This window comes from Microbacterium sp. KNMS (genome assembly GCF_053851835.1).
In genome coordinates, this window is the sequence record NZ_JBSQBP010000030.1 from 1 (window position 1) to 42845 (window position 42845).

At 72.8% G+C, this 42845-nt stretch carries 31 protein-coding genes; 19 read left to right on the forward strand and 12 right to left on the reverse strand.

Features of this window, described 5'->3' with window-relative positions; translation table 11 throughout:
* Positions 1 to 159: 159 nt before the first annotated feature.
* Positions 160 to 1074 (reverse strand): pseudouridine synthase, encoded by a 915-nt coding sequence (locus ACWXWW_RS15805; RefSeq protein ID WP_282978584.1) that lies wholly within the window; start codon positions 1072 to 1074, stop codon positions 160 to 162.
* Positions 1075 to 1143: 69 nt separating this feature from the next.
* Between ACWXWW_RS15805 and ACWXWW_RS15810 the strand changes: the two genes are divergently transcribed.
* The 12 genes from ACWXWW_RS15810 (at position 1144) to ACWXWW_RS15865 (ending at position 14382) form a co-directional block, all read left to right on the forward strand.
* Positions 1144 to 1878, forward strand: coding sequence for a FadR/GntR family transcriptional regulator (locus tag ACWXWW_RS15810; RefSeq protein ID WP_455970781.1), 735 nt, complete (start codon positions 1144 to 1146; stop codon positions 1876 to 1878).
* On the forward strand, positions 1847 to 3121 hold the full coding sequence (locus ACWXWW_RS15815; protein ID WP_282978589.1) for an alpha-hydroxy acid oxidase: 1275 nt from the start codon (positions 1847 to 1849) through the stop codon (positions 3119 to 3121). The genes ACWXWW_RS15810 and ACWXWW_RS15815 overlap by 32 nt, the downstream gene beginning before the upstream one ends.
* A gap of 62 nt (positions 3122 to 3183) precedes the next feature.
* A complete protein-coding gene (locus tag ACWXWW_RS15820; protein WP_455970783.1) occupies positions 3184 to 4125 on the forward strand; it encodes a quinone oxidoreductase family protein in 942 nt (313 codons plus the stop codon).
* A 79-nt stretch (positions 4126 to 4204) separates the two neighbouring features.
* A complete protein-coding gene (locus tag ACWXWW_RS15825; RefSeq protein ID WP_271172754.1) occupies positions 4205 to 5512 on the forward strand; it encodes an O-acetylhomoserine aminocarboxypropyltransferase/cysteine synthase family protein in 1308 nt (435 codons plus the stop codon).
* Between the two features lie 211 nt (positions 5513 to 5723).
* Complete coding sequence (locus tag ACWXWW_RS15830) at positions 5724 to 6785, forward strand: M24 family metallopeptidase (protein ID WP_455970785.1); 1062 nt, start codon at positions 5724 to 5726, stop codon at positions 6783 to 6785.
* A 40-nt stretch (positions 6786 to 6825) separates the two neighbouring features.
* Positions 6826 to 7575 carry a class I SAM-dependent methyltransferase gene (locus ACWXWW_RS15835; RefSeq protein WP_455970787.1) on the forward strand — a complete coding sequence of 250 codons (750 nt, stop codon included), beginning with the start codon at positions 6826 to 6828 and terminating at the stop codon, positions 7573 to 7575.
* A gap of 36 nt (positions 7576 to 7611) precedes the next feature.
* Positions 7612 to 8604: a LacI family DNA-binding transcriptional regulator gene (locus ACWXWW_RS15840; protein WP_455970789.1), complete on the forward strand. Its 993-nt coding sequence runs from the start codon at positions 7612 to 7614 to the stop codon at positions 8602 to 8604.
* 71 nt (positions 8605 to 8675) lie between these two features.
* A complete protein-coding gene (locus ACWXWW_RS15845) occupies positions 8676 to 10013 on the forward strand; it encodes a Gfo/Idh/MocA family protein (RefSeq protein ID WP_455970791.1) in 1338 nt (445 codons plus the stop codon).
* Entirely contained in the window at positions 10010 to 10951 is a 942-nt protein-coding gene (locus ACWXWW_RS15850; RefSeq protein WP_455970793.1) for an NAD-dependent epimerase/dehydratase family protein, read from the forward strand. The genes ACWXWW_RS15845 and ACWXWW_RS15850 overlap by 4 nt, the downstream gene beginning before the upstream one ends.
* Complete coding sequence (locus ACWXWW_RS15855) at positions 10944 to 11855, forward strand: 5-dehydro-4-deoxyglucarate dehydratase (RefSeq protein ID WP_455970795.1); 912 nt, start codon at positions 10944 to 10946, stop codon at positions 11853 to 11855. Before ACWXWW_RS15850 ends, ACWXWW_RS15855 begins: the two co-directional genes overlap by 8 nt.
* Positions 11852 to 12940 carry a mandelate racemase/muconate lactonizing enzyme family protein gene (locus ACWXWW_RS15860; protein ID WP_455970797.1) on the forward strand — a complete coding sequence of 363 codons (1089 nt, stop codon included), beginning with the start codon at positions 11852 to 11854 and terminating at the stop codon, positions 12938 to 12940. Before ACWXWW_RS15855 ends, ACWXWW_RS15860 begins: the two co-directional genes overlap by 4 nt.
* Entirely contained in the window at positions 12937 to 14382 is a 1446-nt protein-coding gene (locus ACWXWW_RS15865) for an aldehyde dehydrogenase (NADP(+)) (RefSeq protein WP_455970799.1), read from the forward strand. Before ACWXWW_RS15860 ends, ACWXWW_RS15865 begins: the two co-directional genes overlap by 4 nt.
* Before the next feature lie 80 nt (positions 14383 to 14462).
* On the opposite strand, the gene ACWXWW_RS15870 is transcribed toward ACWXWW_RS15865, so the two are convergent.
* The 5 genes from ACWXWW_RS15870 to ACWXWW_RS15890 form a co-directional block, all read right to left on the reverse strand.
* On the reverse strand, positions 14463 to 15626 hold the full coding sequence (locus ACWXWW_RS15870) for an ROK family protein (protein ID WP_455970801.1): 1164 nt from the start codon (positions 15624 to 15626) through the stop codon (positions 14463 to 14465).
* Positions 15627 to 15785: 159 nt separating this feature from the next.
* Positions 15786 to 18191 (reverse strand): beta-xylosidase/alpha-l-arabinosidase, encoded by a 2406-nt coding sequence (locus ACWXWW_RS15875; protein WP_455970803.1) that lies wholly within the window; start codon positions 18189 to 18191, stop codon positions 15786 to 15788.
* Between the two features lie 26 nt (positions 18192 to 18217).
* The gene (locus ACWXWW_RS15880; RefSeq protein WP_374727737.1) at positions 18218 to 19111 is read right to left on the reverse strand and encodes a carbohydrate ABC transporter permease; all 894 of its coding nucleotides are present in this window, start codon (positions 19109 to 19111) and stop codon (positions 18218 to 18220) included.
* On the reverse strand, positions 19108 to 20100 hold the full coding sequence (locus tag ACWXWW_RS15885) for a carbohydrate ABC transporter permease (RefSeq protein ID WP_421074378.1): 993 nt from the start codon (positions 20098 to 20100) through the stop codon (positions 19108 to 19110). Before ACWXWW_RS15885 ends, ACWXWW_RS15880 begins: the two co-directional genes overlap by 4 nt.
* A gap of 8 nt (positions 20101 to 20108) precedes the next feature.
* Positions 20109 to 21386, reverse strand: a complete 1278-nt coding sequence (locus ACWXWW_RS15890) for an ABC transporter substrate-binding protein (RefSeq protein WP_271172765.1) — start codon at positions 21384 to 21386, stop codon at positions 20109 to 20111.
* Positions 21387 to 21574: 188 nt separating this feature from the next.
* Between ACWXWW_RS15890 and ACWXWW_RS15895 the strand changes: the two genes are divergently transcribed.
* The gene (locus ACWXWW_RS15895; RefSeq protein ID WP_455970805.1) at positions 21575 to 22618 is read left to right on the forward strand and encodes a LacI family DNA-binding transcriptional regulator; all 1044 of its coding nucleotides are present in this window, start codon (positions 21575 to 21577) and stop codon (positions 22616 to 22618) included.
* A 378-nt stretch (positions 22619 to 22996) separates the two neighbouring features.
* Here ACWXWW_RS15895 and ACWXWW_RS15900 read toward each other — a convergent pair whose 3' ends face one another.
* The 5 genes from ACWXWW_RS15900 to ACWXWW_RS15920 all read right to left on the reverse strand — a co-directional run bounded on the left by ACWXWW_RS15900 (position 22997) and on the right by ACWXWW_RS15920 (position 34170).
* Positions 22997 to 25876 (reverse strand): endo-1,4-beta-xylanase, encoded by a 2880-nt coding sequence (locus ACWXWW_RS15900; protein WP_455970807.1) that lies wholly within the window; start codon positions 25874 to 25876, stop codon positions 22997 to 22999.
* A gap of 177 nt (positions 25877 to 26053) precedes the next feature.
* On the reverse strand, positions 26054 to 28381 hold the full coding sequence (yicI, locus tag ACWXWW_RS15905) for an alpha-xylosidase (protein ID WP_455970809.1): 2328 nt from the start codon (positions 28379 to 28381) through the stop codon (positions 26054 to 26056).
* 105 nt (positions 28382 to 28486) lie between these two features.
* A complete protein-coding gene (locus ACWXWW_RS15910; protein ID WP_455970811.1) occupies positions 28487 to 29494 on the reverse strand; it encodes a LacI family DNA-binding transcriptional regulator in 1008 nt (335 codons plus the stop codon).
* 72 nt (positions 29495 to 29566) lie between these two features.
* Entirely contained in the window at positions 29567 to 31690 is a 2124-nt protein-coding gene (locus ACWXWW_RS15915; RefSeq protein ID WP_455970813.1) for a beta-galactosidase, read from the reverse strand.
* Between the two features lie 146 nt (positions 31691 to 31836).
* The gene (locus ACWXWW_RS15920) at positions 31837 to 34170 is read right to left on the reverse strand and encodes a glycosyl hydrolase family 95 catalytic domain-containing protein (RefSeq protein ID WP_455970815.1); all 2334 of its coding nucleotides are present in this window, start codon (positions 34168 to 34170) and stop codon (positions 31837 to 31839) included.
* A gap of 56 nt (positions 34171 to 34226) precedes the next feature.
* Between ACWXWW_RS15920 and ACWXWW_RS15925 the strand changes: the two genes are divergently transcribed.
* From ACWXWW_RS15925 to xylB, 3 genes are read left to right on the forward strand one after another with little or no spacing between them, the layout of a single operon-like run.
* The gene (locus ACWXWW_RS15925; protein WP_455970817.1) at positions 34227 to 34955 is read left to right on the forward strand and encodes an alpha/beta hydrolase; all 729 of its coding nucleotides are present in this window, start codon (positions 34227 to 34229) and stop codon (positions 34953 to 34955) included.
* 49 nt (positions 34956 to 35004) lie between these two features.
* Positions 35005 to 36195: a xylose isomerase gene (gene xylA, locus ACWXWW_RS15930; RefSeq protein WP_455970819.1), complete on the forward strand. Its 1191-nt coding sequence runs from the start codon at positions 35005 to 35007 to the stop codon at positions 36193 to 36195.
* Between the two features lie 11 nt (positions 36196 to 36206).
* Positions 36207 to 37598 (forward strand): xylulokinase, encoded by a 1392-nt coding sequence (xylB, locus tag ACWXWW_RS15935; RefSeq protein ID WP_455970821.1) that lies wholly within the window; start codon positions 36207 to 36209, stop codon positions 37596 to 37598.
* Positions 37599 to 37658: 60 nt separating this feature from the next.
* On the opposite strand, the gene ACWXWW_RS15940 is transcribed toward xylB, so the two are convergent.
* Complete coding sequence (locus ACWXWW_RS15940; RefSeq protein ID WP_455970823.1) at positions 37659 to 40133, reverse strand: rhamnogalacturonan lyase; 2475 nt, start codon at positions 40131 to 40133, stop codon at positions 37659 to 37661.
* A 195-nt stretch (positions 40134 to 40328) separates the two neighbouring features.
* On the opposite strand from ACWXWW_RS15940, the gene ACWXWW_RS15945 reads away from it, so the two are divergent.
* The 3 genes from ACWXWW_RS15945 (at position 40329) to ACWXWW_RS15955 (ending at position 42796) form a co-directional block, all read left to right on the forward strand.
* Complete coding sequence (locus ACWXWW_RS15945; RefSeq protein ID WP_455970825.1) at positions 40329 to 41348, forward strand: NYN domain-containing protein; 1020 nt, start codon at positions 40329 to 40331, stop codon at positions 41346 to 41348.
* On the forward strand, positions 41348 to 42097 hold the full coding sequence (locus ACWXWW_RS15950) for a sulfite exporter TauE/SafE family protein (protein ID WP_374727774.1): 750 nt from the start codon (positions 41348 to 41350) through the stop codon (positions 42095 to 42097). Before ACWXWW_RS15945 ends, ACWXWW_RS15950 begins: the two co-directional genes overlap by 1 nt.
* A 96-nt stretch (positions 42098 to 42193) precedes the next feature.
* Complete coding sequence (locus ACWXWW_RS15955) at positions 42194 to 42796, forward strand: DUF624 domain-containing protein (protein WP_421074368.1); 603 nt, start codon at positions 42194 to 42196, stop codon at positions 42794 to 42796.
* Positions 42797 to 42845 lie beyond the last annotated feature (49 nt).

A 42845-nucleotide genomic window follows, 5' to 3' on the forward strand; every position in this document is an offset into this window, starting at 1 on the left:
TGTCCCGCCCACCACGGACATTCGAAGACCTCTACGAGCCAGAACGAAGCACAAAAGGTCACAGAACGATAACGAAGCAGGCGTGGGATCGTCGCTCCCAATCCCGGCGCCAGGCCTCAGACACCGCGCCCGCGGGGCACGGACCAACGCACCGCGCCGTCACTTCTGCGCTGGGAACGCCTCCAGCACCCGTCGGCTCTCGAACTCCCGCTCCGTGCCGTCGACGGGGTCGACGAACCGCAGCGTGCGTGCGAGCAGCTGCAGAGGGGATGAGAAGTCGTCGATGTCGACCTCCTGCACGCGCGGGTAGATGGGGTCGCCGACGATCGGCCGCCCGATCCGGTTCATGTGCAGGCGGATCTGGTGGGTCTTCCCCGTGAAGGGCGTCGCGCGATAGCGCGCGAGGCCGCCGCTCTCCTCGATGAGCTCGATGAGCGTGTGCGCGTTCGGCGGGCGGTCGTCGTGCTCGAACGCCTGCATGACGCCATGCTCCTTGGTGATGCAGCTGCGCACGTGCGCGGGCAGCTCGAGGTCGCCGGGCGCCGCGGCCACCGCCTCGTACTCCTTCTGCGGCACGCGCTCCTCGAACATCGACTGGTAGGCGCGCCGCCACCGCCGCTCGGTCGTGAGGAGGAGGACCCCCGCGGTCACGCGGTCGAGACGGTGCGCCGGCGAGAGCTCGGGGAGGCCGAGCATGCGGCGAGCGCGCACGACGACGCTCTGCTGGACGTGCCGGCCGCGCGGGATGGTCGCGAGGAAGTGCGGCTTGTCGACCACGACGATCCGCTCGTCCTGGTGCAGCACCTCGAGCGGGAACGGCACCTCCGCCTCCTCGCGCAGATCGCGATGGAACCAGACGAACATATGGGGCCGGAACGGCGCGTCCGGGGCGAACGGGCGGCCCTCGTCGTCGACGAAGGCGCCCTCGTCGAGCATCTCGTCGAGACGCTCGGGCCGCAGGCGCGGCATGTGCGCGGCGAGGTGATCGCGCAGCGACGCGTGCGGGCTCGTGCGCGGCGTCCGCACCCACGCCGCATCGAGGCCGTGGCGCTGCGGAAGCGGGGAGCGGGGCATCTCTCGACGGTACCCCGCAGACGTGATAGCGTGTGGTCTGACCACAGTGGTCAGACCACAGGAGACGTCATGGCAGACGATCAGCGCGCCTGGGAGAGCGTCCTCTCCCACCTCGAGCGCGCCCTGCTCGACGGATCGCTCGCCCCCGGCGACCGCCTCCCCGGCGAGCGTGCGCTCGCGGCCGAGCTCGGCGTCGGGCGCTCGAGCGTGCGCGAGGCCATCCGCGTGCTCGAGGTGCTCGGCCTCGTCCGCACGGCGACCGGCTCAGGCCCCTCGTCAGGCGCGATCATCGTCGCGGTCCCGGGCGGCGGGATGTCGGCCCTCATGCGGCTGCAGCTCGCGGCGACCGGGTTCCCCGTGTCCGACATCGTCGACACGCGCCTCGTGCTGGAGACGCACGTCGCGCGCCATCTCGCGCGCATCTCCCCCGACCTCTCGGCCGCGACGTCGCTCCTCGACGCGATGGACGAGCCCTCGCTCTCGGAGGCCGAGTTCCTCGCGCTCGATCAGCAGTTCCACCTCTCGCTCGCCGAGGCCTCGGGCAACCAGGTCATCACGGCGACGATGGCGGGCCTCCGATCGGCGATCGAGTCCTATGTGACCGCGGGAGCGCACGCGGTCGGCGACTGGACCGCGACCTGCGGGCGGCTTCGCGATGAGCATCGCGGCATCCTCGCGGCGATCGCCGACTCCGACGAGGACGCCGCGGCCACGGCCATCCACGACCACATCACGACCTACTACGACCAGATCACCACGGAGAGGGAGCAGAATGCTCAAGCGCCAGCTGCCCAACCCCGCTGAGCTCCTCGAGCTCATGCAGTTCAAGAAGCCCGACCTCAACGGCAAGCGACGCCGTCTCGAGGCGGCGCTCACGACGTACGACCTGCGCGCGATCGCCAAGCGCCGCACACCGGCGGCCGCGTTCGACTACACCGACGGGGCCGCCGAGGGAGAGCTCTCGATCGCGCGCGCCCGCCAGGCCTTCGAGGACATCGAGTTCCACCCCGACATCCTCCGGCCGGCCGAGCACGTCGACACGTCGACGACGATCCTCGGCGGGCCGAGCGCGCTCCCGTTCGGCATCGCGCCCACCGGGTTCACGCGCCTCATGCAGACCGAGGGCGAGTACGCGGGCGCGGGCGCGGCCGCCGCCGCGGGCATCCCGTTCACGCTGTCGACGCTCGGCACGACCTCGATCGAGGACGTCAAGGCGACGAACCCGAACGGCCGCAACTGGTTCCAGCTCTACGTCATGCGCCAGCGCGAGATCTCGTACGGCCTCGTCGAGCGCGCCGCCAAGGCCGGGTTCGACACCCTCATGTTCACGGTCGACACCCCGGTCGCGGGCGCCCGCCTGCGCGACAAGCGCAACGGCTTCTCGATCCCCCCGCAGCTCTCCCTCGGCACGATCGTGAACGCCATCCCGCGCCCGTGGTGGTGGTTCGACTTCCTCACGATGCCCAAGCTCGAGTTCGCGTCGCTCTCGTCGACGGGCGGCACGGTCGGCGACCTGCTCAACGCCGCGATGGACCCGACCATCTCGTACGACGACCTCGACATCATCCGCTCGATGTGGCCCGGCAAGCTCGTCGTGAAGGGCGTGCAGAACGTGCCGGACGCCAAGCGCCTCGTCGACCTCGGCGTCGACGGCATCGTGCTGTCCAACCACGGCGGCCGTCAGCTCGACCGCGCCCCCGTGCCGTTCCACCTCCTGCCGAACGTCGTGCGCGAGGTCGGCTCCGACGCGACCGTGATGATCGACACGGGCATCATGAACGGCGCCGACATCGTCGCCTCGGTCGCGCTCGGGGCGAAGTTCACGCTCGTCGGCCGCGCGTACCTCTACGGGCTCATGGCCGGCGGCCGTGCGGGCGTCGACCGCATGATCGCGATCCTGCGGACCGAGATCGAGCGCACCATGGCACTCCTCGGCGTCTCCACCCTCGAGGAGCTCGAGCCGCGCCACGTGACGCAGCTCAGCCGCCTCGTGCCGGTCGCCCCCGCGCACGTCGCGGCAGCCGAGGCTGCAGCCGCGCGCGCCTGACCTCGAATGGAAGGGGCGTCGGGATCGGTCCCGGCGCCCCTTCCGCGCGCTACCGTGAAGGCATGGCGAAGGCGATCCAGCACACCGAGCTCGGCGGCCCCGAGGTCCTGACGCTCGCAGACGTCCCCGATCCCGTCCCCGGACCCGGCGAGGTCGCCATCCGGGTCGAGGCGGCCGGCGTGAACCCCGTCGAGTGGAAGCTCAGGACCGGGCTGCGCCCCACTCCGCCGATCACCGAGCCCCGCCGCGTCGGCAGCGACGGCGCCGGCCACATCACCGCGGTCGGCGCGGACGTCGACGGCTTCCGCGTCGGCGACCCGGTCGCGTTCACGGGCGCGCAGGGCGCCTACGCGACGGATGTCGTCGCACCGGCCGATCACGTGTTCGCGCGCCCCGCGGGCGTCACGGCCGCACAGGGCGCAGCGCTCGGCATCCCGATCGGGACGGCGTACCAGGCCCTGCGCTCGCTCGGCGTGCGCGCCGACGACACGCTCCTCGTGCACGGCTGCTCCGGCGCCGTCGGACAGGCGGTCATCCAGTTCGCCGTGCTCGCCGGCGCACGCGTCATCGCCACGACGAGCGACGCGCGGGCCGACCGCGTGCGCGGGCTCGGCGGCGAGCCGGTCGCGTACGGGCCGGGCCTCGTCGACCGTGTGCGCGCGCTCGCCCCGCACGGTCCGACCGTGATCCTCGACGCCGTCGGCACCGACGAGGCGCTGCACGCGTCGCTCGAGCTCCTCGACGACCGCACGCGGATCGCCACGCTCGTGCAGGGCGCGAAGGCCGACGCGCTCGGCATCCGCGCCTTCAGCGGAGGCTCGCCTCGGCCGCTCACGCCGCAGCAGGAGGCCTGGCGTCTGGAAGCGGTGCCCGTCGCGCTCGCGCTCCTGGCCGCCGGGCGGTTCAGCGTCGAGATCGGCGAAGCGCTCCCGCTCGCCGAGGCGCCGCAGGCGCATCGGCTCGTCGAGGAGGGCGCGAACGGCAAGGTGCTGCTCATCCCCTGACCCGGCGCGGCATTCCCGCGCCGAAACACGGCGTCATACGGATTCCGGGCGACCCCCTGCCGGTCGACAGAATGGCCGCATGACACAGGCCGAGCCGACGGCGGGATTCGCCACGACCCAGCTCCACGCGGGCTACGTGCCGGGCACGCCCGAGTTCACGGTGCTCCCTCCCGTGTACCAGTCCTCGGCCTACGCCTTCTCGTCGCTCACCGAGGCGCGCGAGAAGTTCGCGCTGCGCGAGAAGGGCTACATCTACAGCCGCAACAACAACCCGACGCAGGCCGTGCTCGAGCAGCGCCTCGCGCGTCTCGAGGGCGGCGTGGCCGCCGCGGCCGTCGCCTCGGGCCAGGCCGCGGTCGCGCTCGCGACGCTCGCCCTGCTGGGGCGCGGCGGCCACATCGTCGCGGCGAGTCAGCTGTACGGGGGCACGGTCGACCTCTTCGACGACACCTTCCGCGACTTCGGCCTCGACGTCACGTTCGTCGACCAGGACGACCTCGACGGATGGCGCCGCGCGGTCCGTCCGAGCACGCGCGCGTTCTTCGCCGAGTCGGTCGCGAACCCGATCGCGCAGGTGCTCGACATCTCGGCGGTCGCCCACATCGCCCACGAGGCTGGCGTGCCCCTCGTCATCGACAACACGGTCGCGACGCCGTTCCTCCTCCGCCCCCGCGACTTCGGCGCCGACATCGTCGTGCACTCCGCGACGAAGTTCATCGGCGGACACGGCTCGTCGCTCGGCGGCGTCGTGGTCGACCTCGGCACGTTCGACTTCTCCGCCGAGCCCGAGAAGTGGCCCGGCCTCTTCGTGCCGCACTGGCGCTACGGCGACGTCTCGCTCTGGGAGGCCTTCGGGCGCGAGCGCGCCTTCACGACCCTCGTGAAGTCGAAGTTCGTCGGCGATCTGGGCCCCGCGCTCTCCCCCTTCAACGCGTTCCAGCTCATCCAGGGGCTCGAGACCCTCGACCTGCGCGTGAGCCGCCACGTCGAGAACGCGAAGGCCGTCGCGGCCTTCCTCGACGCCCATCCGTCGGTCGGCGTCGTCTTCCACCCGTCGATCGAGACGAACCCGTGGCGGGCGCGCGCTGAGACGTACCTCCCGAAGGGCTCGCCGAGCGTGTTCGCGTTCGAGCTCGCGCCGAGCGACGAGGACACGTTCGACCGTGTGGAGCGGGTGATCGACGCCCTGCGGACCATCCGCCTCGTGGCGAACATCGGCGACGCGCGCACGATCGTCGCGCACCCCGCCTCGATGACGCACAACCACATGACGCCCGATCAGCTCGCGGCCGCCGGCATCTCGCAGGGCACCATCCGCATCTCGGTCGGCCTCGAGGAGGCCGCCGACATCATCGCCGACCTCGACCAGGCTCTCGCCCGCGCCTAGCGCCCTCGCCCGCACAGCCGGTCGCAGCGCGTCGCACTGCCCGTCCCGCGCAGCCCGGTCGAGCGCAGGACTTTCCGTCCGGAGCAGGACCATCCGCGCGTTCGCGTCCTGCAGCCGCGCGATTCTCCTGCCGTGGCGATGGCACCGGCCGTGCCGTCGCACCGAGAAACCGGTTCCTCGCGTAGAGTGTGTGCCGAGCAAGGGAGCACCCATGACCACGCTGACCGGCAGGGCCGCCGTCTCGACCGACCGTCCGCACAAGCTCGCGCGCATCGCGGACCTCCTCGACCGGCGCGGCGCGACCGCCGTGCGGCTGACATCCGGCGCGAGCCTGTCCTGGCTGCTCGACGGGGCGCGCACCTCGGTCCCGCTCGGCGGTCCGCCCGTCTTCTCGGCGGTGGTCCGCGTCGACGGTGAGATCGTCGTGACCGCCCCGCGCAACGAGGCCGAGCGTCTCGCGGAGGAGGAGATCGGCGGCGCCGAGATCCGCGCCGTCGACTGGTTCGCGCCCCTCGCACCGCCGATCGACGGCGTCGTCGACGAGACCGAGCTCGAGACCGAGCTGCGCGCGGCACGCGCGAGCCTTCTCCCGGTCGAGCACGGGCGCTACCGGCGTCTCGGCGCCGACGCCGCGCGCGCGATGACCGAGGTGCTCGCCGAGGCGTCTCCCGAGATGTCGGAGTTCGAGCTCGCCGGGCGCCTCGCGCACGCCATCCTCGCCCGCGGCGCCGAGCCGGCGGTCGTGCTCGCCGCGGGAGCCGCCCGGGGCGGGGTGCAGCACCCGCTGCCGACGGCGACCCCGCTCGGCGACCGCGCGATGGCGGTCGCGACCGCGAAGCGCGACGGCCTCCACGTGAGTCTCACGCGCTGGGTGCGCTTCCGCGGGTCCGAGCCGGATGGCGCGCCGCGGGTCCTCGAGGTCGAGGCCGACGCCTGGGCCGCGACGCGCGCGGGCCGCGCGCTCGGCGACGTGCTCGACGACATCGCCGCGAGCTACCGGCGCCATGGCTTCGGCGAGGACGGCTGGCTGCGCCACCACCAGGGCGGGCCGACGGGATACGCAGGACGCGACCCCAAGGCCGCGCCCGTGCTCCGCGACCGCGTGGCGGAGAACCAGGCCTTCGCCTGGAACCCCTGGGCCCCCTGGGTGAAGGTCGAGGACACCGTCGTGCTCGATGGCGCGGGCGGCGTCGAGGTCCTGAGCGCCGACCCGGCCTGGCCCCGCATCGACGTGCGCGGTGTCGCGCGTCCCGCGACACTCGAGGTCGGATGACCGGCTGGACGACGGCAGCCGCGCACGGCACGCTGGACCCATGACGACGAGCGACCTGTGGACAGAGGACATCGCCCGGCGCTATGACACGCCGGGCGAGGGCATGTTCGCGCCCGAGGTGCTCGGCCCCACGGTCGATCGCCTCGTCGAGCTCGCCGAGGATGGCCCCGCGCTCGAGTTCGCGATCGGCACGGGCCGGGTCGCCGTTCCGCTCGCGGAGCGCGGCGTCGCCGTGAGCGGCATCGAGCTCTCCCCCGCGATGATCGCCCAGCTGCGCACGAAGGTCGACGAGCACGCGATACCCGTCGTCCAGGGCGACATGGCGACGGCGACGGCTCCCGGCGCGTTCTCGCTCGTCTATCTCGTCTTCAACACCATCTCGAACCTCCTCACGCAGGAGGAGCAGGTGGCCTGCTTCCGCAACGCGGCTCGGCACCTGACGCCGGGCGGGCGTTTCGTCATCGAGCTGTGGGTGCCCGAGCTGCGCGCGCTCCCGCCCGGCAAAGCCGCGACCGCGGGCGCCGTCGAGCCCGGCTACATCCTGCTCGACACCTACGACCCTCTGCATCAGCGCGTCACGTCGCACCACTTCCGCTTCGACGAGTCGGGGCGGGCGCGCCTCGACCGCAGCAATCACCGGTACATCTGGCCGTCGGAGCTCGACCTCATGGCCCGCCTCGCCGGCTTCGCCCTCGAGTCCCGCCACGCGGACTGGACGGGACGCCCGTTCACGGCCGACTCGCCGTCGCACGTCTCGGTCTACCGCCTGCCGACCCCGGACGACCGCTGACGGGACGATCGCCCGACGGCCGATACGCTCGAATCCATGACGGCCAAGCTGCGCATCTCGGATGTCGCGAAGCACGCGGGGGTGTCGCCGGCCACCGTGTCGCGGGTCATGAACGGCAACCCGAAGGTCGACCCGGCCCTCGTCCAGCGCGTGCAGGACGCGGCGGCCGAGCTCGGGTACAGCGCGAGCCCCCTCGCGCGAAGCCTCGCGCTCGGGAAGACCCAGACCGTCGCGGTGCTCGTGCCCGACCTCGGGAACCCGACCTTCCAGGCCATCCTGCGCACGCTGAGCCGCGCCGCGGCGGGCGACGGCTACCACGTGCTCGTCGCCGACTCCGCCGAGGTCGCGGCCGACGAGGCGGCGCTCGCGCTGCAGGCCCGCCGGCGCACCGACGGCATCGTGCTCGTCGCGCCGCGCATGCCCGACGACGAACTGGCCGCGGCACTGCCGCGTCTCGCTCCCGCCGTGCTCGTGAACCGCGGAGGGGACGGCGCCCCCGTCGTCGCGGCCGACTACGGCCGCGGCCTCCGCGAGATCATCGAGCACCTCCGGATGCTCGGCCACCGTCGCCTGCTCTACCTCGCGGGCGTCCCGGGCAGCGCGTCGAACGCGCGGCGCGTCGCGGCGATCGCCGAGGCGAGGGCCGCCCATCCGGATCTCGACATCGCCGAGGCACCCTGCGGGACGGGCTTCGCCGACGGCTCCGCGGCGGTCGCGACCGTGCGCGCCCACGAGGCCACGGCGGTTCTCGCCTACAACGACCTCGTCGCGATGGGCCTCCTCAGCGCACTCCACGAAGAGGGGGTGGCGGTCCCGCACGAGGTGTCCGTGACGGGCTTCGACGACATCCCGTTCGCGCGCTACACCACACCGCCTCTCACGACCGCGAGCGTTCCGACCGATCGGATGGGCGAGCTCGCGTGGAGCGCGATGCGAGCGCTACTCGAGGACGACGCGGCCGCGCCGCCCGTCGTGCTCGCGCCGACCCTCGCCGTGCGCGGCAGCACCGCCCCTCCGCCCGCTTCCTGAGCCGCACGCTGGCCTCCGCGGGCGACCTCGTGGTATCGTGAGAAACCGCTTTCTCAGGAAGGGACTCACCGATGAGCCAACTCCGGTACGCCGTCGTCGGAACCGGCCACCGCGCCCAGATGTACGTCGACGCGATCACGGACACCTACGCCGACCGGGCGGCGCTCGTCGCGCTGTGCGAGCCCAACCCGGTCCGCGCCGACGTGTACGCGCAGCGGGTCGCAGGCAAGGGACTGCCGACGCCGAGCGTCTGGACGCCCGACCGCCTCGAGGACATGATCCGCGCCGAGCGCATCGAGCGGGTCGTCATCTGCTCTCGCGACGACACGCACGCCGAGATGATCGTGCGCTCGCTCGAGGCGGGCGTCGACGTCGTCGTGGAGAAGCCGCTCACGATCGACGCCCCGAGCGCCGCGCGCATCGAGGAGGCGGTCGCGCGCACAGGCCGTCAGGTCGTCATCACCTTCAACTACCGCTACTCCCCGCGCAACAGCGCGCTGCGCGAGGTCGTGCGGTCGGGTCGGATCGGGCGGGTCACGTCGATCGACTTCTCCTGGATGCTCGACACGAAGCACGGCGCAGACTACTTCCGCCGCTGGCACCGCGAGAAGGCGCATTCGGGCGGGCTCCTCGTGCACAAGTCGAGCCACCACTTCGATCTCGTCAACTGGTGGATCGCGAGCGAGCCGCGGCGCGTGTTCGCCTCGGGCGGTCTGCGCTTCTACGGTGCGGAGAACGCGGCCGCGCGCGGGCTCGGCGAGCGACCCGAGCGCGGCACGCACGAGGGCGCGCACGATCCGTTCGAGCTCGACCTGCGCGAGGACCCGCGTCTGAAGACCCTGTACCTCGAGGCCGAGCAGCACGACGGCTACGTGCGCGACCGCGACGTCTTCAGCGACGGCATCACGATCGAGGACAACCTCGCTCTCGTCGTGGACTACGCGTCGGGAGCCACGCTCGGCTACTCCCTCAACGCCCATGCGCCGTGGGAGGGCTATCGCGTCGCGATCAACGGCACCGAGGGGCGGGCCGAGCTCGAGGTCGTCGAGCGCGGATCCCTCGTGCCCGACGAGGGGCTCCATCCCGTGCTCGACCCGAGCGCGGTCGACGCGGAGACGTCGGTCCTGCGCCCGAGCGGCGAGCGCCTCATCGTGCAGCGGCACTGGGAGGAGCCCGTCGAGATCGAGATCCGCCGGTCGGGCGAGGGGGGCCACGGGGGCGGCGACGCGCTGCTCCTCTCCGACGTCTTCGTCGGCCCCGGCGACGACCCGCTCGGGCGCCCTGCCGACTGGAGCGACGGCATCCGCTCGATCGCCGTCGGGATCGCCGGGAACCGCTCGCTCGAGACGGGACTCCCCGTGCGCGTGTCCGACCTGGGCATCGCGCTGCTCGCCGAGGACCAGCCGTGAGCCGCATCCTCGTGACGGGCGGCGCGGGGCGCCTCGGCCGCACCCTCGTCGCGGGCCTCGCGGCCGCGGGCCACGACCTCGTGTCGGTCGACCGGCAGGTCTCCGACGCCCCCGAGCTCGCGGGCGTCGAGCAGGTCGCCGCCGACCTCGGCGCCCCCGGCGCGGCGGCCGACGCGATCGCGCAGGCGCGCCCCGACGCCCTCATCCACCTCGCGGCGATCGCCGTCCCGTTCAGCGCCCCCGAGGACGTCATCATGCGCGCGAACGCGGGCCTCGCGGTGTCCGTGATGGGAGCCGCGGCGGCGGCCGGCGTCGGCCGGATTGTCGCGGCGTCGAGCCCGACCGTGCTCGGCTACGGCGCTCCGACGGGCTGGACTCCCGAGCGGCTTCCGCTCGACGAGGACACGCCCCCGCTCCCCTGGAACGCGTACGCGCTGTCGAAGCTCATCATCGAGCAGTCCATCGGCATGCTGCGTCGTCAGACCGGCGACGCCATCCGCTATGCGGCCTTCCGCCCCTGCTACGTCATCGCCCCCGAGGAGTGGGCGGGCGCGCCCACCCAGCAGGGCCACACCGTCCGCGAACGGCTCGACAACCCGGCGCTGTCGGCCCCCGCGCTGTTCAACTACGTCGATGCGCGCGATGTGTCCCGCTTCGCCGACACGCTGCTCGCGGCCATGTGCGACATCCCGAACGGCGAGGTGTTCTTCGTCGGCGCCGACGACGCCCTCGCGCGCGAGCCGCTCTGCGAGCTCCTCCCGCGCTTCCACCCGGGCACGGCCCGCGCGGCCGCCGAGCTCACGGGCACCGCTCCGGCGTTCTCGAACGCCAAGGCGCGGCGCCTGCTCGGCTGGCGCCCCCAGCACGCGTGGCGCGACGAGCTCGGCGAGCGCGTCGCGGTGTCCGCAGCCCCTCGACAGGAGAACCGCCTTGACTGACCTCGCCATCCCCGACCGCGTCCTGTTCTTCCCGGTGACCGCCTTCGATGCGCACGACAGGGTCGACGCCGACCTCGTCGAGCAGCACGTCGCGGGCGCTCTCGCCCACGAGCCGGGCGCCGTGTTCGCCGCGTGCGGCACGGGCGAGTTCCACACCCTGTCACTCGAGGACGTGCGCGCGGCCGTCACGGCCGCCGTGCGCGCGACGGCAGGACGCGTGCCCGTCATCGCGGGAGCCGGCGGCCCGCTCGGCCACGCGGTCGCCTGCGCGCGCATCGCGGCGGAGGCCGGCGCCGACGGCCTGCTCGTCATGCCCCCGTACCTCGTCGGCGCACCGCAGGAGGGCCTCATCGCGTACGTCGAGCAGATCGCCGCGGCGAGCGACCTCCCCGTGATCGTCTACCACCGCGCGAACGCGCAGTTCTCCCCCGGGTCGGTCGCGCGCCTCCTGCAGAACCCGCGCGTCGTCGGCATCAAGGACGGCACGGGCGACGTCGCGCTCGCACAGCAGTTCGTGCTCGAGGCGGCCCGCGCCGAGCGCGACGTGCTCTTCTTCAACGGGCTGCTCACGGCCGAGCTGTCGCAGGCGGCGTACACCGCGATCGGCGTGCCGATGTACTCCTCCGCCGTCTTCGCGATGCTGCCGGAGGTGGCCGTCGCGTTCTTCTCCGCGCACCGCTCGGGCGACACCGCGCGACAGCGCGCGCTCCTCGAGGGCTTCTACGCGCCTCTCGTCGCGCTCCGAGACGAGACGCCCGGCTTCGCCGTCTCGCTCATCAAGGCCGGCGTGCGGCTCTCCGGCCTCGACGTCGGGTCCGTGCGCGCGCCGCTCATCGACCCGAACCCGGGTCAGCTCGCGCGCCTCGCGGCCCTCCTCGAACGCGGGCGGGAGCTCGCCGCGTGACGACCATCCGCTCGCTCACGGCGCGCCTCGAGCGCGTGCCGCTCGTGCGCCCGTGGGCGGCCGACGTCACGAGCGTCGGCGTCATCGCCACGACCGTCGTCCGCTCGGACGGCGCCCGCGGATGGGGCTTCTCCTGGACGCCGCAGATCGGCGCCGAGGCGGTGCTCGCGATGCTCGAGCACGACATCGCTCCGGCCGCGATCGGCCGCCCCGCAGACCCGACGAGGACGTGGGATGAGCTGTGGCGGCACCTGCACGAGGCCGGAGGCGGCGGCATCACGACGATCGCGCTCGCAGGGCTCGACCTCGCCCTGTGGGACGCCGAGGGCCGCGCTCACGGTGCCCCGCTCTCGACGCTCATCGGCCGCCGTCGCGACAGCGTGACCGCGTACGGCAGCGGTGTGAACCTGCACTACACGCAGGACGAGCTCGTCGCGCAGGTGCGCCGCTGGGTCGATGCCGGCTTCGACGCCGTGAAGATCAAAGTCGGCCGGCCCGACCTCGCCGAGGACGCCGACCGCGTCGCCGCCGTGCGCGAGGTGCTCGGACCCGACCGCGGCCTCATGATCGACGCGAACCAGCGGTGGGATCTCGACCGCGCGACCGCCGCGATGGAGCTGCTCGCCCCGTTCGCGCCCGCGTGGATCGAGGAGCCGCTGCGCGCCGACGACCTCGCGGGTCATGTCGAGCTGTCGCGGCGCATCCCGACGCCGATCGCGGTGGGTGAGAACCTGCACACCGTGCATCGATTCGAGGAGTTCCTCGCGAGCGGGGCCATCCGCTTCGCGCAGCCGAACGTCGTGCGCGTGGGCGGCATCACGCCCTTCCTCCGGATCGTCGAGCGCGCGCACGCGCACGGCGTGCAGGTGCATCCGCACCTGCTGCCCGAGCTGTCGGGGCAGCTCGCGCTCACCCTCCCGGGCGACCCGCTCGCGGAGGACGTCGAGGACGCCGGCTTCGGCGATCTCGGGGCCCTCGCCGATCCCAGCCCGGTGCGCATCGCAGACGGGCGCCTCACGGAGGCGCCGCACCTCGGCCTCGGCCTGCGCTTCCGCTCCCATCCCGATCTGGAGGTCGCCTCATGACCACGACACCCGACCAGCTCGACGAGATCGTCGCCCGCGCGCGCACCGCGTTCCCCGCATGGCGGGACGCCGACGCGGCCACCCGCGCGCGCTGGCTGCGCGCGCTCGCCGACGCGCTCGACGCGGCCGTGGACGAGCTCGTCGAGATCGCCGACCGCGAGACGCGGCTCGGCGGCACGCGCCTGCGCGGCGAGGTCGCCCGCACGACCGGGCAGCTGCGCCTCTTCGCGGGCGTCGTCGAGGAGGGCTCCTACCTCGAGCTCACCGTCGACGACGCCGACCCCTCGGCCACGCCGCCTCGGCCCGAGCTGCGCCGTCTGCTCGTGCCGCTCGGCGTAGTCGCGGTGTTCTCGGCGTCGAACTTCCCGTTCGCGTTCTCGGTCTGCGGCGGCGACACGGCATCGGCCCTGGCCGCCGGGAATCCCGTCGTCGTGAAGGCCCACTCCGGGCACCCCGAGCTCTCGCGGCGCACCGCGCAGATCGCCGCCGCCGCGCTCGAGGCCGCGGGGGCGCCGAGCGGCTCCCTCGCGCTCGTCGAGGGGCGCGCGGCGGGGAACGCGCTCGTGGTGCATCCGGCGGTGCGCGCCGCCGGCTTCACGGGCTCGGTCGCCGGAGGGCGCGCGCTGTTCGACCTCGCCTCCGGACGACCCGACCCGATCCCCTTCTACGGAGAGCTCGGCAGCCTCAATCCCGTCGTCGTCACGCGAGGCGCGGCAGCCGCCCGCCGCGACGAGCTCGCCGCAGGGCTCGTCGGCTCGTTCACGCTGGGCTCCGGTCAGTTCTGCACGAAGCCCGGCGTCGTGTTCGTGCCGCGCGGAGCGGGCTTCGAGGACGCCGTCGCGGCACAGGTCGCCGACGCGCACGGCGGGCCTCTCCTCACCGACCGCATCACCGAGGCCTTCCCCGAGGGCGTCGACCGGCTCGCCGCCGACCCGTCCGCGACCGTGATCGCGCACGGCGCCGCATCGGATGGCGCGCGCCCGGTCGTCATCGCGACGGACGCCGCCGCGATCGCCGAGCGCCCCGACGTGCTCCTCGAGGAGGTCTTCGGCCCCGCGACCCTCCTCGTCGCGTACGACGACGAGGAGCAGCTGCTCCGGGCGATCGCGGCCGTCCCCGGCAGCCTCACGGCGACCCTGCATGCGGAGGAGGACGAGGAGGTCGACGCCCTCGTCGACGCGCTCACGGCGGTCGCCGGGCGCGTGCTGTTCGCGGGCTGGCCGACGGGCGTCGCGGTCACGTGGTCGCAGCACCACGGCGGACCGTGGCCCGCGACGACCTCGCTGCACACCTCCGTCGGAGCCACGGCCATCCGGCGATTCCTGCGCCCCGTGGCGTACCAGGATGCGCCGCAGCGCCTTCTGCCCGCGCCCCTGCGCGACGAGGCGCTCGCGCGACTGCCGCATCGCCGCAACGGCGGGCTCGTCGTCCCGCGCGGCTGAGGGCCGCGGGGCCGGAGCGGCGCGGCTCGGGGGCGCGTTTCGGGCTCGCCGCGTTTCGGTCCCGCGGCGACCGCCGCCCCTCAGGCGAGCGGATCGGCGAGCAGCGGAGCGAACGCGGCCTCGGCGGCGCCGATGAGGAGACGGTCCTCGGCGAGCGCCGCAGGACGGATGTCGAGCGCCTCGGCAGGCGCCGCGAGAGCATGACGCCGGACGGCCTCGTCGAACCCCTCGGGGTCGGCGGCGACGATCATGCCGAGGAAGCCGCCGAGGACGATGGCCGACGGGTTCAGCACGTTGACCGCATTCGCGAGCGCGGTCGCGAGGATGCGCCGCTGGCGGGCGACCTCGTCGACGACTCCGGGAGCGGACGACTCGGCGAGCGCGGCGGCGAGGGTCGGGTCGTCGGCCGAGGACAGGCCGAGGGCCGCGAGGAGCCGCGCCCTGCTCACCTCGTCCTCGAGCACGCCGCCGGGCGTCGCGCGATCGGCCCCGTCGAGGATGCCCGGCGTGTTCTGCCCCCACTCCCCCGCGTAGCCGCCTGCGCCGGCGATCACCCGCCCATCGAGGATGAGCCCGCCGCCGATGCCGCTCGCACCGCCGTTGAGGTAGACGACGTCGCGGTGCCCCTCGGCCGCCCCGAACAGGTGCTCGGCTCGCGCGCCGAGGGTCGCGTCGTTGCCGACGACGACCGGCAGCCCCACGCGGTCGGCGATGAGGGCCCCGACGGCCGCATCGCGCCAGCCGAGGTGCGGCGCGAGACGCACGACGCCGTCGTCCGCGCGGACGAGACCCGGCACGGCCACCCCGACCCCGACCATCCGCACCTCGCGCAGGGAGCCCTCTCGCCATCCGCTCACGATCCGCGCGATGGCGTCGGCCGTCTCCTCAGGGGTGAGCAGGTGGTCGACCTCCTCGCGGGCGCGGGCGCGCACGGTGCCGTCGAGGGCGATCGCGCCGATCTCGAGCGCGTCGACCTCGGGGTTCGCGGCGATCGCGACGACATCGGCGCTGGGTGCGACGATCGGCGACGGACGGCCCACGCGCCGCGTGGGGTCCGGCTCGCGTTCGACGACGAGGCCGGCGTCGACGAGCGCGCCCACGAGGTCGGCGACCGTCGAGCGGTTGAGGCCCGTCGCGGCCGTGATGCGGGCGCGCGACTGAGCGCCCTCCTCGTGCACGAGCCGCAGCACCTCGCCGAGGTTGCGGCGCCGCACGCCCTCGACGCTCATCGCCCGTTCCGCCATCGCGATCCCCTCGCTATTTGTCGTTCCGATCACGATATCCGGGTCCCGCGGCGTGCGCGGTGCGGCGTGCCGGGCGGCGCGCTCTGCCCTCGCGCGGATCGGCGGTGCCGGGCGGTGGCCATCCCCTCCGGATGGCCACAGCCCCGGCACCGCGGGCGCTCAGCTGACGGGTGCCTCGGCCCGCTCGAGGGCGTCGACGCGCACCTCGACGAGCCGGGGGTCCGCGGCCGTCACCTCGTGCACGTCGCCCGTGAGCACGACGGTCGCGCGCGCGGTCGCGTCGCCCGGGAGCGTCCGCTCGACCCGCGCCCGCGTGCTGCTGATCGAGCCGTCGCCGTCGGCGCGGACAGACGACGCCTCGGCGTGAGCCGCGACCCACAGCTCGACGTCGCCGGGCTCGACGACGCGGACGAGACGGCGGTCGCTGAACGCGAAGCGCTGAGCGGGCACGTCGAACACGACGCGCGCGGACGCGCCGGGCTCGAGCGCGACGCGCGCGTAGCCGAGCAGCTGCGCCACGGGGCGCGCGATCGACCCGACGACGTCACGCCCGTAGAGCTGGACGACGTCCACCCCTGCGCGCTCGCCCGTGTTCGTGACGGTCACCGCCGCGCGGATCACGCCGTCGGTCGGTGCCGCGGCGTCGACCTCGAGGTCGGCGTAGGCGAACGTGGTCCCGGTCAGGCCGAAGCCGAACGGACGCAGCGGCGTCGAGTCGGTCGACGTCACGTCGGACGGGCCGCCCAGACGCGGGTGCAGGTAGCGGTACGGCTGCGCGCCGGTCGAGCGCGGAAGCGACACCGGCAGACGTCCCGACGGTGCGGACGCCCCCGTGAGGACGTCGGCGATCGCGAGCCCGCCGCCCTCTCCGGGGAAGAACGCCTGCAGGACAGCGGCGGGCGCGGTCTCCGCGTCGAGCGCCCACTCGATCGCATACGGGCGGCCGGTGAGGAGCACAAGCACGACGGGCGTGCCGGTCGCGACCGCGGCCTCGACGAGCGCGCGCTGGGGGCCAGGCAGGTCGAGCGACTCGACGTCGTTGCCCTCGCCGACCGTGCCGCGCCCGAACAGTCCGGCCTGATCGCCCGCGACGACGACCGCGACATCGGCCGAGCGCACGAGCTCGACGGCCTCTGCGAAGCCCGAGCGGTCGTCCCCCTCGACCTCGCAGCCGCGCGCGTGCACGATCTCCGCCTGCGGGAGCGCCGCGGCGAGCGCCTCGCGCACGGTCGGGATCTCGAATCCGAGCGGATGGTCGGGGTGATGCGCGAGGACGTGGTTCGCGAACGAGTAGCAGCCCTGCAGCGCCTCGGCGCGGTCGGCGTTGGGGCCGATCACGGCGACGCGGCGCGCGGCGGCGGGAAGCGGCACCGCTCCCTCGTCGCGGAGGAGGATGAGCGACTCCGCGGCGAGTCGCCGGGCGATCGCGCGGTGTCGCGGCGAGTCCACGTCGATCTCGACGGGCGGCTCGTCAGAGAAGGCGTCCTCGTCAAGGAGGCCCAGCTCCTCCTTCTGCGCGAGCACCCGCAGCACGGCGCGGTCGACGAAGCGGATGTCGATCCCGCCCGACCGCACCTGCTCGGCCAGCGGCGCGAGATAGGCGTCGCCCGCGGGCAGCTCGACGTCGATGCCGGCCCGGAGCGCCTGGACGGCGGCCTCGCCGCGGTCGGCCGCGACGCCGTGCATGACTTCGAGGAACGCGACCGAGAAGTAGTCCGAGACGACGACGCCGTCGAAGCCGAGCTCGTCCCGCAGGACGGTCGTGAGCAGTCCGAGATGCGCGGCGACGGGCTCGCCGTCGATGTCGGTGTAGCTGTTCATCACCGATCGGGCGCCGCCGTCGCGGAGCGCCATCTCGAACGGGGGCAGGTAGACGTCGGCGAGCTCGCGCGGCCCCGCCGAGACGGGGGCGTGATTGCGCCCCGCCTTCGACGCCGAGTAGCCGAGGAAGTGCTTGAGCGTCGAATGCACGCCCGCGCTCTGCAGGCCGCGCACGTAGGCGGTGCCGACCGTGCCGACGAGGTACGGGTCCTCGGCGATGCACTCGTCGACGCGCCCCCAGCGCGGGTCGGCGATGACGTCGAGCACGGGCGCGAGCCCCTGGTGGATCCCGAGCTCGCGCATCGTGTCGCCGATCGCGGCGCCCATCTCGGCGACGAGGTCGGGATCGAACGACGCGCCCCACGCGAGCGGCGTCGGGAAGGTCGCGGCCTTCCACGCGGCGAGCCCGGTGAGGCACTCCTCGTGGACGATCGCGGGGATCCCGAGGCGGGTCTCGGCCTTCAGCCGACGCTGCTCCGCCCACAGCCACGCGGCGCGCTGGGCCGGGTCGACGGGCCGCGTGCCGTACACGCGCGTGTAGTGGCCGATGCCGTCGCGCGTGATCTCGGCGAGAGTCGCTCCCGCATCGTCGCCGGCCATCTCGCCCTGCATCGGCGCCACGACCTCGCCTCCGCGGTCGAGCCAGTAGCCGACGAGCTGGGCGAGCTTCTCCTCGAGCGTCATGCGCTCGAGGAGAGCGCTCACGCGCTCGGACACGACGGGCAGAGGGGGCAGTTCGGTCATGGCGTTCCCTGCGGATCCGGGGGCGGTCATCCCTTGACCGCCCCGCTGAGGCCGCCGACGATGCGGCGTTCGAAGAGGCTAAAGAAGATGAGCGCGGGCAGCATCGACAGCGACGTGAACGCGAGCACGCGCGCCGTGTCGACGGAGTACTGCGACGCGAAGTTCTGCACGCCGAGGGGCAGCGTGAAGAGGTTCGGGTCGCTCAGGATGAACAGCGGCAGCATGTACCCGTTCCACGACCCGATGAAGGCGAGGATGCCCGTCGTGATGACGCCGGGGAGGCTCAGCGGCAGCACCATCCGGAAGAAGAAGCCGAGTCGGCTCGCCCCGTCGATGGAGGCCGCCTCCTCGATCTCCGCGGGGATGGCCCGCAGGAACGGCACGAGGATGATGATCGTCGTCGGGAGGGCGAAGGCGATCTGCGGCAGGATGACGCCGAGCAGGCTGTTCGTCAGGCCCAGGCTGCGCACGAGCAGGTAGAGCGGCGTGATCGCGACCGTGACGGGGAACATGAGTCCCGCGGCGAAGAGCGCGTACAGCGCGCCCTTCCCCATGAAGTCGTAGCGCGCGATGACGTAGCTCGCCATGAGCCCGAGGGCGACCACACCCGCGGTCGTGGCGAGGGCCGTGATCGTCGAGCTCGCCATGGCCTGCCAGAAGGTGCCGCTCGCGAGCACCTCGGTGTAGTTCGTCACGACCCACGGGGCGGGGAAGCCCGATGGGTCGGCGGTGATCTGCGAGTTCGTGCGGAAGCCGCCGAGCACGATGTAGAGGACCGGCCCCATGCAGATGGCGATGAGGACGACCGCGCAGAGGTAGGTGATCGCGCGGCTGCCGTCGCCGGGGCGGCGTGCGATGCCGCTGTCGACGCGGCGCCGCCGGCGTGCCGACGGCACGACGAGGAGGGTGGTCGAGCTCACTTCCTCCGCTCCTTCCCGCCCGTGAGGGCGCCTTCCGTGTCGCGTCGCAGCACGAAGCGCTGGTAGACGAGCGCGACCACGAGCGAGATGACGAACAGCACGACGGCGACCGCGTTGCCGAAGCCGTAGTTGCCCGCCATGTGGCCGTTGAGGTACATGTACGTCGCCATGGTCGAGGTGCCGGCCGTCGCGGAGACGTACTGGCCCCAGATGATGTTGACGAGGTCGAACAGCTGCAGCGATCCGATGATCGACAGGAACGCCCAGATGCGGATGGTCGGCCCGAGCAGCGGCAGGGTGATCCGCAGCTGGATCTGCCAGAACGACGCGCCGTCGATCGCGGCGGCCTCGTACAGCTCCTCGGGGATGCCCTGCAGGCCGGCGAGCATGAGGATGACCGCGAAGCCGATGTACTTCCACGTGATGATGAGGATGAGCGTCCACATCGCGAGCGCCGGATCGGCGATCCACGACGCACCCTCGATGCCGAGCTTCCCGAGCAGGCTGTTGACCGCGCCCGCGTCCTGGAGCATGAGGCTCCATCCGGTTCCGACCACCACCTCGGCGATGACGTACGGGACGAAGATGAGGACGCGGATGATCGACCGCCCGCGGATCCGCTGGTTGAGCAGGAGGGCGAACAGGATGGCCAGGGGCCCCTGCAGCACGAGCGACGCGATCACGATGACGCCGTTGTGGATCACGGCGTCGCGGAACGTCGGGTCCTGCAGGATCGTGATGTAGTTCTGCAGCCCGATGAAGTTCGTGGGCGGGCCGAACCCCTTCCAGCTGAAGAAGCCGTAGTAGGCCGCCATCAGCACGGGGAAGATGACGAACGCGAGGAAGACGACGACCGCCGGGCCGGCGAGGAGCGCGATCTCGCCGCGCTTGCGCCAGTCCGCGGCGCCGCGACGCGCTCGGGCGGGCCGCCCGGCGGCCGACGCGGGAGCGTCGGCCGCCGGGGGCACCTCGATGAGGGAGGAGCTCATGACGTTCCTCAGCCGCGCGCCGCCGCGCCCTCGACGGCCTCGACGATGCCCTCGGGCGAGCCGTTGCCGGAGAGCAGCTCGACGACCGCCGTGTTGAGCGCGTTGCCGACGCTCTGGCCGAGCAGCGTGTCGAGCCACACCGTGACGTACGCGGCCTCGTTGTAGGCCTCCATGAGCGGCTGCAGGGCCGGGTCGGTGACCGCGCCCTGAGCGGCCTTCGAGGCGGGGATGGTCTGGTACGCCTCGGCGTACTTCTCCTGCCACTCCTGCGACGCGATGAAGTTGAGGAAGTCCTCGCAGGCCGACGGCGAGTCGACCGAGCACGAGTAGCCGTCGACGCCGCCCATCATGGCCGTCGGGTCGCCGTCGCCGCCGTCGACCGCCGGGAAGGGGAACCAGCTCAGGTCTGCGAGGGGCTTCTGGTCGGGCGTGAGCGAGGCGATGACGCCCACGTCCCAGCCGCCCATGAGCTCCATGGCCGCCTGGTGGTTGGCGAGCAGGCCCGCCGACGAGCCGGCGCCCTGCTGCGCCGAGGTCGTCAGGTAGCCCTCGTTGAACGGCTGGGTCTCGGCGAAGTCGGCGAGGTCCTCGCCCGCGGCGAGCCAGCAGTCGTCCGAGAAGTCGAGCGTCGTCGCGATCTCCGACATGACCTCCTGGCTGCACTCGCGCAGCGCGAAGAAGTAGTACCAGTGCGCGGCCGGCCAGGCGTCCATCGCGCCGAGCGCGATCGGGGCGACGCCCGTCTCCTTGAGCTTCTCGGTCGCGTCGACGAGCTCGTCCATCGTGCCGGCCGGCTCGACGCCCGCGTCGGCGAAGAGGTCCTGGCTGTAGAAGATGCCGCCGGGCAGCACCGCCGTGGGGACGCCGTAGGTCGCGCCGTCGATCGTGAAGGCATCGAACACGCCGTCGCCGTAGTCGGCCCGGACCTCGTCCGAGATGAGGTCGGAGAGGTCCTTGACCGCTCCGGCCTCGACGACATCCGCGAGCTTGCCGCCGCCGCGCGCCATGAAGAGGTCGGGCATGTCGCCCGAGTTCACGGCAGTCTGCAGGCGGCCATCCATGTCCTCGTTCTGGATCGACTGGACGTCGATCGTGACCCCTTCGTTCTCGGCCTCGAACGCGGCGGCCGCGTCCTCCCAGTACTGCTTGCCGGGTCCGGTGGTCGAGTTGTGCCAGAGCGTCATCGTTACGTCCCCGTCGTCCCCGCCGCCGCTGCCGCCCGCGCAGCCCGTCAGGGCCACCGCGCCGGCGACGGCTGCGATCGTCAGGATCCTGTGTGCTCTCATCGCGTCTCTCCTCGTCCTCGAGTGGGAACATCCCGGGCATCCGTCGGACATCGACAGTCGCCCCGCGAAGACGAGAATGTCATCGCTCACGACAAATTGTCAATCGTTATCGACATCGTTTTCGATAACGATTGAAACACGGCCGTGTCCGACCGCCATCCGGGGCCGTCCGGCAGTAGCGTTGACGCGTGACGTTCTCGCCGACCCCGGAGTCCGCGCCGAGCGGCCGCGCGACCATCCATGATGTCGCGCGTGTGGCCGGCGTATCGGTGTCGACCGTCTCGAAGGTGATCAACGGGCGGTACGGCGTCTCGGCCAAGACCTCGGCGCACGTGCTGCGCGTGGTCACGGAGCTCGGCTACGAGTCGTCGCTCATCGCCGCCTCGCTCCGGCGCGGCCGCACGCACGTCATCGGGGTGCTCGTCGCGGAGTTCGAGCCCTTCGCGCTCTCTCTTCTCGAGGGGATCTCGGAGGCCCTGCAGGGCACCGGCTACGACCTGCTCTCGTACGCGGGAAGCCTCTCGGGGCCGACCGAGGGGCACCATGAGGGCTGGGAGCGCCGCTCCCTCTCCCGCCTGGGCGGCACGCTCATCGACGGCGCCATCATCGTGACGCCGACCGTCGAGGCGCCCTCCGCCAGCGTGCCGGTCGTCGCGATCGACCCGCACACCGGCCCCGCGGGCGCGACGACCGTCGACAGCGACAACCTCGAAGGGGCGATCGCCGCGACCCGTCATCTCATCGAGCTCGGTCACAGGCGGATCGCGCACGTCCGCGGTCGCCGCGACCTCGAGTCCGCCCGCCTGCGCGAGGAGGGGTACCGGACGGCCCTCGCGGAGGCCGGCATCGCGTTCGACCCCGCGCTCGTGGTCGACGGCGGGTATCGATCCGAGGAGTCGACACCTGCCGCCGAGCAGCTCCTGTCGCTCGCCGACCCGCCGACGGCCGTGTTCGCCGCGAACGATCTCTCGGCCATCCGCACGATCGAGATCGCGCGCGCGCACGGGATCTCCGTCCCCGACGATCTGTCGGTGGTCGGCTTCGACGACATCCCCGCCGCCGCCTCGCATGAGCCGCCGCTGACGACCATCCGGCAGCCTCTGCGCGAGATGGGCGCCGCCGCCGTGCGGATCCTGCTCGGCAAGCTCGACGGCGGCGATGACGCGAGCGACGCCCATGTCCGGATGCCCGCCCAGCTCGTCATCCGGGCATCCACCGCGCCCGCCCGCTAGCTCCCGCCCGCCCCTGCCCGCGTGGCAGTCACCGCCACCCCGGTTGCATGTCTCACTTGGCGTGGGAACCGGGCGCCGTATCCCGCGGAACATGAGACACGCGGACGCCACCCTGGTTGCATGTCTCGCTCGGCGTGGGAAAGAGGCGCCCATACCCACCGCACGTGAGACATGCGGGCCCCACCCGGTCGGCTTGTCTCGCTCGACGTGGGAACGGGGCACCGTATCCCGCGACACATGAGACATGCGAACACCGTCGCCGAAGTCACTCCGCCAGCGTGTCTCACGCCGCGCGAGAAACCCGGGCGGATTCCGGCCGCGTGTGAGACACGGAAGCGGGTGGGACGCCGTCGACGCCCCGCCCGCTCTCGCCGCCGCTCAGCGACTCAGCTTCACCCGCGTCTGGGCGAGGACGTCGCCGTCCGCGCTCGCAGTCAGCTGCCACACGCCGGGGCGGTCCGGGAGGGCGACCGTCACCTCCGCGACGCCGCGCGCGTCGGCCGCCGCCGTGCCGATCACCTCGCCCGTGCGTCCCTCGCCGCGCGCGGCACTGACCTCGACCATCTCACCCGGCGCGGCGCCGGTGACCGTGACGACAGTCTCCGCCCCCGCCTGGGCACCGGCGGGCACCGTGATCGACGGCTCCTGCGGCGCGGCGACGAGCTGGAAGACACCCCAGCGCGCGGTCGACTGGTAGCCCAGCCCCGTCGGGTCGGCCCAGTTGCGGATGCCCGTGCGGGCACCGGCGGCCGCGTCGTTCACCTGGACGTCGAGGCCCTGGAAGGTGCCCGGCCCACCCGCGCCATCGAGGCGGATCGCCGCCTCGACGACGTAGCCCGTCTCGGTCCGCGCGGCTGCGGTGTCCGTGCGCGCATCCTGCGCGGCCTCGTCGCCGGCGCCGAAGGAGACGACGCCGTCGGCGTTCACGCGCAGCTGCATGTCCCGCGCACGGTAGGCGCCGTTCTTGGCGTTGCCGGCGTCGACGTAGATCTCGACCGAGTCCTGGATCCAGGGGTCCACGCCGCTGACGTCGACCACCGGGTCGGCTACCTCGGCGCGGACGTACAGCACGTCGTCCCGCCAGAGGAGCCGCGCCTGGGCGGTCGCACCCGCCTCGCCGTCGACCTGGATGTCCGTCGCGACCGTCGCGGCGTCCGCCCAGACGTCGTCCGGCGCACCGTCGATCACGGGCGCCGATGCGGCCTCAGGGACCTCGGCGTACGCGAGAGGGCCGACGAGCGCGAGCGAGCCCTGCGTGCCCTCGGCGCTCCAGCCGCCGCGCGGCGATCCGTCGTCCACGACGCGCACGTCGAACAGGACGCTGTCGCCCTCGGCGGCCGCGAGCGGCAGCGCCGCGACGACGGCGTACCCCGTCGCCGTCTCCGAGACCACCGCTTCGACCTCGGCGCCTCCCCCGCGCGGGACATCCGCTGTCTCGTCGTTCCAGGAGAGCACCACGCGATCGTCGCCCGGCGTGGTGTCGTCGACCTCGACATACGCGGTCAGCCGGTCGGCGTCCCAGCGCAGCTGGAAGCGCGCGGCGTCACCCGCCTCGTGCAGAGGGAGCTGGCGCCAGGCGACGTCCGAGGCGGCATCCGCGTCGAGCGGCACCGCACCCTGGAAGACCGACGCGCTGCGCGCCGGCGGCGGCAGCTCTCCCCCGGCGGCCCCGTGGAACGCGGGCTTCGCCTGCAGGGCGTCGTCGAACAGAAGGGGCGCCCCCGAGTCCACGCGCCACGAGCGTCCGTCGGTGAGACCCCAGACCGACACGGAGAACAGCTCGCCCGCACGCTCGCGGAACGCGTCGAAGACGGCGCGGTAGTAGTAGCCCTGGTCGACGAGCAGCGCGTCCGTGACCGGCGTGCCGGTCGTCACGTCGAGCTCGGTGACGGCCTGCGTCACCCCCACGTCGGCGAACCGGTCGAGCGCGCCGGCGAGCGCGGAGACGGGCGTCGACAGCGACACGTGGAACTGATGCCCCACGCCGTCCACCGGCACGCCGCGCGCGAGAAGGCGGTCGACGAGCGCCGCGTATCGGTCCTGCTTGCCCGCCTGCTCGGTGTTGTAGTCGTTGATGAAGAGCGTGACCGGGCGGTCGGCGCCGTCCGCGGCGTACACGTGGTTGAACGCCTCGTCGGCGTACTGGAACGCGAGGTCGACGAACTCCTCGCCGAGCACGTCGTACCAGCGGCTGCGGCGCATGCCGTCGGCGTACTGCGCGCCGTCGTCGATGACCTCGTTGACGACGTCGAGCGCGACGAGCGGGTTCTCCGCTCCGAACGCGCCCCATCCGGACGAGAGGTACTCGGCGACCGCGAAGATGTGCGTGCGCATGCGCTCGGCGAGGATGGCCTGATCGGCTTCCGAGTTCGTGAGCGGCGTGCCGTCGTCGTGCTCGAAGAACCAGGCCGGCGTCTGGCCGTGCCAGACGAGCACGTGGCCGTAGAGCCGCAGGCCCTCATCTCGCGCGAAGTCCATGAGAGCGATCGCCTCAGGATGCGGCGTGAACACGCGGTCCGCGTCGTACCAGGCCTCGGGCTTCATGTGGTTCTCGGGCGTGATCTGGTCGAAGTGCCGCGTGAGGAGCTCCGCTGCCGCGCCCGTCGTCTCTCGGCTGTCGATCGCGACGCCGACGGGGAAGTCGACCGTGTCCTTCAGCGGGACCGCATCCTCGACCTGCGGGTCGCCGACCGGCGTGACGACGATGTCGTCGACGAGGAGGTCGGAGGTGTTCGTGCCGCCGTAGGCCGTCTCGAAGTACAGCTGCGCGCTCTCGGCGGCGCCCATCGTGAACCGCGCACTGAGCTGCGTCCAGCCCGTGTCGGTCGCTGCGGCGTGCTGCGCGATCGTGTCGTAGCTCGTCGCGCCCGCGGTCGTCCGCGCCATGCTCGCCCACACGGCGTCGGCGGGCTGTCCGGGCGCGAAGCGCACCCAGGCGGTGAGGTCGTATGTCTCGCCGGGGATGAGCACGCCCGTCACATCGCGGATGATCCCGCTGCCCTGCGAGGTGCGGTCCGCGATGAGCGCGGCCCCGACCCCCGCGTGGGCATCGGCGTCGGTCACGGTGACGGTCGGCGCGCCGGATCCGCTGTCGCGCGGCGCCCAGCCGTCGAGCCCGCTCTCGAAGTCGGTCGCGATCACGGGCGGCGCCTCCTCGGCGGCGGCGGGAACAGCCGCGAGGGCCGAGGCGGCGAGCAGCGACGCGGCAAGCGCGGCGAGCACGCCGCGGCGGCGTCTGCGAAGGGGTGAGGGCATCATGCACGCTCCTTTGCGCGGTACGGATGGTCGGCACCCAGGCTGGTGGACGCCGTGCGCTCCGCGCAAGGAAAAGTTGCGATCTCAAACTTAGCGTTGCGAAATCGTTATCGATATCGATGCCCTCACCCGCCTGCGGAGAAGCGCTCCTCGTGCGACAGGACTGCGCAGCCGCCGGGGTCAGAGTGCGAGCTCGGCGACCCCGTCGGACGCGCGGACGGTCTCGCCGCCGATCGCGCCGATCGAGAAGGCGACGACCTCCTCGGAGGAGATGCGGACGGATCCCTGCGCGCGCTCGACGCGGAAGCGCGCCGTCCGGCCATCCGCCGCGGTCACCGTGAGGGCGCTCTCCCCGTCCGCTCCGCCCGGCGCGACCCGCAGCGTGAGGTCGTCGAGGTAGTCGTAGTCGGTCGTGTCGTCGCGCGCGCCGACCGGCAGGACGGCGCCGGGGCGGACGTACAGCGGCACGCTGTCGAACGCGTGGGTCTCGCGGCGCCATCCGCCGCTCACCCTCTCACCCGTGAGAAGGCTCGTCCACTCCCCCGCGGGCAGGTAGAGATCCACGGCGCCGTCCGCCGAGAACACGGGCGCGACGAGCAGGTCCGGCCCGAGCATGTACTGCCGGTCGAGGTACGCGGTCGCGGGATCGCCGGGGAACGCGAGCGGCATGGGCCGCATGACCGGCGTGCCGGTGCGGTGCGCCTCGAGTCCGGCCGCGTGCAGGTACGGCATGAGCGCGAGCTTGAGGCGCGTGAACCGGCGGGCGACCGAGACCGCGCTCTCGGCATCGGCCTCATCGCGCCCCTCCGCCTCGTCGAACAGCCACGGCACCCGGTAGCTCGTGGATCCGTGCAGGCGGCTGTGGCTCGAGAGGAGCCCGAACGCGAGCCAGCGCTTGAAGACCGCGGGGTCGGGCATGCCCTCGAATCCGCCGATGTCGTGGCTCCAGAAGCCGAAGCCGCTGAGCGAGAGCGAGAGGCCGCCGCGGAGGCTCTCGGCCATCGACGCGAACGACGACGTGTTGTCGCCGCCCCAGTGCACGGGCATCCGCTGGCCGCCGGCGGTCGCCGACCGCGCGAACAGCACGGCCTCGCCCTCGCCGCGCTCGGCCTCGAGCACCTCGAACACGGCCTCGTTGTAGCGCTGGGTGTAGAGGTTGTGCATCCGCTCGGGGCTCGAGCCGTCGAAGTAGTCGATCTCGAGCGGGATGCGCTCGCCGAAGTCGGTCTTGAAGCAGTCGACGCCCTGGCGGATGAGCCGCAGGAGGTGGTCCTGGTACCACGCCGTCGCCTCGGGGTTCGTGAAGTCGACGAGCGCCATGCCCGCCTGCCACAGATCCCACTGCCAGACCGAGCCGTCGCGCCGCGTGACGAAGTAGCCCTTCTCCTTGCCCTCCGCGAAGAGCGGCGAGCGCTGACCGATGTACGGATTGATCCAGACGCACACGCGCAGCCCGCGGTCGTGCAGACGGCCGAGCAGCCCTTCGGGATCCGGGAACACGCGCGGGTCCCACTCGAAGTCGCACCAGTTGAACTCGCGCATCCAGAAGCAGTCGAAGTGGAACGTGCCGAGCGGGATGTCGCGCTCGGCCATCCCCTCGATGAAGCGCGTCACGGTCGCCTCGTCGTAGTCGGTCGTGAAGCTCGTCGTGAGCCACAGGCCGTACGACCACGCGGGCAGGCGAGCCGGGCGCCCGGTCAGCGCCGTGTAGCGCTCGATCACGCCAGCGGGGTCGCCCCCGGCGAAGACGTAGTAGCTGAGGGACTCGCCCGCGACCGAGAACTGCACGCGCTCGACGGCCTCCGACCCGACCTCGTAGGAGACGTGGCCCGGGTGATCCACGAGCACGCCGTATCCCCGGCTCGAGAGATGGAACGGGACGTTCTTGTACGCCTGCTCGCTCGAGGTGCCGCCGTCGGCGTTCCAGATGTCGACCGTCTGGCCGTTCTTCACGAGGGGCCCGAATCGCTCGCCCAGCCCGTAGATGAGCTCGCCGACGTCGAGGGCCAGCTGCTCATGGACGTAGGCGCCGGCTCCCGTCGCGCCGAGCGGCCCCCGTTCGACCGCGGCGTCCGGGGCGAGGCGGATGTAGCCGAGCGACTTCTCGCCGCTCGACGTGAGCACCCGCCCGGTCTCGACATCGTGGAAGACGAGGCTCCACGGAGCTCCACGGGTGATGGTCGCGCGGATGCGGCCGCTCGTGATGCTGCCGGCCGCGTCGTCCACGACGACGTCGCCGTGCCCGTCCTCGGCGCCGACGAGGTCGAACGAGACCTCGCCTCGGCCGCCCTGGTGGTGCTCGATGCGCACGCCGATCACCCCGGGCAGCGGCGAGTGCAGCGAGACCGTGAGGGTCGCGCGGTTCAGGGTGTCGCCGCGGCGCTCGATGACCTTCGTCGGCACGGTCGCGTTCAGCGTGCGCCCGTCGGACCAGACGTCGTACGCCTCGCGCCCGTAGAGGGCGTCGACGCCCTGCCGCAGCTGCCAGAACCCGTCGGTGAACTTCATGGCCGGGATGCTCCTGTCGTGACGCCCATCGGCGGGCGGAGTGGATGAGAAATTCTCGAAGCGCTTCGATGACTGACGCGCAGACGCGCGTCGGTGCGGCGCGCCTCAGGCGGGCGGCGCGATCGAGCTGCGGTCGATGAACGCGGGCGGGAGCAGGAGCGGCGGGCCCGGCACGACGCCCTCGACCGCCGCGAGCATGCCCTCGACGGCGATCTTCCCCATCTCCTCGATGGGAAGCGTCGTTCCGCTCAGCCGGTGCTCGAGCCGCCCCGGGTCGTAGCTCGCCGCGGCTGCGAGGAGGGAGATGTCGTGCGGGACGCGCAGCCCGCGCTCGTCCAGGCGCCGCAGCGCCTCCTCCACGACCGGCTCGTTGCAGTGGAACACGATCGCCGTGACGTCGGGGGCCGCCCCGAGGATGAGGTTGACCGCCTCCGCACCCGTCCCCCGCTCGATGCCCGCCCACTGACGAACGAGACGGACGCCCCGCTCCTGAGCGGCCTGCTCGAGAGCGTGATCGAAGCGGCCGATGAATCCCGCGCGCCGATCCACGAAGCTGTGCGGGTGGCCGATCATGCCCACGACGCGATGCCCCGCATCGGCGAGCCGCGCGATGGCGTCGCGCGCCGCCGTCTCGAAGTCGAAGTCGACGCAGGCGACCCCCTGCGCGTGCTCGGAGATGCCGATGAGCGCAGCGGGGATGCGCCCCGCGCGGACGATCGGAAGCCGCTCGTCGTCCTCGGCGACGCCCATCATCACGACGCCGTCGACGAGCGAGCTCGCGCTCACCCTTCGGATGCCGTTCACCTCGTCGTCGCGGGCGAGCAGCAGCACGTCGTAGTCGCGTCCGCGCGCGGCCTCGACGACCGCGGAGGTGAACCGCATGTGCGTCGGCAGGTGTCCGTCGGCGCGCAGCGGCGCGCTGAGGGCGAGGATCTGCGTCCGGGCCCCGGCGAGGATGCGCGCGGCGGCGTGCGGCTGGTAGTCGAGCTCTGCGATGGCCTGGTCGATCCGCTCGCGCGTCGAGCGCGAGATCGTGCGCTTGCCGGAGAGGGCGTACGAGACCGTGCTGATCGACACGCCGGCGAGCTTCGCCACCTCGTTGATCGTCGCCATCTTCACTCCGTTGTCTAAGCGCTTCGACTGTCCCGCGATCCTATCCGCGAGGACAGGGCCCTGCAACTCCCATCATCGCCCGACCATCCGCTCGATCTCCACCTCCGCGCCGCGCGCGACGCGCAGGACGGCGCTCGCTCCCGGATCGAGCGTGAGCCCGCGCGAGAGGTCGCTCGCTCGGATAAGCTCGCGCGCCTCGCCGCGCACCCGCACCGGCTCGGCGCCGTGGTGGAGGAGGAAGAGGAAGTCCGCCCGCGCCCCGCGCCGCCTCACGGCTTCGACGCCGAGCGCTGCGGCGCCCGCGACCGTCTCGCGCGCCCCCGCGCGCTGCGCGAGCTCGGCGAGCAGGATGTCGCGGGATTCCTGAGCGAGCCGGGCCGACACGTAGACCGCCGTCCCCGCGCCCCGCTCGGCCTCGGTGATGGCGGCGTGCCCCGCGAGCGGGCCGTCGACGTAGCGCGCGAGGACGCGCGCATCCGACGCATGCAGGCGCTCGGTCCACTCCTCCGCACGCAGGCCGCCCTCGATCGCGACGCCCGCGCCCGGGGCGAGCGGCACGATCTCGTCCGCGCCCGCGCCCAGGAGGTCGCTCAGCAGCGCAGGGTAGCGGCCGGCGGCGATCCGGAGGCTCTCGTCCGCGAACCCGGACGGGGTCGTGACGACGAGGCGCCCGCCCGCGCGCACGAACCCCTCGAGCCATCCGACGGCTTCCCGGGCCATGGCGTACAGCGCGGGCACCACGAGCAGGCGCAGGTGCGAGATCTCGCCTCCCGGCCGCACGAACTCCGTCGCGATGCCCTTCCGCCAGAGCGCGCGGTGCGTCGCCCGCACCTCGTCGGAGTACGACAGCGCGTCGTTCGGCAGGTGCGGCGTCTCGAGCGCCCACCAGCCGTCGGCGTGCCAGACGATCCCCACCTCGGCCGGGACGACCGGGCCATCGGCCGGCGGCTCCGCGACCTCGCCGATGGCCTCGAGGATCCGGCCGAGCTCGACCACGGGCTCGAACAGCGGCGAGTCGCCGCCCCCGTGCGGCACGAGCGCGCCGTGCCACTGCTCGGCTCCCGCCGCGCTCTGCCGCCACTGGAAGAAGAGCGAGCTCTGCGAGCCGCGCGCGATGTAGCCGAGGGAGTTGCGGATCATCCGATCGGCCGTCTTGGCGTGCGTGCGATCGCCGACACGGATGCCGCGCGCGTTCTGCTCCATGAGCACCCAGGGCCCGCCCGCCCATGACCGGGTGAGGTCCGCGCCGTAGGCCACGTGCGCCTCGCCGTCCGGGCCGGTCGTGTCCAGGTAGTGGTCGATCGACACGATGTCCTGCGCGGCGGACCACGACCACTGCTCGAGGTGGTTCCAGGTGGGCAGCATGAAGTTCGTCGTGACGGGAGCGGACGAGCCGGCCGCGCGGATCTCCGCCTTCTGCTCCTCGAACGCCGCGAGCATCTCGTCGGAGGAGAACCGTCGGAAGTCGATCAGGAGTGCGGGGCTGTGCAGGTACTGCGTGGCGCGCGGAGGGAGGATCTCCTCCCACGTCCCGTAGCGCTGCGACCAGAACGCGGTGCCCCACGCGGCGTTCAGCGCGTCGAGATCGCCGTAGCGCCTCCGCAGCCAGGCGCGGAAGGCGCGCGCCGCATGCGGCCCGTAGTCGAGCGTCCCGTACTCGTTGTGGATGTGCCATCCCCGCAGGCCGCGATGGCGTCCGTATCGCTCGCCGAGCATCCGCGCGATCCGCCGGGACGCCTCGCGGTACGCGGGCGCGCTCACCGCGTACGTGTCGCGGGAGCCGTGCGAGAGCACGATCCCGTCGGGCCCGACGGGCATCGCGTCCGGGTGCGCGAGCGTGAACCACGGCGGCGGCGACGCGGTCGGCGTGGCGAGGAAGAACCCGATGCCGGCCTCGTCGAGCAGGGAGATGACCTCGTCGAGCCAGCCGGTCTCGAACCGGCCCTCGCGCGGCTCGAGCAGCGCCCAGGAGAACACGCCGAGCGTCACGGTGTTCACCCGCGCGCGCCGCATGAGGGCGATGTCCTCCCGCCAGATCTCGCGCGGCCACTGCTCGGGGTTGTAGTCGCCGCCGAACAGGAGCATGCCGGGCGCATACGCGCTGCGCGTGCCGTCGGTCATCCTCGATCCCTCCTCGCCGTCGTCGGCGGGCCGCGCCGCCGCGACGAGGCGATGCGTCCCGGTCCTCTGCGGCACGGGTCCCTTCGGCCGATGGCGCGCAGACGCGGCCTCGTCGCGGCGGACGTTCTCGCGCCTCTCTGTCGAAGCGCTTCGCCTGACCCTAGCGCGCCCCTTCCGCCCTTTCAACCCCGGGCCGACCGCACGGGCGCCGACCCCCGCGCTCAGGCGTCGAAGTCGGCGGCCGACACGACCGCGTCGGCCTCCGACGACACCTCCACCTCGATCTCGCGGCCGCCCCAGCGCAGCCGCATCCGGCCATCCCGCCCGGCTCGCGCGCGCAGGCGCGCCGACACGAGACGGCCGTCCGCCCAGGCGATGTCGACGACGACGCCCGGCCGCGCGATGAGCCCCGCGACCCGGCCGGACGCGAGCGCCGTCGGCACGGCGGGCAGGAGGTCGATCCGCCCGCGGTGACTCTGCAGGAGGCACTCCGCGAACCCGCCCGCGAACCCGAGGTTCCCGTCGATCTGGAAGGGCGGGTGCGCCGCGAAGAGGTTCGCGTAGAGTCCGCCCGACTCGCCGAAGCCGCTCCCGCGCGCGTCCCGGAAGAAGAGCCGCAGGAGATCCGCGACGCGGTCCGCGCGCCCGAGGCGCGCCCAGAGCGCCGTCTTCCACGCGAGCGACCAGCCGGTCGAGTCGAGCCCGCGGCGGTCGAGCGTCACGGCGGCCGCGCGCTCGAAGGCCTCGTCGGCCGCATCGCCGGGATAGAGCGGGTAGAGATGGCTGACGTGGCGATGCTGCGGGTCGACCTCGTCGACGACGGCATCCCACTCGAGGACGCCGTCGTCGGTCGCACGCGACGAGACCTCGGGCAGCGCGTCGAGCGCGTCGCGGGCGGCGCCCACGAGCGGGTCGTCGTCGGGACCGAGCCTCACGACGGTGTCGAGCAGCTCGCGCGCGAGCGCGAGGTCCATCGTGCTCGTGACGCCGACGCCGACCTCGTGGCCGCCCACCCGGAAGGTGTTCTCGGGGGATGTCGACGGCGCGGTCCCCAGGGAGCCGTCGGGCAGGCGGACGAGCCAGGCGAGGAGGAACTCCGCCGCGCCGCGGGCGAGCGGGCGGAGCGTGCCGTCGACGAAGCCGTCCGGCGCGGAGCCGAACGCGACGTGCTCGGACAGATGACGGATGAGCCACGGTCCTGCGAACGGCCAGAACGCCCAGCAGGGAGAGCCGTGCCCCGCGCCCACCGTGGCGGTGAAGGCCCACGCGTCGCTGTTGTGGTGCGCCACCCAGCCGGGCGCGCCGTAGTCGATCGTCGCCGTCCGCGCGCCGCGCTCGGCGAGGGCGCCCACGAAGCGGATGAGCGGCTGTGCGGTCTCCGGAAGAGCGGTCACCTCGGCGGCCCAGCAGTTCATCTCGGTGTTGATGTTGAGCGTGTAGTTCGAGCTCCACGGCGGACGCATCTCGGCGTTCCACAGACCCTGCAGGTTCGCGGGGAGCCGACCCGGCCGCGAGGACGAGATCAGCAGGTAGCGACCGTAGTCGAACAGCGTCGCGACGAGATCGGGATCCGCCGCGGCGACGTCGCCTGCGCTGCGCGCGCGCTCGAGACGCTCCGAGGTGGACGCGTCGGGAGCGCGCCCGAGGTCGATCCGCACGCGGTCGAAGAGCTCGGCGTGCGCGCGGACGTGCGCTGCCCGCAGGCGCTCGTACCCGCTCGCGAGGGCGGCCTCGACGCGCTCGTGCGCCCGGCGGAACGCGTCATCGGGCGACGCGAGCTCGGCCGTGGGCCCTGCATACGTGGTCTCGATCGCGAGAGCGAACACGGTCCGCTCCCCCTCCTCCCGGCGGCGGACGACGACGGCGACCTCGACCGTGCGCTCGCCGTCGTCGGGCCACGTCGCGGCGGGGAGGTCGGGCTCGTGTCCGGGCGCGACGTCGAGGGGCGCCGCGAGGAGGGCCGCGAAGCCGTCGGCGAGCTCCTCGCGCGCCGTCTCGCGCAGGGGCGTCGAGAACGACAGCTCGATCGGCGCGGCGGCGCCGGACACCGCGTGGACGAGCACGTCGTCGGCCGCCGACACGAAGGTCTCCGCGGTCTGGTCGCCCGCGCGCAGCTCGTGGACGGCCGCGCCGAGGTCGAGGGCGCGGACGACGGGAGTGCGATCCTCCCCCGCGCGCGGGCCGACGACGAGCGACCCGACCGGCAGGAACGCCTGGCTGTAGCCCGACTGACGGCGCTGGAGCAGCTCCTCCGCCTCGCGCGGCCGACCCTCGAGCACGGCGCGCCGCGCCTCGGCGAGCAGGCGCTGCGATTCCTCCGGCGCGAGCGGACGCTGCCGCTCGTCTCGCCACGGCGCTCCCGACCAGACGCTCTCCTCGTTGAGGTGCAGCACGGCCCGCGCGCCGCCTCCGCACATCGCGCCGATGCGGCCGTTGCCGAGAGGAAGGGCCTCGAGCCACTCGCGCGCCTCCCCCTCGAAGACGAGCCGCCGGCCACCGCGCCGGCGCGCGCGTCGGGAGGTCGCGTCGGGGTCGGTCGTGCGGTCGGGCGTCATCGCATCAGGGCACACGCGGACCACGATACGGTGCGCGCGGATGGTAGGAAACGAGCATGACCCACGCCGACGAGATCGTCTTCCTGCCCGCCCGCGCCGAGGCTCCCGAGAGCCGGCCGCTCATGCTCGTGCTGCCGGGAGGCGGCTACGCGCATCACGCCCCGCACGAGGCCGAGCCCGTCGCGGCGTGGCTGAACGACGCAGGACTGAACGCCGTGGTCTTCCGCTACCCGGTCGCGCCGCTGCGCCATCCCGAGCCCATCGTCGCGACCCGGTCGCTCCTGGCCGCCCTCCGCCGCGGCGAGCACGGGGCCTTCGACGTGTCGCGGATCGGCGTGCTCGGCTTCTCGGCGGGCGGTCACCTCGCGGCCACGCTCAGCAGCGCGCCCACGGCGGCGGAGCGCGCGGCGCACGACGTCGACGCGCGGCCCGACCTGGCCATCCTCTGCTACCCGGTCATCTCGATGACCGATCTCGTGCACCGGGGCTCCGTCGACGCGCTCCTCGGCCCCGACGCGCCCGTCGCCGCCCGTGCGGCGCTCGACGCGGACGCCCTCGTCGACGAGCGCACGCCGCCGACGTTCCTGTGGCACACGGCCGCCGACGAGGCGGTCCCGGTGACGCACGCCCTCGCCTACACGCGGGCTCTCGTCCGTCACGGCGTGCCCGCCGACCTGCACGTCTTCGCGGAGGGCGCGCACGGAAAGGGACTCGCAACCGGCCTCGGACCGCTCGAGGGATGGACACGCCTCGCGGTGGACTGGATCCGCGAGCAGGGTTGGTGATATGTTCATTTTCACAACATTTCACCGACGACGCTGAAGGCGGATCCTCATGTCGCTCACACCCACCAAGGACGACAAGTTCTCGTTCGGTCTCTGGACCATCGGCTACAACGGCACCGACCCGTTCGGCGGCCCGACCCGACCGGCGCTCGACGTCGTGCACGCGGTCGAGAAGCTCGCCGAGCTCGGCGCCTACGGCCTCACGTTCCACGACGACGATCTGTTCGCGTTCGGCTCGACCGACGACGAGCGGCAGAAGCAGATCGACCGCCTCAAGGGCGCGCTCGCCGACACCGGCGTCGTCGTCCCGATGGTCACGACGAACCTGTTCAGCGCCCCCGTCTTCAAGGACGGCGGCTTCACCTCCAACGACCGCCAGGTGCGCCGCTTCGCGCTGCGCAAGGTGCTGCGGAACATCGACCTCGCCGCCGAGCTCGGCGCCAAGACCTTCGTCATGTGGGGCGGTCGCGAGGGAGCGGAGTACGACTCCGCGAAGGACATCCGCGCGGCTCTCGAGCGCTACCGCGAGGCGGTCAACCTCCTCGGCGACTACGTCACCGACAAGGGCTACGACATCCGGTTCGCGATCGAGCCGAAGCCGAACGAGCCGCGCGGCGACATCCTCCTCCCGACGCTCGGCCACGCGATCGCGTTCATCGACTCGCTCGAGCGCCCCGAGCTCGTGGGCCTCAACCCCGAGGTCGGCCACGAGCAGATGGCGGGACTGAACTTCGCGGCGGGCATCGCGCAGGCGCTGTACCACGGCAAGCTCTTCCACATCGATCTGAACGGCCAGCGTGGCATCAAGTACGACCAGGACCTCGTCTTCGGTCACGGCGACCTGCACAACGCGTTCGCGCTCGTCGACCTCCTCGAGAACGGCGGCCCCGGCGGCGTCCCCGCCTACGACGGCCCCCGCCACTTCGACTACAAGCCCAGCCGCACCGAGGACGAGACGGGCGTGTGGGACTCGGTCTCCGCGAACATGCGCACCTACCTCCTCCTCAAGGAGCGGGCGGCCGCCTTCCGCGCCGACCCCGAGGTGCAGGAGGCGCTCGCGAGCGCGAAGGTGCTCGAGCTCGGCCAGCCGACCCTGAACGAGGGCGAGTCGTACGACGACCTCCTCGCCGACCGCTCGGCGTACGAGGACTTCGACGCCGACGCGTACCTGGGCGGCCACGGCTTCGGCTTCGTGCGGCTCCAGCAGCTCGCGACCGAGCACCTGCTCGGCGCCCGCTGAGGACGGCGCGGATGACTCTCGTCGCGGGCATCGACTCGTCCACGCAGAGCTGCAAGGTCGTCGTGCGCGATCTCGCCACCGGCGAGATCGCGCGCACGGGCCGCGCATCGCACCCCGACGGCTCCGAGGTCGACCCCTGGCACTGGTGGGACGCGCTGCAGTCGGCGATCGCCGACGCCGGCGGGCTCTCCGACGTCGACGCGGTGTCGATCGCGGGGCAGCAGCACGGCATGGTCGCTCTCGACGCGCGCGGCGAGGTCATCCGCCCCGCCCTCCTCTGGAACGACACGCGCTCGGCCGATGCCGCGGCCGCGCTCACCGCGGAGGTCGGCGCCGAGGCCTTCGCGGAGCGCGCGGGGCTGGTCCCCGTGGCCTCCTTCACCGCGACGAAGCTGCGGTGGCTGGCGGACCATGAGCCGGAGAACGCCGCGCGCGTCGCGGCCGTCGCGCTTCCGCACGACTGGCTCACCTGGCGCCTGCGCGGCTTCGGACCCGACGGCGAGCGCGGCCCCGTGCTCGAGGAGCTCGTGACCGATCGCTCCGACGCGAGCGGGACGGCCTACTTCGACCCGTCGCGCGACGTCTACGACCGCGACCTGCTCGCACGCGCTCTGCGCCGCGACGCCGACGCGATCGTGCTCCCCCGCGTCCTCGCCCCCGCCGAGCACGTCGACGGCCCCGGCTTCGTCGTGGCGCCCGGTGCCGGCGACAACGCGGGCGCGGCGCTCGGCCTCGATGCCCGTGCGGGCGATATCGGGATCTCGATCGGCACGAGCGGCACCGTGTTCGCCGTGACGCATGTCGCGGTGCAGGACCGGACGGGAACGGTCGCCGGGTTCGCGGATGCCGCAGGCGGCTTCCTGCCGATCGTCACCACCCTGAACGCGGCGCGCGTGCTCGACGCAACCGCGGCTCTTCTCGGCGCAGACCACGCTGAGCTCGCGCGGCTCGCCCTCGCCGCCGAGCCGGGAGCGGGCGGGCTCGTGCTGCAGCCCTGGTTCGAGGGCGAGCGCACTCCGAACCTGCCCGATGCGACAGCGACGCTCTTCGGCATGACCCTCGCCTCGACGACCCGCGAGAACCTCGCCAGGGCCGCGATCGAGGGCGTGCTGTGCGGGCTCGCGGAGGGCCTCGACGCGATCCGCGCCCACGGCGTCGCCGCCGAGCGCGTGCTCCTCGTGGGCGGAGCAGCGCAGAGCGCGGCCGTCCAGGCGATCGCGGCGCAGGTCTTCGATGCTCCCGTCGTCGTGCCCGAGCCGGGAGAGTACGTCGCGCTCGGCGCGGCGGCCCAGGCCGCGTGGGCGCTCACCGGCACGCGCCCGGAGTGGCCGCTGCAGATCGCCGCGACCCTCCCCGTCGACACGCGACCGGTCATCCGCGAGCAGTACGCCGCGCGCCGCTGACCCGGACGCAGAGGAGGGCCGCCGCCGGCAGTCGCCGGCGGCGGCCCTCCTCTTTCGGGATCAGCGACCGGCGCGGAACGCGAACTCCCACGTCGACTCGACCTCGGGCGCGAGGGCGAACCATGCGTCGGGCACCGCGACGATCTCGACGGAGCCCTTCGCGCGATGGAAGCCGGGCGCGACCTCGGCGCCGTCGACGTAGTACGCGACGCCGTGCGCATCGGGGATCTCGTAGCCGTCGCGGCCGCGGCCTGCCTCGTCGACGAAGATCGGCGCCGGCGCGACGACCTCGCTCGTGTAGACGGGCACGTCGCCCCAGTCGATGTCGGAGGCGAGGCGGTAGCCCGTGTAGCTCGGCTGGTTGTACGCCGTGTTCTGCCGCGCCACCTCCGCACGGTACTGGGGCTCGTGCATGAGGGTGGTGAGCTTGCGGTCCGTCACCTCGGTGGAGAGGTGGATCCGGATCTCGGAGCTGTCCGCCGAGCGCACGAGGAGCTCCTCGCGCCAGTCGCCGAAGACGTCGGCGACGAGGGCGGGGTTGCCCTTCGTGCCGTTGTTCGAGCGCGTCCCCTCGGCCTCGAGAAGCACCTCTCCCGAGCCGTCGACGATCCGCACGTCCTCGTCGCCATAGCCCTCGACGATCTGCGTCGTCATGTCGGCCGCCCAGCGGATGGACTGGTTGGTGCCCAGCCCCTCGACCGGCGTGCCGGAACCGGGCGGCATCGACGCCCAGAACTCGAGCCCCGGCTGGTCGGGATCGACGTCGCCGACCATGCCGCGTCCCGTGTCGCGACCGGAGTACTCGCCCTCGAGCACCTCGCCGGTCGCGGCGTCGCGGAGCGCCCATCCGTAGGGCGCCCAGACGCCGCCCTCGTGCACCGTGAAGATCTCGAGGCCGCTGCGCTCGGGGAGGATGTCGGTCACGTGCATCGCGTCGCCGTGCCCGAGCCGCGCCGTCGTCCCTGGCGCGGCGCTTCCCTCGGGCATCTCGGCGAACGAGCTGTAGAGCAGCGACCCGTCGTCGTCGATCGTCGCCGACCCGTACACGATCTCCTGCCTGCCGTCGCCGTCGACGTCGGCCGCCGAGAGCGAGTGGAATCCCTGGGTCGTGAGCGTGCCGAACTCGGGGTCCGTGCCGTCCACGCCGTGCGGCGAGGCGTTGAACGGGTTGGCCATGGGCGCGTGCCCGCTGTCGACGTACCAGCGCTCCGAGAGGCTCTCGCCGTCCCAGTCGTAGGCGACGAGCGTGGAGCGCGTGTAGTAGCCGCGGGCGAAGATCGCGGAGGGGTGCGCGCCGTCGAGGTACGCGACACCCGCGAGGAAGCGGTCGTTGCGGTTGCCCGGCTCGATCCGCGCCATGGCATAGTCGCCCCAGAGCAGGCCGTCGTCGCCGCGGCCCGGCTTGTCGTCCACCGTCTCGAGCTCGGCGCCGGTCAGCCCGTCGAACACCGTGAGGTACTCGGGGCCCGTCAGCACGAAGCCCTCGAACTTCCGCAGCTGGTTCCGCGCGGACCGCGACGGCGCATAGACGTCGATGAAGTGGTCGACGAGCGCGGTCGCGTCGGCCTCCGAGAGGGGGTAGTCGTAGCGCGGTTCGATCCCGAAGGCCTCCTCGAGCGTCGCGGGCCACTGACCGGACACGACCTCGTCGCGCTCGCTCCATCCGCGGAACACCTCCACGAGGTGCGCGCGGTAGTCCGCCGCCGACATCCGGTAGTCGTCCGCGTCCGTCACGCCGGCGGCCGCGTCATCGGCCGGGATCGTGACGTAGGCCGTCTGCCCCTGCGCGGTCACGCTCGTGCCCGGCGCGGTCTTCATCATGATCTCGGAGCGGCCGTCGCCGTCGAAGTCGTAGACCATGAACTGCGTGTAGTGCGCACCCGAGCGGATGTTCACGCCGAGGTCGATGCGGTGCAACAGGGTGCCATCGGCCTCGTAGGTGTCGATGTACGTGTTCCCCGTGTAGCCGACCTGCGAGACGTCCTTGGCGTTCGACGGATACCACTTCACGACGTACTCGTAATCGCCGTCGCCGTCCATGTCCCCCACCGACATGTCGTTCGCCGAGTAGGTGTACGCCTCGCCCGCGGGCGTCACGCCGTCAGCCGGCTTCTGCAGCGGCAGCGTCGCGGAGGCGCCGTTCCACGGTGCGGTGCTGCCGCTCGCCTCGAGCTCGACGCCGTTCACGATGGGAGCCACGCGGTAGGCGGAGGACGCCGTGCCCTCGGGATCGAGGAGGTTCGTGCTGTCCGTCACCGTCGCGATCCGCTCGCCGTCGCGGTAGACGGCGAAGTCCGGTCCGGTCATCCCCGCCTCTCCTGCGCCCGAGGTCTCCTCGGCGAGGAGGCGCCAGCTGAGGAAGACGCCGTCGTCGGTGCGCGCGGCGACGAGGCCGCGGTCGAGCCGCTCGAGCTGCGGCACGGGCGGCTCTCGATCGTCGGCGTGCGCCGCGATGCCGGGCATCGCGGCGACCAGCGCTGCGGCCAGCGCGCCGACGCCGGCGCGCGCGGCCCAGCGGGCGGATGGTCGGGTCATGTCGGACTCCTCATCGTCGTCGATGGATGTGAAACGTTTCAGATTGAGAGAAAACGCTTTCCGCACATCAGACCGTAGCGGCGTGCGCGCCATCCGACAACCCCTCACCACCCGGGGTGATGGGCACCCGGCGCGACGCACAGCCGACGCGGCTACGCTCGGAGGAGTCCCATCCGCCCCATCTGAGGAGCCGCCGTGCCCGAGACCCACGATGACGGCCGGGTCGCCGTCTACCTCGACTTCGACAACATCGTGATGTCGTGGTACGACCGGGTCCACGGGCGCAACTCCTACAGCCGAGACCGCGCACGGATCGCCGAGAACCCGCAGGATCCCGAGATCGCCGACCGGCTGTCCCGCGCGATGGTCGACGTGGGCGCGGTCATCGACTACTCGGCGTCGTACGGAACGCTCGTGCTCACGCGCGCCTACGCCGACTGGTCGTCGCCCGTGAACGCCATCTACCGCCAGCAGCTCGTCGCGCGCGCGGTCGACCTCGTGCAGCTCTTCCCCGCCGCCGCGTACGCGAAGAACGGCGCGGACATCCGTCTCGCGGTCGACGCCGTCGAGGACATGTTCCGCCTCCCCGACCTCACGCACGTCGTGATCGTCGCGGGCGACTCCGACTACGTGCCGCTCGCGCAGCGCTGCCGGCGCCTCGGCCGCTACGTCGTCGGCGTGGGCGTCGCGGGCTCGACCGCGAAGTCCCTCGCCGCGGCGTGCGACGAGTTCGAGCCCTACGACTCGCTCCCCGGCGTGCAGCTGCCCGCGAAGCCCGCCGCCAGGGCGAAGACCGATGACAGGGGCGAGAGCGCCGACAAGGCGGAGGGCGCGAAGGACGCGACGAAGGCCGCCGGAGCCGAGGCGAAGGATGACGCCGAGCCGAAGGCGAAGCCGCGCACGCGCCGGGCGTCGAAGTCCAAGCCCGCCGAGGAGCCGGAGACGTTCCTCGCCTTCGACGAGACGCCGCCGGAGGATCTGCACGCGGCCGCGTCGCGCCTGCTGGAGCGGGCGCTGCGCGTCGGCCAGGGCAAGGGCGATGACGCGGGATGGCTGCACAGCTCGGCCGTGAAGCAGCACATCCGCCGCATGGACCCCTCGTTCAGCGAGAAGGCCCTCGGATACCGCTCGTTCTCCGACTTCCTCAAGTCGCGCGAGGACCTCGCGGAGCTCGAGGAGACGGGCCACGAGCGCCTCGTGCGGCTCAAGGCGTGATCGCCGACCTCTCCCCGATCGTCTGGGCGGCGCTGGCGATCGGCGCGCTCGTCGTCGGCCTGTCCAAGACCGCCGTACCGGGCGGCGCGACGCTCTCGGTCGCCCTGTTCGCCGCGGTCCTGCCCGCCAAGGAGTCGACCGGAGCCCTGCTCATCCTCCTCATCGTGGGCGACATGTTCGCGCTGCTGTCGTACCGGCGGCACGCGGACTGGAAGGTCATCGTCCGGATGGCGCCCGCGGTCGTGCTCGGTCTCGTCGCAGGCTGGGCGTTCCTCGCCCTCGCCGACGACGCCTGGGTGCGGCGCGTCATCGGCGTCCTCCTGCTGCTCGTCGTCGCCGTGACGCTGTGGCGCCGATGGCTCCAGGCCCGGTCTGAGGCCGAGCCGGGAGCGCGGTCGGGCGCGGTCGCCGCGGCGACCTACGGCGCGCTCGGCGGATTCACGACCATGGTGGCGAACGCGGCGGGCCCCGTGATGTCGATGTACTTCCTCGCGGCGAAGTTCCCCGTGAAGGCGTTCCTCGGCACATCCGCCTGGTTCTTCGCGATCGTGAACATCGCGAAGCTGCCGTTCTCCGTGGGGCTCGGCATCATCACGCCCGGCTCGCTCCTGCTCGACCTCGTCCTCGTGCCGGCCGTCATCGTCGGAGCTCTCGTCGGCCGCCGCGTCGCGTCGCGGATGGACCAGCGCGTGTTCGATCGGCTCGTCATCGCCCTGACGATCGCGGGCGCGGTGTACCTGCTCGTCTGAGGCCGCGGCGGCGAATCGAAGCGCTTCGCCGATTCGGGCTAGAATCCGACGAGGAGTTCGCCGGGGCCGCCGCCCCCGAGGAGAGGCCGATCCGCGATGAAGCTCGACCCCGAAGGCAGGGCCCTGAGCGGCCTCTCGACGTTCCTCACGTTCGTCGGGCTCAACGTCGCGTACCTCGTGGCCTGCCTTCCGGTCGTGACGATCGGCGCCGCGACCTCCGCTCTCTTCGAGGTCGCGATGCGGTACTCGGACGACGAGCAGGGCCGCCCTCTCGCGGACTTCTTCCCGGCGCTCGCACGCGACGCCGCCCGCGGCACGGTCGTGCTCCTCGTCTTCGGCGTCCCGGCCGCTGCGCTGGTCTTCAGCGGCGTGTTCTGGATGGCCCTCGGCAGCGTGCTCGGCTCGGTCGCGGGCATGCTCTCGTTCCTCGGCGCCGTGTGGCTCTTCGCGGCCTTCCTCTACGGCTGCGCGCTCGTGGCGCGCTATGCGCAGCCCCTGCGCCAGACCCTGCGCAGCGCGCTCCTCCTCCCGGCGGCGGAGCCGGCGCGCACCCTCCTCCTCCTCGCGCTCCCCGCGGGCTGCGCGAGCCTGGCCTTCGTGCTCCCGCCGTTCTGGATCATCCTGCTCACCATCGGGTTCTCCGTAGGCGCCTACGCAGCGGCCTTCGCGTTCCGCAGCGCCTTCGCACGGCACGACTGAGCGCCCTCGCCCAGCGCCGGAGGGGCCGGTCCCGCGCCATGCGCGGGAC

Coding starts and splice junctions, on each gene's coding strand:
- yicI (WP_455970809.1), bottom strand. CDS start 28,381: ATGAAGTTCACCGACGGGTTCTGGCAGCTGCGGCAGGGCGTCGACGCC.
- ACWXWW_RS15840 (WP_455970789.1), top strand. CDS start 7,612: ATGACGGCCAAGCTGCGCATCTCGGATGTCGCGAAGCACGCGGGGGTG.
- ACWXWW_RS15825 (WP_271172754.1), top strand. CDS start 4,205: ATGACACAGGCCGAGCCGACGGCGGGATTCGCCACGACCCAGCTCCAC.
- ACWXWW_RS15810 (WP_455970781.1), top strand. CDS start 1,144: ATGGCAGACGATCAGCGCGCCTGGGAGAGCGTCCTCTCCCACCTCGAG.
- ACWXWW_RS15815 (WP_282978589.1), top strand. CDS start 1,847: ATGCTCAAGCGCCAGCTGCCCAACCCCGCTGAGCTCCTCGAGCTCATG.
- ACWXWW_RS15835 (WP_455970787.1), top strand. CDS start 6,826: ATGACGACGAGCGACCTGTGGACAGAGGACATCGCCCGGCGCTATGAC.
- ACWXWW_RS15920 (WP_455970815.1), bottom strand. CDS start 34,170: ATGACGCCCGACCGCACGACCGACCCCGACGCGACCTCCCGACGCGCG.
- xylB (WP_455970821.1), top strand. CDS start 36,207: ATGACTCTCGTCGCGGGCATCGACTCGTCCACGCAGAGCTGCAAGGTC.
- ACWXWW_RS15865 (WP_455970799.1), top strand. CDS start 12,937: ATGACCACGACACCCGACCAGCTCGACGAGATCGTCGCCCGCGCGCGC.
- xylA (WP_455970819.1), top strand. CDS start 35,005: ATGTCGCTCACACCCACCAAGGACGACAAGTTCTCGTTCGGTCTCTGG.
- ACWXWW_RS15870 (WP_455970801.1), bottom strand. CDS start 15,626: ATGGCGGAACGGGCGATGAGCGTCGAGGGCGTGCGGCGCCGCAACCTC.
- ACWXWW_RS15805 (WP_282978584.1), bottom strand. CDS start 1,074: ATGCCCCGCTCCCCGCTTCCGCAGCGCCACGGCCTCGATGCGGCGTGG.
- ACWXWW_RS15830 (WP_455970785.1), top strand. CDS start 5,724: ATGACCACGCTGACCGGCAGGGCCGCCGTCTCGACCGACCGTCCGCAC.
- ACWXWW_RS15875 (WP_455970803.1), bottom strand. CDS start 18,191: ATGACCGAACTGCCCCCTCTGCCCGTCGTGTCCGAGCGCGTGAGCGCT.
- ACWXWW_RS15885 (WP_421074378.1), bottom strand. CDS start 20,100: ATGAGCTCCTCCCTCATCGAGGTGCCCCCGGCGGCCGACGCTCCCGCG.
- ACWXWW_RS15955 (WP_421074368.1), top strand. CDS start 42,194: ATGAAGCTCGACCCCGAAGGCAGGGCCCTGAGCGGCCTCTCGACGTTC.
- ACWXWW_RS15925 (WP_455970817.1), top strand. CDS start 34,227: ATGACCCACGCCGACGAGATCGTCTTCCTGCCCGCCCGCGCCGAGGCT.
- ACWXWW_RS15900 (WP_455970807.1), bottom strand. CDS start 25,876: ATGATGCCCTCACCCCTTCGCAGACGCCGCCGCGGCGTGCTCGCCGCG.
- ACWXWW_RS15845 (WP_455970791.1), top strand. CDS start 8,676: ATGAGCCAACTCCGGTACGCCGTCGTCGGAACCGGCCACCGCGCCCAG.
- ACWXWW_RS15910 (WP_455970811.1), bottom strand. CDS start 29,494: ATGGCGACGATCAACGAGGTGGCGAAGCTCGCCGGCGTGTCGATCAGC.
- ACWXWW_RS15940 (WP_455970823.1), bottom strand. CDS start 40,133: ATGACCCGACCATCCGCCCGCTGGGCCGCGCGCGCCGGCGTCGGCGCG.
- ACWXWW_RS15890 (WP_271172765.1), bottom strand. CDS start 21,386: ATGAGAGCACACAGGATCCTGACGATCGCAGCCGTCGCCGGCGCGGTG.
- ACWXWW_RS15820 (WP_455970783.1), top strand. CDS start 3,184: ATGGCGAAGGCGATCCAGCACACCGAGCTCGGCGGCCCCGAGGTCCTG.